General features: G+C 53.3%; 52 protein-coding genes and 1 other RNA gene (2 of these 53 running past the window's edge). 18 read left to right on the top strand and 35 right to left on the bottom strand.

The features are described 5' to 3' along the window. On the bottom strand, positions 1-251 hold the beginning of the coding sequence (ffh, locus tag B9Z32_RS13715) for a signal recognition particle protein (RefSeq protein WP_108421999.1). Its footprint begins 1,150 nt before the window's first position; only the first 251 of its 1,401 coding nucleotides appear in the window; the start codon lies at positions 249-251; the stop codon falls past the left edge of the window. 78 nt (positions 252-329) lie between these two features. Here ffh and B9Z32_RS13710 point away from each other — a divergent pair, with 78 nt between their 5' ends. The 6 genes from B9Z32_RS13710 (at position 330) to B9Z32_RS13685 (ending at position 7,342) form a co-directional block, all read left to right on the top strand. Continuing rightward, the gene (locus B9Z32_RS13710; protein WP_108421998.1) at positions 330-1,136 is read left to right on the top strand and encodes an inner membrane protein YpjD; all 807 of its coding nucleotides are present in this window, start codon (positions 330-332) and stop codon (positions 1,134-1,136) included. Next, positions 1,133-1,411, top strand: coding sequence for a PP0621 family protein (locus tag B9Z32_RS13705; RefSeq protein WP_108421997.1), 279 nt, complete (start codon positions 1,133-1,135; stop codon positions 1,409-1,411). Before B9Z32_RS13710 ends, B9Z32_RS13705 begins: the two co-directional genes overlap by 4 nt. 23 nt (positions 1,412-1,434) lie before the next feature. Then, positions 1,435-2,004 carry a 1,6-anhydro-N-acetylmuramyl-L-alanine amidase AmpD gene (gene ampD / locus B9Z32_RS13700; RefSeq protein ID WP_108421996.1) on the top strand — a complete coding sequence of 190 codons (570 nt, stop codon included), beginning with the start codon at positions 1,435-1,437 and terminating at the stop codon, positions 2,002-2,004. A gap of 433 nt (positions 2,005-2,437) precedes the next feature. Further along, a complete protein-coding gene (locus tag B9Z32_RS13695) occupies positions 2,438-5,350 on the top strand; it encodes a ribonucleoside-diphosphate reductase subunit alpha (RefSeq protein WP_108422078.1) in 2,913 nt (970 codons plus the stop codon). Positions 5,351-5,509: 159 nt separating this feature from the next. Continuing rightward, positions 5,510-6,718, top strand: coding sequence for a ribonucleotide-diphosphate reductase subunit beta (locus B9Z32_RS13690; RefSeq protein ID WP_108421995.1), 1,209 nt, complete (start codon positions 5,510-5,512; stop codon positions 6,716-6,718). A gap of 186 nt (positions 6,719-6,904) precedes the next feature. Further along, on the top strand, positions 6,905-7,342 hold the full coding sequence (locus tag B9Z32_RS13685; protein ID WP_108422077.1) for a histone: 438 nt from the start codon (positions 6,905-6,907) through the stop codon (positions 7,340-7,342). Between the two features lie 78 nt (positions 7,343-7,420). On the opposite strand, the gene B9Z32_RS13680 is transcribed toward B9Z32_RS13685, so the two are convergent. From B9Z32_RS13680 to B9Z32_RS13655, 6 genes are all read right to left on the bottom strand, one after another. After that, positions 7,421-7,936 carry a DUF3426 domain-containing protein gene (locus B9Z32_RS13680; protein WP_108421994.1) on the bottom strand — a complete coding sequence of 172 codons (516 nt, stop codon included), beginning with the start codon at positions 7,934-7,936 and terminating at the stop codon, positions 7,421-7,423. Between the two features lie 6 nt (positions 7,937-7,942). Beyond that, positions 7,943-8,836, bottom strand: coding sequence for a 50S ribosomal protein L11 methyltransferase (gene prmA, locus B9Z32_RS13675; RefSeq protein ID WP_108421993.1), 894 nt, complete (start codon positions 8,834-8,836; stop codon positions 7,943-7,945). Positions 8,837-8,838: 2 nt separating this feature from the next. Further along, the gene (gene accC, locus B9Z32_RS13670) at positions 8,839-10,188 is read right to left on the bottom strand and encodes an acetyl-CoA carboxylase biotin carboxylase subunit (protein ID WP_108421992.1); all 1,350 of its coding nucleotides are present in this window, start codon (positions 10,186-10,188) and stop codon (positions 8,839-8,841) included. A gap of 15 nt (positions 10,189-10,203) precedes the next feature. After that, on the bottom strand, positions 10,204-10,698 hold the full coding sequence (gene accB, locus B9Z32_RS13665) for an acetyl-CoA carboxylase biotin carboxyl carrier protein (protein ID WP_108421991.1): 495 nt from the start codon (positions 10,696-10,698) through the stop codon (positions 10,204-10,206). 170 nt (positions 10,699-10,868) lie between these two features. Beyond that, complete coding sequence (locus B9Z32_RS13660; protein WP_108422076.1) at positions 10,869-11,456, bottom strand: TlpA disulfide reductase family protein; 588 nt, start codon at positions 11,454-11,456, stop codon at positions 10,869-10,871. Between the two features lie 34 nt (positions 11,457-11,490). Further along, positions 11,491-12,075: a hypothetical protein gene (locus B9Z32_RS13655; protein WP_108421990.1), complete on the bottom strand. Its 585-nt coding sequence runs from the start codon at positions 12,073-12,075 to the stop codon at positions 11,491-11,493. Between the two features lie 31 nt (positions 12,076-12,106). On the opposite strand from B9Z32_RS13655, the gene mpl reads away from it, so the two are divergent. Further along, positions 12,107-13,498 (top strand): UDP-N-acetylmuramate:L-alanyl-gamma-D-glutamyl-meso-diaminopimelate ligase, encoded by a 1,392-nt coding sequence (gene mpl / locus B9Z32_RS13650; protein WP_108421989.1) that lies wholly within the window; start codon positions 12,107-12,109, stop codon positions 13,496-13,498. Between the two features lie 28 nt (positions 13,499-13,526). Here the strand turns inward: mpl and B9Z32_RS13645 are convergent, their stop codons facing one another. The 3 genes from B9Z32_RS13645 to rodA all read right to left on the bottom strand — a co-directional run bounded on the left by B9Z32_RS13645 (position 13,527) and on the right by rodA (position 17,575). Further along, positions 13,527-14,651, bottom strand: a complete 1,125-nt coding sequence (locus B9Z32_RS13645) for a 3-deoxy-7-phosphoheptulonate synthase (protein ID WP_108421988.1) — start codon at positions 14,649-14,651, stop codon at positions 13,527-13,529. A 239-nt stretch (positions 14,652-14,890) separates the two neighbouring features. Continuing rightward, positions 14,891-16,351 carry a metalloprotease TldD gene (gene tldD, locus B9Z32_RS13640; protein ID WP_108421987.1) on the bottom strand — a complete coding sequence of 487 codons (1,461 nt, stop codon included), beginning with the start codon at positions 16,349-16,351 and terminating at the stop codon, positions 14,891-14,893. 69 nt (positions 16,352-16,420) lie between these two features. Next, on the bottom strand, positions 16,421-17,575 hold the full coding sequence (rodA, locus tag B9Z32_RS13635; protein WP_108421986.1) for a rod shape-determining protein RodA: 1,155 nt from the start codon (positions 17,573-17,575) through the stop codon (positions 16,421-16,423). Positions 17,576-17,674: 99 nt separating this feature from the next. Here rodA and B9Z32_RS13630 point away from each other — a divergent pair, with 99 nt between their 5' ends. From B9Z32_RS13630 to ruvC, 5 genes are read left to right on the top strand one after another with little or no spacing between them, the layout of a single operon-like run. Further along, a complete protein-coding gene (locus B9Z32_RS13630) occupies positions 17,675-19,753 on the top strand; it encodes a ribonuclease catalytic domain-containing protein (protein ID WP_108421985.1) in 2,079 nt (692 codons plus the stop codon). Between the two features lie 35 nt (positions 19,754-19,788). Next, entirely contained in the window at positions 19,789-20,721 is a 933-nt protein-coding gene (locus tag B9Z32_RS13625) for an energy transducer TonB (RefSeq protein WP_108421984.1), read from the top strand. Positions 20,722-20,734: 13 nt separating this feature from the next. Further along, positions 20,735-21,580, top strand: a complete 846-nt coding sequence (aroE, locus tag B9Z32_RS13620) for a shikimate dehydrogenase (protein ID WP_108421983.1) — start codon at positions 20,735-20,737, stop codon at positions 21,578-21,580. Position 21,581: 1 nt separating this feature from the next. Continuing rightward, a complete protein-coding gene (locus B9Z32_RS13615) occupies positions 21,582-22,331 on the top strand; it encodes a transglycosylase domain-containing protein (RefSeq protein ID WP_108421982.1) in 750 nt (249 codons plus the stop codon). Positions 22,332-22,352: 21 nt separating this feature from the next. After that, on the top strand, positions 22,353-22,901 hold the full coding sequence (ruvC, locus tag B9Z32_RS13610) for a crossover junction endodeoxyribonuclease RuvC (protein ID WP_108421981.1): 549 nt from the start codon (positions 22,353-22,355) through the stop codon (positions 22,899-22,901). Between the two features lie 21 nt (positions 22,902-22,922). Here ruvC and lpxC read toward each other — a convergent pair whose 3' ends face one another. From lpxC to dapF, 22 genes are all read right to left on the bottom strand, one after another. Next, on the bottom strand, positions 22,923-23,846 hold the full coding sequence (lpxC, locus tag B9Z32_RS13605; RefSeq protein WP_108421980.1) for a UDP-3-O-acyl-N-acetylglucosamine deacetylase: 924 nt from the start codon (positions 23,844-23,846) through the stop codon (positions 22,923-22,925). Between the two features lie 70 nt (positions 23,847-23,916). Next, positions 23,917-25,140, bottom strand: coding sequence for a cell division protein FtsZ (gene ftsZ, locus B9Z32_RS13600; RefSeq protein WP_108421979.1), 1,224 nt, complete (start codon positions 25,138-25,140; stop codon positions 23,917-23,919). Between the two features lie 129 nt (positions 25,141-25,269). Further along, entirely contained in the window at positions 25,270-26,499 is a 1,230-nt protein-coding gene (gene ftsA, locus B9Z32_RS13595) for a cell division protein FtsA (protein ID WP_108421978.1), read from the bottom strand. Positions 26,500-26,537: 38 nt separating this feature from the next. Then, the gene (locus B9Z32_RS13590; RefSeq protein WP_108421977.1) at positions 26,538-27,326 is read right to left on the bottom strand and encodes a cell division protein FtsQ/DivIB; all 789 of its coding nucleotides are present in this window, start codon (positions 27,324-27,326) and stop codon (positions 26,538-26,540) included. Continuing rightward, positions 27,323-28,300, bottom strand: coding sequence for a D-alanine--D-alanine ligase (locus B9Z32_RS13585; RefSeq protein WP_108421976.1), 978 nt, complete (start codon positions 28,298-28,300; stop codon positions 27,323-27,325). Before B9Z32_RS13585 ends, B9Z32_RS13590 begins: the two co-directional genes overlap by 4 nt. Further along, a complete protein-coding gene (murC, locus tag B9Z32_RS13580; RefSeq protein WP_108421975.1) occupies positions 28,297-29,706 on the bottom strand; it encodes a UDP-N-acetylmuramate--L-alanine ligase in 1,410 nt (469 codons plus the stop codon). The genes B9Z32_RS13585 and murC overlap by 4 nt, the downstream gene beginning before the upstream one ends. Beyond that, positions 29,703-30,764 (bottom strand): undecaprenyldiphospho-muramoylpentapeptide beta-N-acetylglucosaminyltransferase, encoded by a 1,062-nt coding sequence (murG, locus tag B9Z32_RS13575; RefSeq protein ID WP_108421974.1) that lies wholly within the window; start codon positions 30,762-30,764, stop codon positions 29,703-29,705. The genes murC and murG overlap by 4 nt, the downstream gene beginning before the upstream one ends. Beyond that, complete coding sequence (ftsW, locus tag B9Z32_RS13570) at positions 30,761-32,047, bottom strand: putative lipid II flippase FtsW (protein ID WP_233248329.1); 1,287 nt, start codon at positions 32,045-32,047, stop codon at positions 30,761-30,763. Before ftsW ends, murG begins: the two co-directional genes overlap by 4 nt. Continuing rightward, positions 32,044-33,558 carry a UDP-N-acetylmuramoyl-L-alanine--D-glutamate ligase gene (murD, locus tag B9Z32_RS13565; protein WP_108421973.1) on the bottom strand — a complete coding sequence of 505 codons (1,515 nt, stop codon included), beginning with the start codon at positions 33,556-33,558 and terminating at the stop codon, positions 32,044-32,046. The genes ftsW and murD overlap by 4 nt, the downstream gene beginning before the upstream one ends. 2 nt (positions 33,559-33,560) lie before the next feature. Beyond that, the gene (gene mraY / locus B9Z32_RS13560) at positions 33,561-34,739 is read right to left on the bottom strand and encodes a phospho-N-acetylmuramoyl-pentapeptide-transferase (RefSeq protein ID WP_108421972.1); all 1,179 of its coding nucleotides are present in this window, start codon (positions 34,737-34,739) and stop codon (positions 33,561-33,563) included. Then, the gene (murF, locus tag B9Z32_RS13555; protein WP_108421971.1) at positions 34,729-36,207 is read right to left on the bottom strand and encodes a UDP-N-acetylmuramoyl-tripeptide--D-alanyl-D-alanine ligase; all 1,479 of its coding nucleotides are present in this window, start codon (positions 36,205-36,207) and stop codon (positions 34,729-34,731) included. Before murF ends, mraY begins: the two co-directional genes overlap by 11 nt. Further along, entirely contained in the window at positions 36,204-37,766 is a 1,563-nt protein-coding gene (locus B9Z32_RS13550; RefSeq protein WP_108421970.1) for a UDP-N-acetylmuramoyl-L-alanyl-D-glutamate--2,6-diaminopimelate ligase, read from the bottom strand. Before B9Z32_RS13550 ends, murF begins: the two co-directional genes overlap by 4 nt. Beyond that, on the bottom strand, positions 37,766-39,499 hold the full coding sequence (locus B9Z32_RS13545) for a penicillin-binding protein 2 (RefSeq protein ID WP_108421969.1): 1,734 nt from the start codon (positions 39,497-39,499) through the stop codon (positions 37,766-37,768). The genes B9Z32_RS13550 and B9Z32_RS13545 overlap by 1 nt, the downstream gene beginning before the upstream one ends. After that, entirely contained in the window at positions 39,496-39,828 is a 333-nt protein-coding gene (gene ftsL, locus B9Z32_RS13540; RefSeq protein WP_108421968.1) for a cell division protein FtsL, read from the bottom strand. Before ftsL ends, B9Z32_RS13545 begins: the two co-directional genes overlap by 4 nt. Continuing rightward, complete coding sequence (rsmH, locus tag B9Z32_RS13535; protein WP_233248328.1) at positions 39,825-40,760, bottom strand: 16S rRNA (cytosine(1402)-N(4))-methyltransferase RsmH; 936 nt, start codon at positions 40,758-40,760, stop codon at positions 39,825-39,827. Before rsmH ends, ftsL begins: the two co-directional genes overlap by 4 nt. Before the next feature lie 7 nt (positions 40,761-40,767). Continuing rightward, on the bottom strand, positions 40,768-41,196 hold the full coding sequence (mraZ, locus tag B9Z32_RS13530; RefSeq protein ID WP_108422074.1) for a division/cell wall cluster transcriptional repressor MraZ: 429 nt from the start codon (positions 41,194-41,196) through the stop codon (positions 40,768-40,770). Between the two features lie 341 nt (positions 41,197-41,537). Continuing rightward, positions 41,538-42,752 (bottom strand): RNA polymerase-binding protein DksA, encoded by a 1,215-nt coding sequence (gene dksA, locus B9Z32_RS13525; protein ID WP_233248327.1) that lies wholly within the window; start codon positions 42,750-42,752, stop codon positions 41,538-41,540. A 240-nt stretch (positions 42,753-42,992) separates the two neighbouring features. Next, positions 42,993-44,123, bottom strand: coding sequence for a GTP-binding protein (locus tag B9Z32_RS13520; protein ID WP_108421966.1), 1,131 nt, complete (start codon positions 44,121-44,123; stop codon positions 42,993-42,995). Positions 44,124-44,287: 164 nt separating this feature from the next. Next, positions 44,288-45,472 carry a class I SAM-dependent rRNA methyltransferase gene (locus tag B9Z32_RS13515; RefSeq protein WP_108422072.1) on the bottom strand — a complete coding sequence of 395 codons (1,185 nt, stop codon included), beginning with the start codon at positions 45,470-45,472 and terminating at the stop codon, positions 44,288-44,290. Positions 45,473-45,523: 51 nt separating this feature from the next. Continuing rightward, positions 45,524-46,501, bottom strand: coding sequence for a tyrosine recombinase XerC (locus B9Z32_RS13510; protein WP_108421965.1), 978 nt, complete (start codon positions 46,499-46,501; stop codon positions 45,524-45,526). 10 nt (positions 46,502-46,511) lie between these two features. After that, on the bottom strand, positions 46,512-47,207 hold the full coding sequence (locus B9Z32_RS13505) for a DUF484 family protein (protein WP_108422071.1): 696 nt from the start codon (positions 47,205-47,207) through the stop codon (positions 46,512-46,514). 14 nt (positions 47,208-47,221) lie between these two features. After that, on the bottom strand, positions 47,222-48,124 hold the full coding sequence (gene dapF, locus B9Z32_RS13500) for a diaminopimelate epimerase (protein ID WP_108421964.1): 903 nt from the start codon (positions 48,122-48,124) through the stop codon (positions 47,222-47,224). Between the two features lie 55 nt (positions 48,125-48,179). On the opposite strand from dapF, the gene B9Z32_RS13495 reads away from it, so the two are divergent. The 3 genes from B9Z32_RS13495 to B9Z32_RS13485 all read left to right on the top strand — a co-directional run bounded on the left by B9Z32_RS13495 (position 48,180) and on the right by B9Z32_RS13485 (position 51,234). Continuing rightward, a complete protein-coding gene (locus B9Z32_RS13495; RefSeq protein ID WP_108422070.1) occupies positions 48,180-49,820 on the top strand; it encodes an MBL fold metallo-hydrolase in 1,641 nt (546 codons plus the stop codon). Positions 49,821-49,830: 10 nt separating this feature from the next. Further along, the gene (locus B9Z32_RS13490) at positions 49,831-50,556 is read left to right on the top strand and encodes an RNA pseudouridine synthase (RefSeq protein ID WP_158268229.1); all 726 of its coding nucleotides are present in this window, start codon (positions 49,831-49,833) and stop codon (positions 50,554-50,556) included. Positions 50,557-50,709: 153 nt separating this feature from the next. Beyond that, entirely contained in the window at positions 50,710-51,234 is a 525-nt protein-coding gene (locus B9Z32_RS13485; protein ID WP_108421962.1) for an Rrf2 family transcriptional regulator, read from the top strand. An 83-nt stretch (positions 51,235-51,317) separates the two neighbouring features. Here the strand turns inward: B9Z32_RS13485 and rnpB are convergent. Next, positions 51,318-51,678, bottom strand: an RNA gene (gene rnpB / locus B9Z32_RS13480) — RNase P RNA component class A. A gap of 96 nt (positions 51,679-51,774) precedes the next feature. Here rnpB and B9Z32_RS13475 point away from each other — a divergent pair. The 3 genes from B9Z32_RS13475 to B9Z32_RS13465 are packed head-to-tail and all read left to right on the top strand — an operon-like array spanning position 51,775 to position 55,084. Continuing rightward, positions 51,775-53,595 (top strand): NAD(P)/FAD-dependent oxidoreductase, encoded by a 1,821-nt coding sequence (locus B9Z32_RS13475; RefSeq protein ID WP_108421961.1) that lies wholly within the window; start codon positions 51,775-51,777, stop codon positions 53,593-53,595. Further along, complete coding sequence (locus B9Z32_RS13470) at positions 53,592-54,356, top strand: hypothetical protein (RefSeq protein ID WP_108421960.1); 765 nt, start codon at positions 53,592-53,594, stop codon at positions 54,354-54,356. The genes B9Z32_RS13475 and B9Z32_RS13470 overlap by 4 nt, the downstream gene beginning before the upstream one ends. Positions 54,357-54,367: 11 nt before the next feature. Next, positions 54,368-55,084 carry a hypothetical protein gene (locus B9Z32_RS13465; protein ID WP_108421959.1) on the top strand — a complete coding sequence of 239 codons (717 nt, stop codon included), beginning with the start codon at positions 54,368-54,370 and terminating at the stop codon, positions 55,082-55,084. Between the two features lie 6 nt (positions 55,085-55,090). On the opposite strand, the gene B9Z32_RS13460 is transcribed toward B9Z32_RS13465, so the two are convergent. Both B9Z32_RS13460 and glmS read right to left on the bottom strand, forming a co-directional pair. Further along, positions 55,091-55,699 (bottom strand): LysE family translocator, encoded by a 609-nt coding sequence (locus B9Z32_RS13460; protein WP_233248326.1) that lies wholly within the window; start codon positions 55,697-55,699, stop codon positions 55,091-55,093. 68 nt (positions 55,700-55,767) lie between these two features. Further along, positions 55,768-57,671: the 3' portion of a glutamine--fructose-6-phosphate transaminase (isomerizing) gene (gene glmS, locus B9Z32_RS13455; protein WP_108421957.1), read on the bottom strand. 7 nt of this gene lie beyond the right edge of the window; the window shows 1,904 of its 1,911 coding nt (coding positions 8-1,911); its start codon lies off the right edge, out of view — the gene reads right to left on this strand; its stop codon occupies positions 55,768-55,770.

Here is a 57,671-nt window from a genome sequence, read left to right as displayed (position 1 = left end):
GCGGCCAATTCTCGATTGACAATGGCCACCAAGGCCTGACCAGGCTTTAAAGAGCCCAGCACCTCTTGGCCCAAAGATTTTTCTTTGACGCGGGCAATGAAGTCGCGCACCACAGGTAGCGCAACGTCGGCCTCCAGCAGTGCCATGCGCACCTCGCGCAGCATGTCAGACACATTGGATTCAGTGATCCGCGCTTGTCCGCTGATTTGCTTAACGAGCTGCGAGAGTTTGTCGGTGAGGGCGGAGGCCATAGAGAAAATTTTTCATAAACCGTTAGCTTTTGAGCCCAATGCCAGATTGCAGCGGCCCAAAACGCTAAACTAGGAAGCATGATTTTAGCCAGTCAACCAGAATTGGCGATGTGGTTAGCTGTTTTAACCGCCATCGCCTATGCCATTCCTGCATTTGTAGCGCAGCGAATGGGCTCTAGCTTGACCCGTCGCGCCCTCTGGCTGGCTTGGGTTTTGCACGGCTTCACCCTGGCAGCGGGTTTGTGGGGCGAAACACCCCGATTTGGTTTTGCGCCCGCCTTGTCGGTCACGGTTTGGTGGGTTTTAACCGCTTACGCGGTTGAAACACAATACTTTCCGCAACTCAAAGCGCGCTGGGCCTTGGCCGCATTGGGCAGTGCAGCGGTTGCATTGGCTTGGTACTTCCCAGGCAAACCGCTTCAAGTTTCAGCCTCCATTTGGCTGCCCCTGCACTGGGCTTTGGGCATTGCGTCCTATGGCATGTTTGCCGCGGCAGTGGTGCATGCGGCACTCATGACCAGCGCCGAAATAGAAATTCGCAAGGGCAACGAAAACCAAAGCGGCTTGCCCCTGCTCACCCTCGAGCGTCTAATGTTTCGGTTTGTGCTGCTCGGCTTCATCTTGCTCACCCTAACCCTCATTGCCGGCATTGTGTTTGGTGAGCAGCTTTATGGCGCAGCAGGGGCTGAATGGAAATGGGATCACAAAACGGTGTTCTCCATCATGTCATGGCTCACCTTTGGGGCTTTGCTGGTGGGACGGCTTCAATTTGGTTGGCGCGGTAGGCGAGCTGTTCGGGTTCTGTACATAGGCTCGGCATTTCTGTTGTTTTCCTACGCTGGCTCACGCTTTGTGCTTGAGGTCATTTTGGGACGCACCCTTTGAAAATATTGATCTTTTTAGTGGCTGTGTTGTTTGGCGTTTGGTTGTGGCGCAAAAATCGTTTGCGTTCCCTCCAAGAAAAACAAAAAAACCAGGCCGAAAAGTCGGCCAAGGCTGGGCCACAAGCCGCCAACAGTCAAACCTCTTTGCAACCCAGCCCCATGCTGGCTTGCCATCACTGCGGCCTGCACATGCCTGAGTCCGACATGCTCAAGGGCCAAGCAGGGCCATATTGCTCCGAAGCACATCGCCAAGCTGCAGGCGATCGTGGGCTTTAAGTAAGCTCCAAGCCTGTACCTTCATGAACTTGAGTATGTGGCAACAAGGCTGGTATCGGGGCGCCGAAAAATGCGAGTCGCCCAACTTTGGTCAACGCCCACAGGCCGCCCACATCGATTTGATTGTGGTTCACTCCATCAGCCTGCCACCCGGCGAATTTGGCAATGGCGCAGTTCAGCAGCTCTTTACCAATCAGCTCAATTGGGAAGCTCACCCCTATTTTCAGTCGATTCGCGGCTTGGAAGTCTCTTCGCACTTCTTCATCGAGCGCACTGGCAAAGTTTGGCAGTTTGTCAGTTGCGACCAGCGTGCTTGGCATGCGGGCGTCTCAAGCTACAGGGGCCGCAGCAACTGCAACGACGATGCCATTGGCATTGAGCTGGAAGGCTTGGAAGGCGATAAATTTGAAGCCGCGCAGTACGATCAATTGGCACAACTCTGCCTTGCCTTGGCAGAGGCCTACCCCATCCAGCACATTGCTGGTCATGAACACATTGCACCGGGGCGAAAAAAAGACCCGGGTCCAGGTTTCGATTGGGCCTTGCTCCAAAAAAATGTGAACTGGCCGCCTCAGTACTTTCCCGATTTTTGAAAAATTTTCACAATAGTGAAAAAAATTTTTTTGATTTTTTCAACCCCTGCTTGCACCCATTTCGGCACAAACTGAACTGACTTATTTCTCAAAAAAGTATGTATTTGCAAGGCTTCGCGAGGGTAAATGCAAGCCGAAGCCCATCAGTTCTCATTCGCACTCAAAACGCGCAGGTTTTATGCGTGTTTCAAGGCAAGCTTTTTACGCCCTCAAACTGTGCAAATTGCACACTGTGAAAGGCTCTACAAAAGATGACTGTCTCACACACCCAACAAACCGCCTGTACACTACCCCTAGTGGCTTGTGTTCGACTCAGACCCCAGATATAGTGTCTCAACGCCAAAGACACGGTCGGTGGAAAATGATCCAAATCAGCCCCTTTGACGCCCAAAAATATATTAAAACCGAAACGCCTTTGACCACCGAGAACGCTATGCAAATTGAGCTCAATCAAACACCAACAAACACCAGCTTACTGAGCAACCCCCACCCCTCTTCCAATTCGCCAACCGCGGCGAATGCTTTGGCCAATTACCAAATCATCCGACGCAACGGCGCAGTGGTCCCTTTCGAACCCAACAAAATTGCGGTAGCCCTCATGAAAGCCTTCTTGGCGGTTCACGGTACGCAAGGCGCAGCGTCTGCCAGCGTGCGCGAAGTGGTCGAAAGCCTTACCCAAGCCGTGGTTCGCGCTTTGATGCGCTCACGCCCAGGTGGCGGCACCTTCCACATTGAAGATGTACAAGACCAGGTTGAACTGGGCCTCATGCGCAGCAGCAACCACGAAGTAGCCCGTGCCTACGTGCTCTACCGCGAGCGCCGCACGCAAGAGCGCGCCCAAATCAAAGAAGAAAAAGCAGCGGTCAGCGCTCACCCCACTTTGCATGTGATCGATGGCGGCCAACGCGTGCCCCTCGACATCAACTATTTACAAGGTCTCATCGTCAATGCCTGCCAAGGTTTGGGCAAGGACGTGCACCCCGATCCCATCGTGTCCGAAACCATGCGCAACCTGTACGATGGTGTGCCCATGGAAGAGGTGTACAAGGCGTCCATCTTGGCGTCGCGCACCCTGATCGAAAAAGATCCCGATTACACCTACGTCACCGCCCGCCTTTTGATGCACACCATTGCCAAAGAAGTCTTGGGCAAAGAAGTGCTCTTGAAAGACATGGCCACGCACTATGTCGATTACTTCCCCGGCTATGTGAAAAAAGGCGTGGAAAACGGCTTGCTTGATGAAAAACTCCTGCAATTCGACCTGAAAAAGCTGGCCAACGCCCTCAAAGCAGACCGCGATTTGCAATTCGATTACCTCGGTCTGCAAACCTTGTACGACCGCTACTTCCTGCACGTTCGCAAAACACGCATTGAGTTGCCCCAGTCTTTCTTCATGCGTGTGGCCATGGGCCTGGCCCTGAACGAAGCCGACCGCGAAGCCCGCGCCATCGAGTTCTACGAAGTCTTGTCTTCGTTTGACTTCATGTCCAGCACGCCCACACTGTTTAACAGCGCCGGTTTGCGCTCACAACTCTCAAGCTGCTACCTCACCACCGTGCCCGACGACCTCGACGGCATTTATGAGTCCATCAAAGAAAATGCTTTGCTGTCCAAATTTGCTGGCGGCTTGGGCAACGACTGGACTCGCGTTCGCGCTTTGGGCAGCCACATCAAGGGCACCAATGGCGAATCACAAGGCGTGGTGCCCTTCCTCAAAGTGGTCAACGACACCGCTGTGGCGGTGAACCAAGGCGGCAAGCGCAAGGGCGCGGTCTGTACTTACCTCGAAACTTGGCACCTCGACATTGAAGAGTTCCTCGAACTGCGCAAAAACACCGGCGACGACCGCCGCCGTACGCACGACATGAACACCGCCAACTGGATCCCAGACCTGTTCATGCGCCGCGTCATGGAAAAAGGCACTTGGACTTTGTTCTCGCCTTCTGATTGCCCCGATTTGCACGACAAGTTTGGCGTTGAATTCGAAAAAGCCTACGTGGCCTACGAACAAAAAGCCGCTGCTGGCGAAATCAAGCCCAGCCGCACCATCCAGGCCAACGACCTGTGGCGCAAAATGCTCTCCATGCTGTTTGAAACAGGCCATCCTTGGATCACTTTCAAAGACGCTTGCAACATTCGCTCGCCCCAGCAGCACGCCGGCGTGGTTCACTCCTCTAACTTGTGCACCGAAATCACCTTGAACACCAGCGACACCGAAACTGCGGTGTGCAACTTGGGTTCGGTCAACTTGCCACAGCACTTGATGGACGGCCCTAACGGCAAACTAATCGACCACGCCAAACTGCAGCGCACCATCAAAACGGCCATGCGCATGCTCGACAACGTGATCGACATCAACTACTACGCGGTCAAAAAGGCGCGTGACTCTAATATGCGTCACCGTCCTGTGGGCCTGGGCCTCATGGGCTTCCAAGATGCGCTGTACCAAATGCGCGTGCCTTACGCTTCTCAAGAAGCCGTGCAGTTTGCCGACACCTCCATGGAAGCCATCTGCTACTACGCTTACTGGGCCTCCACCGAGTTGGCAGCCGAGCGCGGCAAGTACTCTAGCTACCATGGTTCTTTGTGGGACCAAGGCATCATGCCTTTGGACACCCTCGACCTGTTGCAACAAGCCCGCGGTGGTTATGTTGAAGTTGACCGCAGCAGCACCATGGACTGGGATGCATTGCGCAAGAAAATTGCCAAAGACGGCATGCGCAACTCCAACTGCGTGGCCATTGCCCCTACCGCCACCATCTCCAACATCATTGGCGTAGACGCTTGTATCGAGCCTTGCTTCGGCAATTTGTCGGTCAAGTCCAACTTGTCTGGCGAATTCACCATCATCAACAGCTACTTGGTGCGCGACCTCAAGCGCCTGGGTCTGTGGGACGATGTGATGGTCATGGACTTGAAGCACTTCGACGGATCACTGCGCCCCATCGACCGTGTGCCGCAAGAAATCAAAGCCTTGTATGCCACCGCTTTTGAAGTGGAAACCACTTGGATTGTGGAAGCTGCCGCACGTCGTCAAAAATGGATTGACCAAGCACAGTCGCTCAACATTTACATGTCTGGAGCATCCGGCAAAAAGTTGGACGACACTTACAAGCTGGCCTGGTTGCGCGGTCTTAAAACTACTTACTACCTGCGCACCATCAGCGCAACACACGCCGAAAAATCAACTGTGTCCAACAACCAAATGAACGCAGTGTCATCTGGTTCAACAGCTGGTGGTGTCTCTGCATCCAATGCATCAGCACCTTCGCAGATCTCTGCAGTGCCCGCAACCGATGTGAAGTTCACAGCCATCGACGATGTCGGTTGCGAAGCTTGCCAATAACTTTTTAACTTTCAGGAAATTAGTTTTCTCCATCTCGAAATCACGACGAAGAAATACAATGCAAAAACGCAACACTTCTTCGCGTGATTTCATTTCATTTCAAAACATAGCTTTGCATTTCAATCGCAAGCTTTCATAATCCACTCATTGGAAATTTCTATGTTGTCCTGGGACGAATCATCTAAACCCGCGTTGCAACCTGCAATGCCAAGCTTCCCCCCAAGTGGTCCATCTGCCGATCGCTTTGCCGATCTGTCTTCATTCACTGTCAATACTTCTGCTGCACAAGTTGCTAGCCCTTCACCGATCATGTCAGCCGCAGGGACACAATCTGTTGCCGCTGGTGCAGCACGCCGCGTGAATGCTGCAGACAAACGAATCATCAACGGCCAAACCGACGTCAATCAGTTGGTTCCGTTCAAATACAAATGGGCTTGGGAAAAATACCTCGCCACTTGCGCCAACCACTGGATGCCGCAAGAAGTTAACATGACTCGCGACATTGCACTCTGGAAAGATCCCAATGGTCTGACAGAAGACGAGCGTCGATTGGTCAAGCGCAACTTAGGTTTCTTTGTCACAGCCGATTCTTTGGCTGCCAACAACATCACGTTGGGCACTTACCGTCACATCACAGCACCTGAGTGCCGCCAGTTCTTGCTGCGCCAAGCTTTTGAAGAGGCCATTCATACTCACGCTTATCAGTACATCACTGAGTCGTTGGGCTTGGACGAAAGCGAAATCTTCAACGCTTACAACGAAGTTCAGTCCATTCGCGACAAAGACGAGTTTCTGATCCCCTTCATCCATGCCATCATGGACCCGCACTTCAAAACGGGTACACAAGAAACTGACCAAACCCTCTTGAAGTCACTCATTGTGTTTGCTTGCCTCATGGAAGGCTTGTTCTTCTACGTTGGTTTCACACAAATTCTGGCTTTGGGCCGCCAAAACAAGATGACCGGCGCTGCCGAGCAGTACCAATACATCTTGCGCGACGAATCCATGCACTGCAACTTCGGCATCGACCTGATCAACCAGATCAAACTCGAGAACCCACAACTGTGGACTGCTGAGTTCAAAGCCGAAATCAATGAGTTGTTCATGAAAGCCGTAGAATTGGAGTACCGCTACGCTGAAGACACCATGCCCCGTGGTGTGCTCGGCCTCAATGCCTCCATGTTCAAAGGCTACTTGCGCTACATCGCCAACCGCCGTGCCACACAAATTGGCTTGGAAGCCCTCTTCCCCAACGAAGAGAACCCCTTCCCATGGATGAGCGAAATGATTGACTTGAAGAAAGAACGTAATTTCTTCGAGACCCGCGTCATTGAATACCAGTCGGGCGGTGCCCTGTCTTGGGACTAATTATTCAAGCATGACGATCCTGTTTAAACCTCACACCACGACCGCACTCAGCGGCGCTGGGGTGAGGTTTTCCCCCATTCAAGGTGGTGAGATTCAATCTCAGCACCTTGAATCGCTTTGCGACTCCAACATTCGCAAAGTGTTTCCCTCTGTTGATTTTTCTAATTGATCAAGGAGAAAAAAATCATGGCAACTGCAAAAAAAGCGGCACCAAAAAAAGTCGCAGCAAAAAAAGTCGCAGCAAAAAAAGCAGCCCCTAAAAAGGCCGTAGTGAAAAAAGCGCCTGCTAAAAAAGCAGCTCCTAAAAAAGCAGCTCCCAAGAAGGCCGTAGCTAAAAAGGCAGCAGCTCCTAAAAAAGCCGCTCCTAAGAAGGCTGCTCCTAAAAAGGCCGTAGCTAAGAAAGCAGCAGCTCCTAAAAAAGCCGCCGCTAAAAAAGCTGCTCCTAAAAAGGCCGCCAAGAAAGCTGTAGCCAAGAAGGCTGCTAAGAAAGCTGCTCCTAAAAAAGCCGCTAAAAAGCCTGCGAAAAAAGCAGCTAAGAAAGCTGCGAAAGCGCCCGCTGCCCCAGCTGCCGCTGCGCTGAATCCACAAGCTGCATGGCCGTTTCCTTCGGCCGCGAAGCCTTGATTCAAACTTAAAGCGCTAAGCGAAAGCAAAGCCCGATGCTTCAAGGCATCGGGCTTTTTTTATGGGTCAAACAAAAATCTAGGGATAGAAAGTGAGTAAGCGATAACCCATGAAATTCGCACTCTCTTGCTTCAAGCTCAGAAGAAGCTCAAGCTCAATGATTTCGCCGGGCGCCATCACTGCCGGTGCACCCCACTTCGCAAGGTTCAACACCTTGCGCATCACAGGCTTGTCTTGCACATCCGTCAAGGTCAGCTCAATCCAGGGCGTTGCCACTGGCACCGCATCAGAGTTTCTGAGGTTGATTTGAAGTGTCCATTGCGGCACATCCCATACCATCTCATCCAAGGGATGTTCCGATCGCAGCAAATCAACCGAGGCGTAATCAATGACCACGGCTTCGGCTTTTTGGAGGGGCAGAATTTGACAGCCAACCTGTTCACAAACACGCTCCAAAATGGGTTTAAGCGCAGGCTGATAGGTGGCCAAGGGGTCTTTGAACAACCAAACTGCCTGCAGCACAAGGCCCAATAAGCTGAATAGACCCAACACCACCCAGGCCCACAAACCCAAAAAGGTCATGGGTACGTTCATGGAAACTTAGGCGGCGGTGCCGCGTTGCGCTGTCATCAAGATCCAACCGTCTTCTCGGTCAGCCACCGACAGCTTCACGTGAGGCGCATAGGCCTGAATCAACTCGGCTTCTTGGCGCTCCAGAATGCCAGCCAAAACCAAGTTGCCACCGGCTTGCACATGGCCGCACAGCAGGGGGGCCAACACTTTCAAAGGGGTGGCCAAGATATTGGCCAACACCGTTTGGTACTGGCCCTGTGCCAAATCGGGCAGGCCTGCATTCAGAGACACTTCATTGGCCTGTGCGTTGAGTTCGGTGGATGTGACTGCGGCCTCATCGATGTCTACTGCGTCAATGGACTGCGCTCCAAACTTGGCAGCGCCAATGGCCAAGATGCCCGATCCACAGCCATAATCTAAAACACGCTGCCCCTTCAAATTGTGCGTGGCAATCCATCGCAAACACATGCGCGTGGTGGGGTGGGTACCCGTGCCAAAGGCCAGACCAGGATCTAAGCGGATGATTTCGCGCGCTTGACTGGGCGGCTCGTGCCAGGTGGGCACAATCCAAAATTCTGGGGTAATTTCAACAGGCGCAAATTGCGACTGCGTGAGACGCACCCAATCTTGGTCGGGCACAGAAGCCACCGAAACCACAGCACACGATTCAAAAAAATCTTGCGCCGCCAACAACAGCGCTGCATCACGCGCTTCTTCTTCTTTGGCAAACAGCGCAAGCACTTTAGAGCGCTGCCAGCCTTCTTTGGGCGGCGGCATGCCGGGTTCGCCAAACAAAGCTTGTTCATGCTCTGTTTCGGCATCGGCATCTTCCACCGAAACGCTCAAGGCATCTAAAGCTTCAAGCGCCTCACTCAAGACATCGACACGGTTTTCAGGACACAACAAGTTGAGTTCAAACATGCTTAAGTTTTGCGGTGACGCAACCATTCTTCCAAGTAGTGAATGTTGGTGCCACCATTGACAAATTTGGCGTCGCGCATAATTTCGCGGTGCAAATCAATGTTGGTGCTAATGCCTTCCACCACAGTTTCTGACAAGGCCGTTCGCATGCGCGCAATGGCTTGCTCGCGAGTATCGCCATGGGCAATGATTTTGCCAATCATGGAGTCGTAATTGGGCGGCACAAAGTAGTTGTTGTAGACATGCGAGTCGACCCGAATACCAGGCCCACCAGGGGCATGCCATGTGGTGATGCGACCGGGTGAGGGGGTGAACTTGAATGGGTCTTCGGCGTTCACACGGCATTCAATGGCATGGCCTCGAACGGTAATTTGCCGCTGAATGAAAGGCAATTTTTCCCCTGCCGCCACCATGATTTGGGTTTTGACAATGTCAATGCCAGTAACCCACTCTGTAACGGGGTGCTCCACCTGAACACGGGTGTTCATTTCAATGAAATAAAACTCACCGTTTTCGTATAAAAATTCAAAGGTGCCTGCGCCGCGGTAGTTGATTTTTTTGCAAGCTGCCACACAACGTTCGCCAATTTTGTCAATGAGCTTGCGGGGAATGCCGGGGGCTGGGGCTTCTTCCACCACTTTTTGGTGACGACGCTGCATGGAGCAATCACGTTCGCCCAGGTAAACAGCGTTCCTGTGCTTGTCCGCCAAGATTTGAATTTCGATGTGGCGGGGATTCTGCAGGTACTTTTCCATGTAAACCGCAGGGTTACCAAACGCAGCACCTGCCTCGGCCTTGGTCATTTGTACCGCGTTGATCAGAGCAGCTTCTGTGTGAACCACACGCATGCCGCGACCACCACCACCGCCTGCCGCCTTGATGATGACGGGGTAACCAATGCTTTTGGCAGTACGGCGAATGACCACGGGGTCGTCGGGCAACTCACCCTCAGAGCCAGGCACGCAAGGCACGCCAGCTTTGATCATGGCCTGCTTGGCAGACACTTTGTCGCCCATGATGCGAATGGAGTCGGGTGTTGGACCAATGAATTGGAAGCCGCTTTTTTCAACGCGCTCGGCAAAATCGGCGTTCTCACTTAAGAAGCCGTAGCCAGGGTGAATGGCTTCAGCGTCGGTTACTTCGGCGGCCGAAATGATGGCTGGCATGTTGAGGTAGCTGAGGCTGGAGGCTGCTGGGCCAATGCAGACGGCCTCTTCAGCCAGCTTCACATACTTGGCTTCACGATCTGCTTCTGAATAGACCATCACGGCTTTGATGCCGAGCTCTCGGCACGCACGCTGAATGCGCAGGGCAATTTCCCCGCGATTGGCAACCAGAATTTTCTTGAACATAAGAACTCCGGTGAATTATTCGATGACGTACATGGCTTGACCGTATTCCACAGCTTGACCGTTTTCGCACAAAACCTGCTTGACCGTACCCGACTTGTCAGATTCAATTTCGTTCAAAATCTTCATGGCTTCAATGATGCACAGGGTGTCGCCCTCTTTGACGGTGTCGCCCACCTGAACAAAGGGCGCGGCGCCGGGGCTAGACGATCGGTAGAAAGTGCCCACCATGGGTGATTTGACGGTATGACCCGCGGCGGCAACTTCAGCAGCTGCGGCAGCGGCTGTGACCGCAGCGGCATCGGCAATTTCAATGGCGCTAGGCGCTGCCAAGGGGGCAGCTTGCACTGTAGGGGCTGCGGGCATCAACACTTGTTGGGTTAAAACTTGATTGCCCGAAGGGGTGGCACCTTTGACAATGCGAACCTTGCCTTCGGCTTCCGTGATTTCCAATTCTGTGACGTTGGAATCAGAAACCAAGTCGATCAAGGTTTTGAGTTTGCGCAAATCCATGTTACCCCCTGTGTTTGCTATGGGAAAACCTTGAATTTACACCAAATACCACTCTAAAAAGCTACATCTGCTCTCATTTAAAGAAAAGTAGAGATTAAAAATCTCTTCAATCTAGGCAATTCAAGCTTGTAGCTGGCGCATGAAGGCCGAGCCAAGGCGCAAAGACGCCGTCAGATCACACTTCGAAGCCAGGCGTCAAGATCAGATTGCTCTAACTTGCCTGCTTTTTGCTTTAAAAGCATGCCATTTGCATCGAAAAGCAAGCTGTATGGCAAAACATTTTGCTGATTGCCCAATGACTGGCCCAAGGCAGTGCCAGAGTAACCGGCCAAACCAATTGGAAAGTTCAATGGTTTTTGCCCCAAATAGCGCCGAACCATACTGGGCTGATCTACCGCCAAACCAATAACTTGAAGGGATTTAGATTGATTTGCCACATAAAAGGCGTCAATTAAGGGAAGTTCCTCAATGCAAGGCGGGCACCAGGTGGCCCAAAAATTGACCAAGAGCGGTTTGCCGCGCATGCTTTGAAGGCTCAAAGTACCACCTTCTGGCTTTTCAAACTCCTGAACCCAGAAATTTTGAACTGCCTCGTTCATCACGCCCTTTGGCTGAAACTTTTGCCAAGCAAAGAGCGCACCCCCCAAGCCTGCGGCCATGCCAACGCCTGCCAGCAACCAATGACGGCGGCCAGACTGAGACTCAGGTGCACGCGGCGATGCGGGAGAGCTTTTATTGAAATTTTCTTCTTCAGACATTCTTTTCTCTCTATCTTCTTGCTTCATGCAGGCATCATGCCTCAATTAGTTTTTTTACAGCAGTCCAATCACCACGCGGTGAGCGCCCTTGTGAATCCGATTTCAAGGCACCCCGCACATCGTCAAAATCATTGACCAAGAGATGCACACCAATTTCCTCATTCAAATCTTCACAATAACTGTGAATGCTCAAAGCCTCGACGTGCTCCCCATGCAATCCATTCACAGAGCGGGCCTCAAATGCCACACCTTTGTTGATCAATTCAATTTCGCAAGATTTGGCATCGTCGCAAAACAGCTGCAAGTAAATGTCTGACAAACGGGTTGCTGTGCCATGCCAAACAGCGCCGCCCAAATAGGGTCGAAACTCTGACAGTCGGGTCATCCACATCAAAGCATGTTTCCTTAGCGCCAGCAACTCCTCAGGCTGAGTTTCAGCACAAAACAGCTCGATGTACTCCCGCACTTGCACTTCAACTTGTTCATTATTGGGCAAAGGCGTGCGCGGGGGTAAGCCCAAGGCTTTTAAGGCCCGGCGCTTGGCGGGGCCATACTCCAAGCCCTCTTCCACCACCCACTGAGCGGCCGAAGCTGCAATTTCATCTGTCAAATCTGCCATGACGACATTGTGCACCGCCTAAAATCCCCTTATGCATATTCATATTTTGGGCATTTGCGGAACTTTCATGGGCGGCTTGGCCGCGTTGGCCAGAGAAGCCGGTCACAAAGTGACGGGCTGCGACGCCGGGGTTTATCCGCCCATGAGCGATCAATTGAAAGCTTTGGGCATTGATTTGGTGGAGGGCTTTGGTGTTGAGCAAATGCAGCTCAAGCCCGACCTGTATGTCATAGGCAATGTGGTGAGCAGAAGTCGTCTGGCTTCTGGCGAACCCAAGTTTCCCTTGATGGAAGCCATCTTGGAATCTGGCGCACCCTACACCAGCGGCCCGCAGTGGCTTTCTGAGCATGTGCTGCAGGGCAGGCATGTATTGGCAGTGGCAGGCACGCATGGCAAAACATCGACCACGTCCATGCTAGCTTGGATTTTGGAAGCCGCCGGACTCGAACCCGGATTTTTGGTGGGCGGTGTGCCGCTTAATTTCGGTGTCTCAGCTCGCTTGGGCAAGGTTGTCCAAGGCCACGCGCGCAATTATTTTGTGATTGAAGCCGACGAATACGACACGGCCTTTTTTGACAAGCGCAGCAAATTTGTGCACTACCGTCCCCGCACGGCCATCTTGAACAATTTGGAATTTGACCACGCCGATATCTTTGACGATTTGAAAGCCATCGAACGCCAGTTCCATCACTTGGTGCGCACGGTGCCAGGTCAGGGGCGCTTGGTGGTCAACGGTTTGGAAGAAAGCATCACGCGCGTGTTGGCGCAAGGCTGCTGGAGTGAGGTACGCAGTTTTGGAGCTGCCGTTTCTGATTTCTCTGCAGTGGGTGAACCTCAGCACTTTGAAGTTATTTGCCAAGGACAAACCGTGGCTCACGTTAAGTGGGATTTAGGCGGTGTACACAACCAGCACAATGCGCTGGCCGCCATTGCGGCAGCTGAGCACGTGGGTGTCTCGCCCAGCGTGGCAGCCCAGGCGCTGGGCAGCTTTCAAAACGTGAAGCGCCGCATGGAAGTGCGCGGCCAAGTGGCTGGCATCACCGTATACGACGACTTTGCGCATCACCCCACCGCCATTCGCACCACACTTGATGGTCTGCGGCGGCAAATTGGCAATGGGCAGCGCATCTTGGCCATTTTTGAGCCCCGCAGCAACACCATGAAACTGGGTACCATGAAATCGCAGTTGCCTTGGAGTCTTGAACAAGCCGACTTGTCGTTTTGCCACAGCGGCGGTTTAGATTGGGATGCCCATGCCGCCTTGGCCAGCATGGGCAACAAAGCCCAGGTTGCGCCCAACATCGATGAGTTGGTGAAGCAAGTGATGGCAAACGTCAAACCTGGCGACCACTTGCTGTGCATGAGCAACGGTGGCTTTGGCGGCGTGCACGATCGCCTGCTAAATGCCTTGAAACAAATTTAAAAGGGCGCCACTCAAAGCGTGGCGTCTCTTATTTTTTTCTTCTGGCTTCCACCGCTTTCGACAAAGTTTCCAGCACGGTCTCGCTGTCTGCCCAGCCAATGCAAGCATCCGTAATGCTTTGAGCGTACTTCAATGCATTCACATCGTCTTTGCCTGGTGTGAATTTTTGCGCACCGCTTTCGATGTGGCTTTCCACCATCACACCAAAAATTTGGCGTGAGCCTTTGCTCAACTGCGCTGCAATTTCTTGTGTCACCACCAATTGGCGTTCGTGTTGTTTGCTGCTGTTGGCGTGGCTGCAATCGACCATCAAGGTCGGTGGCAATTTGGCAGCCGTCAAATCTTGGCAGGCCGCATTGACACTCGCCTCATCGTAATTGGGGGCCTTGCCACCCCGCAAAATGACGTGGCAGTCGGGGTTGCCTTGCGTTTGCACAACGGCCACCTGACCGTTTTTGTGAACCGACAAGAAATGGTGACCACGCTCGGCCGCTTGAATGGCGTCTGTGGCAATTTTGATATTGCCATCGGTGCCGTTTTTAAAGCCAATGGGTGCCGACAGGCCCGACGCCAATTCGCGGTGCACTTGACTCTCCGTGGTGCGCGCACCAATGGCCCCCCAGCTAATGAGGTCGCCAATGTACTGCGGAGAAATCACATCCAAGAATTCACTGCCAGCTGGCAAGCCTTGTCGGTTGATTTCAATCAGCAACTGACGTGCAATGCGCAAGCCCTCGTCAATGCGATAGCTCTCATCCAAGTAAGGATCATTGATCAAGCCCTTCCAACCCACGGTGGTTCTGGGCTTTTCAAAATACACCCGCATCACAATTTCCAAAGTACCTTTGTATTTGTCACGCAGCGGCTTGAGTCGGCGCGCATAGTCCAAAGCAGCCGCAGGGTCATGAATAGAGCAAGGGCCAATGACCACCAACAAGCGATCGTCTTTGCCCGCCATGATGTTGTGAATTTTGCTGCGCGTTTGGGCGATCAAAGTTTCAACCGCGGTGCCCGCAATGGGGAAGAAGCGCATCAAATGTTCTGGTGGTGGTAGCACGGTGATGTCCTTGATACGTTCGTCATCGGTTTGGCCTGAGCGGTCTGTTGGGCTTGCATAGCGAGGCTCCGAACTGGCTTTGGCTTTTTGAATCATGTTGGGCTCCTTTTGAAATTTAAAAACTTAATGAGGTGTGTGCACGTGGCAAAAAAAAACCGCCGGGAGTTGAGTCCGGCGGTTGGTAGAGGGGTTCAGTGACTTATGCGCTGGCCTCTCGTCCGCCTGGGACTGAGAATGCAAAATAAAAGCTAAAAAAGCTGAAGCGATTGGTCATATGGGTTGAATGTAGCACAAGTTTTTGGCAGTTTTCTGACAAATTGAAAGCAACAGGGCATTCAAGCCGTGCCGCCCACCGTCAAACCTTCGATGCGCAACGTGGGTTGACCCACACCCACAGGCACACTTTGACCTTCTTTGCCGCAAACGCCCACACCCGAATCGAGGCGCATGTCGTTGCCAATCATGCTGACCTGCTTGAGGCACTCGGGGCCACTGCCCACCAAGGTGGCGCCTTTGACAGGGTATTGAATTTTGCCGTTTTCCACCCAATAGGCTTCTGAGGCAGAAAACACAAATTTGCCGCTGGTGATGTCAACCTGGCCACCCCCAAAATTGGTGGCATACAAACCCTTTTTCATGCTGGCCACAATTTCTTCAGGCGACATGTCGCCGCCCAACATGTAGGTGTTGGTCATGCGCGGCATGGGAATGTGCGCGTAGCTTTCACGGCGGCCATTGCCGGTGGGCTTCACGCCCATCAGGCGGGCATTCATGGCGTCTTGGATGTAGCCCTTCAAAATGCCATCTTCAATGAGCACATTGCGCTGGCTGGGGCAACCTTCATCGTCGACATTCAAAGAACCGCGTCGGTCAGAAATGGTGCCATCGTCTAGCACTGTGACACCTTTGGCGGCCACGCGTTTGCCAATCATGCCGCTAAAAGCGCTAGAGCCTTTGCGATTGAAATCGCCCTCGAGGCCATGACCAATGGCTTCGTGCAACAACACGCCAGGCCAACCTGGGCCCAATACCACCGTCATGACACCTGCAGGCGCAGGCCTGGCCTCTAAGTTGGTGAGTGCAGCATGAACGGCATCGTTGACATACGCATTGACCATGGCATCGTCAAAATAGGCCAAGCCGAAACGGCCACCGCCGCCGCCACTGCCCACTTCACGTCGACCATTTTGCTCAGCAATGACAGTCACAGAGAGCCTGACCAAGGGGCGAACGTCAGCGGCCAAAGTGCCATCGGCACGTGCCACCATGACAACGTCATATTCACTGGCCAATCCGGCCATGACTTGAACCACACGAGGATCTTTGGCACGGGCCAATTGCTCGACCTTCTCCAGCAGTTGCACTTTGTCAGTGCTGTTCAAAGTGCCCATGGGGTCGAGAGAAGGGTACAAAGAACGGATGCCTGCCACTTTGCGGGTAGGTACTTTGGCTTTGCGATTTTGCTCGGCTTGGGCAATGGCGCGCACCGTGTGAGCCGCATCCATCAAGGAAGCTTCTGAGATGTCGTCTGAGTAAGCAAAGGCCGTTTTCTCGCCAGCCACAGCACGCACACCGACACCTTGGTCAATACTGAAACTGCCCGTCTTGACAATGCCCTCCTCCAAACTCCAGCCCTCAGCGCGGGTGTATTGGAAGTACAAATCGGCATCATCAACCTTGTGCGCCTTGATGGCAGACAAGGCTTTGGAGAGATGGCTCTCATCTAAACCAAAAGGTTCGAGCAAGAGGGACCTGGCCGTGGCCAGACGTTCAATGGTGGGTTCGCGTGAAATCATGATGTCATTGTAGGCAAGGCCGGAAGGCCCTGCAGTTTGGAGGCTTGGTCGTGTTGATTTGTAAGTATGTCAGGTTTGAACCAAGCGTTTGGCTTTGGCAATGGACATCAAAATGCCCAAGCCCAAACCCAAGGTGACCATGGCGGTACCGCCGTAGCTGATGAACGGCAAGGGCACGCCCACCACGGGCAAGATACCACTCACCATGCCCATGTTCACAAAGGCATAAGTGAAGAAAATCATGCTGATGCTGCCTGCCAGCAAGCGTGTGAAGAGCGTCGGTGCCTCTCGGGCAATGACCAAGCCTCGGAAAACTAAGAAGAAGAAACCAGCAATTAACAGCAAAGTGCCAAACAGCCCGAACTCTTCAGAAAAGGCGGCAAAAATAAAGTCGGTGGTTCTTTCTGGAATGAACTCTAGGTGGGTTTGGGTACCCTGCATAAAGCCTTTGCCCCAGAAACCGCCAGAGCCGATGGCAATCATGCCCTGAATGATGTGAAAGCCCTTGCCTAAAGGGTCTCGCGCAGGGTCGAGCAAGGTGCATACGCGCTGCCGCTGGTACTCGTGCAAGACTTTCCAGTCAACACCACTGGCGCACAACTGAGGCTCAAAAATCACCAGCAAAACGATGCCGATCACGCCAAGCACAATGGGCGGCACAATCAAGCGCCAGCTCAGACCTGCGAAAAACAAAACAGCTGCGCCAGAGCTCAAAACCAACAAGGCTGTGCCCAAGTCAGGCTGTTTCATGATCAAGCCCACTGGTAACAGGAGCAAGAAGCCCGCCACCAAAAAGTCCAGAGGCCGCAACTGGCCCTCTCGCTTTTGAAACCACCAAGCCAACATGAGAGGGACCGCAATTTTGAGAATTTCACTGGGTTGAATAACCACTCCCAAATTGATCCAGCGGCGCGATCCTTTTTTGGTGATGCCAAAAATAGCCACGGCCACCAGCAACACCACCCCAATGGTGTAAATGGGCACCGCCAGCGTCATGAGCCTTTGGGGTGGGATTTGCGCCACCACAAACATGATGCAAGCTGCAATGAACATGTTTCGGCCATGGTCTACAAAACGCGTGCCATGGTCAAAGCCCGATGAGTACATGATGAGCAAACCCGCACACGCCAGCACAAAGACAGCGAAGGCCAAGGGGCCATCGAATCCTACAAACAAATGCAGGAATCGTGACCACCAGCTGGGTTTTTCAATCACAAGCGACATGCTGCAATTATCCTTCGCTTCCCCCAAAAATGCCGGTTTCCCTTAAATTTGCCATCGCATCCGGCTTGCCAAGGGCTCGCCCGTGGGACAATCTGACCCATGTTTTTATTGTTTGAAGAAGCCGGCAAATTTGTTGCTGGACGTGTCCTGTCGGAGGCAGAAGCTTCAGTTCAGGTGGAATTGGACAGCGGTAAGCGGGTCAAAGTCAAAGGTGCCAACATACTTTTGAAATTTGACAAACCGGCTCCGGCCCAACTTCTGTCTGAAGCCTCGCTCATTAGCCAAAGCATTGAACTTGATTTGGCTTGGGAATTTGCGCCCGATGTCGAATTTGGTTTTGCCGACATCGCCCGCGAATATTTCAGTGCCGACGCCAGCACCACCCAGCAAGTGGGGGCCCTCATTCGGCTGTATGAGGCGCCACATTATTTTCGCCGCGCTGGCAAGGGGCGTTTCAAGAAAGCCTCTGCCGAAACAGTTCAATTGGCTTTGGCGGGCATTGAAAAGAAAAAGCAAATCTTGGCGCAAATTGAACTTTGGTCGCAAGACTTGATCAGGGGTGAATGCCCTGCGCCCATCAAGGACCAGCTTTACAAGATTTTGTTCAGGCCCGATAAAAATGCCGCCGAATACAAAGCCGTGGTGGAAGCCAGTCGGGCCAGCCAAATTGCGCCTCTGACGCTGCTGCAAAACGCGGGAGCCATCGCCAGTGCGTATGATTTTCATTGGCAACGTTTCTTGTTTGACAACTTTCCCAAAGGCACCGGCTTTCCCAAGTTGGAGGCGCCTGCCATTGCGCAAGCATTGCCATTGGCCACGGTCAAGGCCTACTCAATTGACGACTCGCAAACCACCGAAATTGACGATGCCCTGTCCCTGCAAGGTTTAGGCACAGGCACCGTCGTTCTGGGCATCCACATTGCCGCACCAGGCTTGGCCTTGCAACCCAACAGCTCCATTGACCAGGTAGGTCGGTCTCGCTTGTCGACGGTTTATATGCCGGGTTACAAAATCACCATGCTGCCCGATGATGTGGTGCAAAGCTATACCTTGGCAGAGGGCCAGGCCTGCCCTGCCGTGTCTTTGTATGTGACCCTAGACGAAGCCACCTTGGCCATTCAACACACAGAAACCAAATTGGAGCGCGTTCACATTGCAGCCAATTTACGCCACGACCAACTCGATCAATGGGTCACTCAAGAGTGGCTTGAAGAGAGCCATCCGCCAGCGCGTGACAACGCGCCCCTGCTGGGCCTCAGCCACTCCGAATTGGCATTCTTCTGGCGCTTGGCTCAGCATTTGAAAGCGGGGCGTGAAGTGGTTCGGGGTAAGCCCGAAACTTTTAATCGGCCCGACTACAACTTCAGATTGCAGCGCGCCAATTCCGATGCACCTCCTTTGGGCAATGAGACTGTTCTGATCAGTGTTCGGCAACGCGGTTCACCGCTAGACCTGATCGTGGCAGAAGCCATGATTTTGGCCAACAGCACGTGGGGTCAATGGTTGGCCAGTTTGGGCGTGCCCGCTATTTACAGAAGCCAAGCCAGTTTGTCGCCGGGCATCAAAGTTCGCATGGGCACCAAAGCGCTGCCGCATGCTGGCATTGGCGTTCCCGCTTATGCCTGGAGCACCTCACCGCTGCGCCGCTACACAGACTTGGTCAATCAATGGCAAATCATTGCATGCGTTCAGCACGGCGCAACAGCCGCACTGGCTGCGCCATTCAAGCCCAAAGATGCCCAACTGTTTGCCATCATCAGCGCTTTTGAAGCTGCCTACAGCGCCTACAACAGCTACCAATCGGGCATGGAGCGGTTTTGGACCTTGCACTATTTGAAGCAAGAAAATATCACGGAAGTGTTGGCCAGTTTGGTCAAAGAAATGGGCGGCGGCAGTTGGTTGGTTCGTGCCGATCACTTGCCCTTGATGTTCAATGTGATGGGGGCTGCGGGCATGGTGCGTGGCGATCAAGTCAGGGTTCAACTGGGCAACATCGATGCCATGGCGCTGGACGTGAATGGCACCGTGATTGAAAAAATCACATCGGCAGCCAACAAGGCCCCTGAAGATGCAAGCGCCATCGACGATGCCATGGAAGATTTGGAAGAAGCCGCCACGGGGCCCATTGCCCTGGCTCTGAATGTGAACGAAACACCCGCAGACGAATCTGCGCCATAAGACCCTCCAGAAGCCCTTAGCTCACGCGCCTGAAAATGCCACACGCCGTCATGCCTTTGTCTTTGCATCAGAGCTCGCACCGCGCTTTGGCATGGGCCTTGGGCTTGTCGCTGGTCTTGCATGCTTTGCTGCTCACCGTGAAATGGGTTTCGCCTGCCACCTTCGACAGAATGTTTGAAACCAACACACTCGAAGTGGTGTTGGTCAATTCGCGCAGCAAGAATGCACCCGACACCGCTTTGGCCTTGGCCCAAGTCAATTTGGCAGGCGGTGGCAACGCCTCCGGCAGCGGCTTGCAAACCAGCCCATACAGCGTGCAAACAGACCCAGCCCAAACGCCAGAATTGCAGCAAGTTGAACAAAAAATTGAAGCGCTCAAAAATGAGCAGCAACGCTTGGTTCAACAATTGCAACAAGCCTTGTTTCAACTGAGCTCCGAAAGCCCCCTTGCAAACACCGATACCAAGACAGCCGATGCCTTGGCTGAGCGAAAAAAAGAACTCACCCACCAATTGGCTCAAATTGAAAAACAGTCTCAGTCACTTCAAGGCGGTCCGAAAAAAAGATACATTGGCCCAGCAACCCAAGAAGTTTCTTTTGCACGGTATTACGACAAAATGCGACGCACGATTGAGCTCACTGGCACTGAAAATTTCCCGCAAGCTGCGGGTCAAAAACTCTATGGCCAGCTGACCATGGTCATTACCTTGGACAACAAGGGACGGGTTTTGAATACCGAAGTGGCCAGTGGTTCAGGACAACTGGCACTCGACCAACGTGCGCAGGCCATAGTTCGCGGTGCGTCGCCCTTTGGTGCGTTTACCTCTGACATGAACAAACAAGCCGATCAATTGGTGGTGGTCACTCGCTTCCAGTTTGCACGCGACGAAACGCTTGAGACCAACATGCTGGCACCTGTTTCAAGCAAGCCCTTGAAGCAGACTAACGCTCTTCAGCCAACCAACTAAAAGAAACTTTTTCATGGACCACTATTGCGTTTTCGGCCATCCCATTGAGCACAGCAAATCGCCTTGGATTCAATCGCGCTTTGCCGAACTCACTGGCCAAACGCTTCAGTATGAAAAAACCTTGGTGCCTTTGGATGCATTCAAGACCACGGTCGATGCTTTCAAAGCCAGTGGCGGCAAAGGCTGCAACGTCACCCTGCCCTTCAAAAGTGAAGCTGCGGCATTGGCCACGCACTGTAGCCCCCGCGTTGCATTGGCGCAGGCCTGCAACACCCTCAAATTTGAAGGCGATCAAATTTACGGCGACAACACCGATGGCTTGGGCTTGGTCAGAGACTTGGTTCACAACGCAGGCTTTTCTTTGAAAGGGCGTCGTATTTTGCTCATTGGCGCAGGTGGCGCTGCCGCTGGTGTACTGGGGCCCTTGTTGGCTGAACAAGCTCACAGCATTTGGGTGGCCAACCGAAGTGTCGACAAGGCCGTTCAACTTGTGGCGCGGCATGCCAGCTTGGCCCAATTGGAGGGAGTAGACTGCCAAGCTTTTGGTTTGAATCACGAAGCCATTTTGAGCCAGTCATTCGATTTGGTCATCAATGCCAGCAGCAGCAGCCTGCACAATGCCGCATTGCCGGTGCCTGCCAGTGTGTTGCAAACCAATGGCTTGGCCTGCGATTTGATGTACGGCCCCGCTGCCCTTGCCTTCATGCAGTGGGCACAAGATCATGGCACCCAAGCACGGGATGGGCTGGGCATGCTGGTCGAGCAAGCTGCAGCCTCCTTTCAACTTTGGCGAGGCGTTCAGCCACCCACCCAACAGGTACTGGCTGATTTAAGAGCTTTGGTATCTCTTTCGCACTGACATGCTGAGTTCTATTTTCAAAGCATTCAAACAATGGCTATGGCTCATGTTGGCCGGCTTTGTCATTTTGCAATTGTTCTTTGTAGGTCGCGTGGCATTCATGGCTGTGGTCAATCCCTCATCCACCGCATTTGAGAGATCACAGGCCTGGCAAATTGCCAGTACCCAAGGGCAACTCATTTGGCGTCAACAATGGCGAGCCGACGATCAGATTGCCAAAACACTGAAGCGGGCCGTGCTGGCATCTGAAGACAGCGGCTTCACATCGCACAATGGTATTTGGTGGGAAGCCATTGAAAAAGCATGGCAAAAAAATGCCAAAACACAAGCCAAACTAGAAGCTCAAGCAGCCAAGAAAAATAGCACCAAAACCGCAGCGCCCAAAATAGTGGGTGGCTCAACCATCACCCAGCAATTGGCCAAAAATTTGCTCTTGAGTGGCGAGCGCACCATGCTTAGAAAGGCGCAAGAGTGGGTCATCACGATGGCTCTTGAAACTTTTTTAACCAAACAGCAAATTCTCACGCTCTACCTCAACCATGTTGAATGGGGGCGCGGCATTTTTGGCGCTGAGGCCGCAGCTCAACACTATTTTCAAAAGCCAGCATCCAAGCTCACTGCGTGGGAAGCTGCTCGCTTGGCGGTCATGTTGCCTCGGCCGCGATATTTTGAAAAGTTACCGCAGTCTGTTTACTTGAGCGACCGCGCAGAAACCATCATGGCACGCATGAATGATGTTGCCCTGCCCTGAGCATTGCCTCACAATGACTCTATGAGAATTCTTGGCATTGATCCCGGCCTTCAAACCACTGGCTTTGGTGTGATTGATGTCAATGGCTCGCAGCTTAGTTATGTGGCCAGCGGTGTCATACGCACCGACAAAGTCAATCAGGGCAATTTGCCCAATCGCCTGCGCGTGATTTACGACGGCATTTTAGAAATCAACCAACGCTATCAACCCCAAGCGGCCTCGGTTGAAATTGTGTTTGTCAACGTCAACCCGCAAGCCACTTTGTTGCTGGGTCAGGCACGGGGTTGTTGTGTCACAGCTTTGGTATCTTGCAATTTAGAAGTGGCTGAATACACAGCATTGCAAATGAAAAAAGCCATCACTGGGCATGGCCGTGCTGCCAAATCTCAAATTCAGGAAATGGTCAAACGCATGTTGAAGCTGCCTTCAACCCCAGGGCCCGATGCGGCCGATGCATTGGGTTTGGCCATCACGCATGCGCATGCCAGCCCATCCATGAACAAGTTGGCAGCCCTAGATGTGCTCAATCGCAAAACCCACGGCATGTACCGTGGTGGCCGAAGTCACTAAATTGAATGAAGATGCGCCGGCTTACCAGGCGCGTACAGGCAGAGCAAAACCTGGTGGCGCTTTTTTGACGTCGTCAAAGCTCACAATTTCGTAAGCGTCAGCTTGATCTAACAAGGCGCGCAGCAACAAATTGTTCATGGCGTGTCCCGAACGAAATGCCGTGTAGCTGGCAATGAGGGGTTTGCCCACCAAGTACAAATCGCCCATGGCATCGAGAATTTTGTGTTTCACAAACTCGTCGTCATAACGAAGGCCATCGCTGTTCAGCACTTTGTAGTCGTCCATCACAATGGCATTGTCTAGGCCACCGCCCAAGGCCAAGCCGTTGGAGCGAAGCATTTCAACATCTTTGGTAAAGCCAAAGGTGCGCGCACGCGCAATGTCGCGGGCGTACAAGTCGCGCCCCATGTCAAACACCACTTGTTGACCCGTGGAGTCAACAGCTGGGTGGTGAAAATCAATTTCAAAACTCAAACGGTAACCATCATATGGCTCGAGCTTGGCCCACTTGATGTTTTCACCTTGCCCGTCTCGCACTTCAACAGTTTTCAAAACACGGATGAATTGCTTAGGTTCTTTTTGCAATTCAATGCCTGCGCTTTGCAGCAAAAACACAAAAGAAGAAGCCGAGCCATCCAAGATGGGCACCTCTTCAGCGGTGATGTCGACGATCAAATTGTCAATGCCCAGACCCGCACAGGCCGACATCAAATGCTCGACGGTGTGTACCTTGGCTTGGCCACTGGAAATGGTCGACGCCAAGCGGGTGTCTGTAACGCTTTGGGCAGAAATGTGAATGTCGACTGGCTCGGCCAAATCGACGCGCCTAAAAACGATGCCTGTGCCAGGCGGCGCAGGCCGCAGCGTGAGTTCAACACGCTGCCCACTGTGCAAGCCCACACCCACGGCTTGGGTGAGGGTTTTGAGGGTTCTTTGAGCAAGCATGGTTTGATTTTAAATTCTCAAACCCAAGCTTGCATCCAGAAGGCTTTGGTGAACCACTGCGTTTAGAAAATCAGTCGGCTTGCTTGCGCAAGAAGGCTGGAATTTCAATGTCGTCCATGCCGGCAGAAGCCATGCCATCTACTTTGGCTGCAGCTTGTGTGCGGTTGGTACGCCATACGCTAGGTGTGTTCAAACGGCCATAGTCGCCACCCAAAGCTGGGCTTTGTGCACCCAACGCAGGTGACACAGCATCGTGTGAGTCAACAGTGAACGGCGCATCGTAGGTGCCCGTGCGCAAAACTTGCAAAGGCGGCGCTGTGCGGCGTGCACCTTGGCTTGACAAGCCAGTGGCCACCACAGTCACGCGAATTTCGTCGCCCAAACTTTCGTCGTAAGCGGTACCGTAAATCACGTGAGCACTTTCTGAAGCATAAGCGCGGATGGTGTTCATGGCTTGCTTGGATTCACTCAGTTTGAGGGAACCCTTGGCAGCACTGATTAGCACCAACACACCCTTGGCGCCAGACAGGTCAATGCCTTCTAGCAGCGGGCAAGCCACGGCTTGCTCGGAGGCAATGCGCGCACGGTCAGGGCCGCTGGCAGATGCGGTGCCCATCATGGCTTTGCCGGGTTCACCCATGACAGTGCGAACGTCTTCAAAGTCGACGTTCACATGGCCAGGCACATTGATGATTTCAGCAATACCGCCCACCGCATTTTTGAGCACGTCATTGGCGTGCGCAAATGCTTCGTCTTGCGTCATGTCTTCGCCGCCTGGCAATTCCATGAGCTTTTCATTCAACACCACAATCAATGAGTCGACATTGGCTTCGAGTTCAGCCAAGCCAGATTCGGCACTTTGCATGCGGCGACCGCCTTCAAAGTCGAACGGTTTGGTAACCACGCCCACGGTGAGAATGCCCATTTCCTTGGCAACGCGTGCAATCACGGGTGCTGCGCCAGTGCCAGTTCCACCGCCCATGCCGGCTGTGATGAACAACATGTGCGCGCCATCGATGGCAGCCCGAATGTCTTCAATGGCTTCCTCAGCGGCATCGCGGCCTTTTTCTGGTTTGCTGCCAGCGCCCAAACCGGTGTGACCCAATTGGATGAAGCGGTGCGCCGCACTGCGGGCCAATGCTTGTGCATCGGTGTTGGCGCAAATGAATTCAACGCCTTGCACATTGCGCTCGATCATGTGCTCAACAGCGTTGCCGCCGCCACCGCCCACGCCGATCACTTTGATTTGCGTTCCTTGGTTGAACTCTTCGACTTGGATCATTTCAATGCTCATGGTGCTCTCCTAAAACTGTTGCAGTTGCCTAAATATTGATTTTTGATAATTTTATTTTTTGGGGGAAAAGTGAGGTTCAACATCGCTGATGCGGACTCCCCCTTGCCAAGTAAAGTTTGCGCCAATCCATCAGAAGTTACCCACGATGAAATCTTTGAAGCGTGTGAAGGCGTTGTTCATGGAACCCTTCTTTTGCGACACTTTGAAACCGCGCAAGCGAGCCAAACGGGCCTCTTCCATGAGACCCATCACAGTGGCCACGCGAGGCTGGCTCACCATGTCAGACAATGCGCCGGTGTATTTGGGAACACCGCGGCGCACAGGCTTTAAGAAAATATCTTCGCCCAACTCAACCATGCCAGGCATGACAGCACTACCGCCGGTGAGCACAATGCCCGACGACAACACTTCTTCATAGCCAGACTCGCGAATAACTTGCTGAACCAGCGAGAAAATTTCTTCAACGCGTGGCTCAATCACACCAGCCAAAGCTTGCTTAGACAGCATGCGCGGCGCGCGATCTCCAAGGCCTGGCACTTCCACTTGCGCCTCAGGATCGGCCAGCAACTGCTTGGCACAACCACTCTCCACCTTGATATCTTCAGCGTCTTTGGTGGGGGTGCGAAGCGCCATGGCAATGTCGCTGGTGATTAAATCGCCAGCAATTGGAATGACCGCAGTATGGCGAATGGCGCCGTTGGTAAAAATAGCCACATCGGTGGTGCCGGCGCCAATGTCAACGCAGGCCACACCGAGTTCACGCTCGTCTTCCGTCAACACCGCCAAACTGGAAGACAAGGGATTGAGCAACAACTGATCGACTTCTAAGCCACAGCGGCGCACACACTTGATGATGTTCTCGGCCGCACTTTGCGCGCCTGTGACAATGTGCACCTTGGCTTCAAGCCGCATGCCGCTCATGCCAATGGGTTCTTTCACGTCTTGGCCGTCGATCACAAACTCTTGAGGCGCAACCAACAACAAACGCTGGTCGGTTGAAATATTGATGGCGCGCGCCGTTTCAACCACACGCGCCACGTCGGCGGGGGTTACTTCTTTGTCCTTCACAGCCACCATGCCACTCGAATTCAGACCGCGAATGTGGCTGCCCGTGATGCCCGTGTTGACGCGGGTGATTTTGCAATCCGCCATCAACTCGGCTTCTTTCAAGGCCTGTTGAATGCTCTGCACCGTGGCATCGATGTTGACCACCACACCCCGCTTCAAACCATTGCCAGGCGCCACCCCCATACCAGCCAACTTCAGCTCGCCACCTGGCATGACCTCGGCCACGACGACCATGACCTTGGAAGTTCCAATGTCGAGACCGACCACCAAATCTTTGTACTCTTTTGCCATATGTTCAACCGTTCTGATCTAAATCTTCAATCTGCCAATTAGGGTTTCTTCAAACTATCTACCGTCAAAGTTGTCACGCCCCGCAACTTCAGTGCGTAACCGTTGTCGTACCTCAAATCTGCGGACAATATAGAGCTTGCAGTTCGGCCGTAGCGCGAAGCAATTTGCGTCACTGTTTTGAAAAACAATTGAAGCCTGTCGCCAATTTCTTGCTGCGTACCATGACCCAACTCCAAAGTGGCCCCCGACTCCAACTGGGCAGACCAACTGCCACGCTGACTCAGCTCTAACTTGTTCAAGCTCATGTCCATCTTGTCCATTCGTGGCTTGAGAAACTTGTACATCTCGAGCACAGTTTTGGCTTGTGCTTCTGGACCTTTGAGGATGGGCAGCGCTTCGCTGTCGACCTCATCAGCATTGACCTCAAAAATGGCACCCTCAACACTGAGGAATTTGCCATCGCCCTCGCCGCCCCATAAGGCCGCGGGTTGAAATTCATCCAGCGTGACAGACAAACGATTTGGGAATTCGCGCCGAACCAGCGCCGAACGAATCCAAGGTATTTGCTCGAAGGCCTGACGCGCTTGCAACAAATTCAAGGTGAAGAAATTGCCTGTGAGTTGGGGCATGACATTGGCCCGCAAGGTCACAGGATTGCTGTGTGTCACATTGCCGTTCACGGTAATGCTCTGAATAGAGAAAACAGGATGGCGCAACAACCAACTGATGCCACTGGCCAAGCACATCAGCAGGGCAACGACCATCATGACCGTAGCTGTCCATTGCATGAGGCGCACATCCATGGGCAAATCGATGGGCTTTTTCATGCGCCACCTTTCTGAACACTGGAATGCTCCAAGCTGGCAGAGGCCAACAGGTGCATGCACAAATCTTCGTAGGACATGCCGTCTGCTTTAGCCGACATCGGCACCAAGGAATGTCCTGTCATGCCGGGTGAGGTGTTGATTTCGAGCAGAAAGGGTTGGCGCGTTTGGGCATCAATCATCACATCCACGCGGCCCCATCCTTTGCAGCCCAGTACCTGATAGGCTTTGACCACATGCGCTTGAATGGCTTTTTCTTCGGCTTCTGGCAAACCCGATGGCACCAAGTATTGGGTGTCGTCGGTGAAATATTTGTTTTGATAGTCGTAGTTGCCAGCTGGTGCCACGATGCGAATCACTGGCAAGGCTCTGGCTGTTTCGCCCTCACCCAAAACGGGGCAAGTCACTTCATCGCCCGCAATGAATTGTTCGCACAAAATATCGGTGTCGCATTGCGCCGCATCTTCAAGCGCTTTGAGCAATTCTCTGGCTTGTGTGACTTTGGTCACGCCAATGGACGAGCCTTCACGGGCAGGCTTCACAATGAGTGGCAAGCCCAGACTTTGAAGCACATGCGCTTGGGCCTTGGCACCCAAATCATTTTTCTGTAGCAAGACATAACGAGGGGTAGGCACATTCTCTGACAACCAAACGCGTTTGGTCATGGTTTTGTCGATGGCAATGCTGGAGGCCATCACGCCAGAACCTGTGTATGGAATACCCAACAATTCCAACGCACCTTGAACTGTGCCGTCTTCACCAAATCTGCCATGCAAGGCAATGAAGCATCGCTGAAAGCCTTCTGCTTGGAGATCGGAGAGTTTGCGTTCGGCGGGGTCAAAGGCATGTGCATCGACACCCCGAGATTTCAAGGCGGCCAACACGCCTTGGCCTGACAAGAAGGAGATTTCACGCTCAGCCGACTGCCCGCCCATGAGCACTGCCACTTTGCCAAAATGGTGAGCGCTTGCCGTCATGCAGCACCCCCCATTTTTTGAACTTGCGCAGGCACAGCGCCAATGGAGCCGGCACCCATGCAAATGACGATGTCATTGTCTTTTGCATTGTCAAAAATAGCCTGCGCCATGGCCTCAATTTTATCTACAAAAACAGGTTCAATTTTGCCAGCCACACGAAGTGCACGCGATAAAGATCGCCCGTCTGCAGCAACGATGGGCGCCTCACCTGCCGCATAAACTTCAGACAGCAAAACAGCATCGGCGCCTTGACTGATAACGCTCACAAAATCTTCAAAACAATCGCGCGTGCGGCTATAGCGATGCGGCTGAAAAGCCAAGACCAAACGGCGGCCTGGGAAGGCACCTCGCGCTGCAGCCAAGGTGGCTGCCATCTCAACAGGATGATGGCCATAATCGTCAATCAAGGTAAAGCTGCCCGCTTGTGCCAAGAGCTTCACCTCACCGTAGCGTTGAAAGCGCCTGCCCACACCCTTGAAGTTCAGCAATGCCCGCTGAACGGCTGCATCATCAATGCCCAGTTCAACCGCCACAGAGATTGCGGCCAAAGCATTGAGCACGTTGTGCAGACCTGGCAAGTTAAGCACGATAGGCAGGTCAGGCAAGACCACCCCATTGCGGCGCTGCACGGTAAATTGCATCTGACCTTTTTCAGCACTAACATTCACAGCGCGAATTTGAGCGCCTTCTTCAAGGCCATAGGTGGTCACTGGCCGCGCCAGCTGATCAATCACGCTTCGCACACCGGCATCGTCGGTGCACAAAATGGCTGTGCCATAAAAAGGCATGCGGTGCAAAAACTCTACAAAGGCCGACTTCAATTTTTCAAAGTCGTGCCCATAGGTTTCCATGTGATCGGCATCGATGTTGGTGACCACCGCCATAACCGGCAACAAGTTCAAGAACGATGCATCCGATTCATCGGCCTCGACCACGATGTAGTCGCCGGTGCCCAATTTGGCATTGGTGCCTGCACTGTTCAAGCGGCCGCCAATCACAAAGGTGGGGTCTAAGCCTGCTTCAGCCAAAACGCTGGCCACCAAGCTGGTGGTGGTGGTTTTGCCATGGGTACCGGCAATGGCCACGCCCTGCTTCATGCGCATCAACTCAGCCAACATGACAGCGCGGGGCACCACTGGAATATGGCGTGAACGGGCCACCAACACCTCAGGGTTGTCAGCTTTGACGGCGGTTGAAGTAACCACGGCATCGGCGCCCTTCACGTTCTCAGCGCTGTGGCCTACGTGGGTTTGGATGCCCAGCGAAGCCAAGCGCCTCAAGGTGCTGCTATCTGACAGGTCTGAGCCCGAGATGGTGTAGCCCAAATTGAATAAAACTTCGGCAATACCGCTCATGCCGGAACCACCGACCCCAATAAAGTGAATATGACGAATGGCGTGTTTCATGCGGCCAAGGCCTCGCAAGCAGCCACCACTTCGCGAGTGGCTTGGGTCTTTTTCAGAGCCCATGCTTTTTCAGCACAGACCAACAATTCTTCACGGGTCAGGCTCTCTAGGCGAGCAGCCAAAGACTCTGGCGTCAAATCTGCTTGAGGCATGAGCCAGCCACCACCTTGTGCCACTAAAAATTGAGCATTGGTGGTTTGGTGATCGTCTACTGCAAATGGGAAAGGCACATAGATGGCGGCAGCACCAATGGCTGCAATTTCAGTGACCGTGCTTGCACCCGAACGGCAGATGATCACATCGGCCTGTGCAAACGCCTCTGCCGTGTCTTCAATGAAGGGCGTCAATTCAGCTTGAACGCCTGCTTTTTCATAATTGGCACGCAGTGCATCAATTTGCTTGGCGCCACTTTGGTGAACCACCACAGGGCGCTTGTGCTCTGGCAACAAAGCCAGTGCCTTGGGCACAATCTCATTCAATGCTTGAGCCCCCAAGCTGCCGCCCACCACCCACAATTTCAGGGGTCCAGAGCGACCTGCAAAACGCTCCGCGGGTGCGGGCTTGTTTAAAAAGTCTTGGCGCAAGGGGTTGCCCACCCAAACAGCCTTTTTCAAGACATTGGGAAAAGCGGTGAAGATGCAATCTGCAACGCCTGCCAACACACGGTTGGCCATGCCTGCCACAGAATTTTGTTCGTGCAGCACCAGTGGTTTGCCCAAGAGCACAGACATCATGCCACCCGGAAAAGTGATGTATCCGCCAAGGCCCACCACCACATCGGGCTTGACTCTGCGAACCACTTGAATGCTCTGCCAAAAAGCGATGAGCAAACGCATGGGCAAGAGTGCCAAACTCACAACACCCTTGCCTCGCACACCACCAAACTCCACAGGCTCAAACGCAAAACCGCGCTGCGGTACCCATTGACTTTCCATGTTGCCAGGTACGCCCAACCAGTGCACGCGCCATCCTGCTTCGCGCAAAGATTCAGCCACAGCCAAGCCTGGAAAGATATGCCCACCCGTTCCACCTGCCATGATCAAAGCGCAATGACTCATGTGCGGCCACCTCGCATCATCTGTTTATTTTCGGCATCTATTCGCAGCACGATGGCAATGGCAATCATGTTGAGCAAAATGGCCGACCCACCATAACTCATGAGAGGCAAGGTCAGGCCTTTGGTTGGCAAAGCACCCAAATTCACGCCCATGTTGATGAAGGCTTGAAAGCCAATCCAAATGCCCACACCCTGAGCGACCAGTCCTGCAAACGTTCGATCGAGGGCCAAGGCTTGACGGCCAATGACCATGATTCGGCGGCTGAGCCACAAGAACAGGCCAATGACAGCCACCACGCCCACCAAGCCAAACTCTTCACCAATCACGGCCAACAAGAAGTCGGTATGGGCTTCGGGTAACCAATGCAGCTTTTCAACACTGCCGCCTAAGCCCACACCAAAAATTTCACCTCGGCCAATGGCGATCAGGGAATGCGACAACTGATAGCCCTTGCCCAAAGTATGCGTTGGATCCCAAGGATCGAGATAGGCAAAAATTCTCTCTCTGCGCCAAGGTGACGCGGCAATGATCATGGCAAACGTAATGACCAAGATGGCGAAAATCAAGAAAAACATTCGGGCATTGACGCCGCCCAAAAACAAGATGCCCATGGCAATGATGGCAATCACCAAGAAGGCTCCCATGTCAGGCTCTGCCAGAAGGAAAATGCCTGCAAGTCCCACAGCAGCGCCCATTGGCAACACAGCGCGGAAGAACCGTTCTTTCACTTCCATCTTGCGCACCATGTAATCGGAGGCATAAATAATCACCGCCAACTTGGCAAATTCAGAGGGCTGAAAGTTGATCACGCCAAATGAAATCCATCGACGTGCACCATTCACACCCTTGCCAATAAATGGCACCAGCACCAATGCCAAAAGGACCAGTGCCACAATGAACAAAGGCCTGGCATTTTTCTCCCAGGTTTCGAGCGGAATTTGAAACACCAGCAAAGCCACACCGAAGCCAATCAGCATGGATATGATGTGGCGCATCAAGAAATGTGTTTGTGAGTATTTGGCAAATTTGGGATTGTCTGGCATGGCAATCGTGGCCGAATACACCATGATCATGCCCCACATCAACAGTGTCACAACCACCCACACCATGGCTTGATCGATGTTCTGAATCTTGCCTTGAGCCGCTGCATTCTTGCCGTAGTCATAGCCACCCAAATTGACGGGCAGACCTCCCTCAGCAGCACCTTGCATGCGGCCAGCACCACCCACTCGGCCAAAAATGCCACTGGCCCAAGACATGAAGCGAGACCCCAACTCGGTCATAGCGCGCTCTCCATGGGCTGGCCAGCTTCTTCTGCAATGTCTGACACAGCTTGGCAAAACACTTGCGCGCGGTGGGCGTAGTCTTGAAACATGTCAAAACTTGCACAGGCTGGCGACAACAAAACAGCATCACCCGATTGAGCCATGTCTTTGGCCACATTGACCGCTTCGGGCAAGCTGGCAGCGTCTGTCATGGGCACGCCACACAATTGAAGTTGCTCGCGAATGATGGGCGCGTCTCTGCCAATCAAAACCACAGCACGCGCAAATCTAGTCACTGGCTCAGCCAAGGGCGAGAAATCTTGCCCCTTGCCTTCACCGCCCAAAATGACAATCACACGGCGTTCAGAGCCTAGGCCCACCAAGGCGGCTACCGTGGCGCCAACGTTGGTGCCTTTGCTGTCGTCAAAATACTCAATGCCATTGACAATGGCCACAGGCGCCACACGGTGCGGCTCACCTTGGTATTCACGCAAACCAAACAGCATGGCAGCCAAACTTGCACCTGTGCTGGTGGCCAAGGCCAAAGCCGCCAAGGCGTTGACTGCATTGTGTCTGCCCCGAATGCGCAGTGCGTCAGCCGGCATCAATCGCTGGATGTGAATTTCTTCCACTTCCCCTTTGCGCAAGCGGCGTGTTTCATCAGACTCAAGGGCCCGCACCAGCCAGGTCATGCCGTTGACAGTTTCCAAGCCAAAATCGCCAGGGCGTTGAGGCATTTCTGCGCCAAAGGTGAGGTGCTCGCGCTCAATGGGCTTTTGCAATTTAGCGCGCACCGGTTCTGGCAACATGGCCATCACGCGAGCATCGTCTCGGTTCAATACCATGAGGGTATTGGCACCAAATATTTTTTCTTTGGCAGCTGCGTAGGCTTCCATGTTGCCGTGCCAATCCAAATGATCTTGTGTGATATTCAAGACCGTGGCTGCAGAGGGATCAAAGGGGCCTGCATTGTCAAGTTGAAAACTAGACAACTCTAAAACCCAAACTTCTGGCAACTCGGTGTCCATGGCCAAGCGCAGTGTGTCTAACAAGGTGGGGCCAATGTTGCCAGCCACCTTGACAGTTTTGCCAGCACGCTCAATCAACTGACCTGTGAGCGATGTAACGGTTGTTTTGCCGTTGGTGCCCGTGATGGCCAATACATGGGGGCTATAGTCACGAGTAGCTTTGAGATTTTCCAAACCCTGAACAAACAAACTGAGCTCGCCGCCAACCCAAAGACCCAAACTCTTGGCAGCAACTATCACGGGCGCAGTTTCGGTGGGTGCAAGTCCTGGGCTTGCAAAGACGGCGCGCACCGTTGTGCCTTCAATCAAATTGGCCAAAAATGCGCCTGACTTGAAAGCAACTTGAGGCAACTCAGCTTGCAATACGCTTAAGTGAGGCGGCGCTTCACGCGTGTCAGCCACCGTGACTTCTGCACCCATGGCAACGCACCAACGAGTCATGGCCAAGCCTGAACTGCCCAGTCCCAGAATCAAGATGTGTTGGCCTTGAAGGTATTTCATGCTTATCTCAACTTCAAAGTCGAGAGACCCACCAAGCACAAGAGCATGGTGATGATCCAAAACCGCACCACCACTTGCGTTTCTTTCCAACCACTCTTTTCAAAGTGATGGTGCAAGGGAGCCATTTTCAAAATACGCCGACCTTCGCCATATTTCTTTTTGGTGTACTTGAAATACGAAACCTGCGCCATGACCGACAAGGCTTCCACCACAAAAATACCACCCATGATGGCCAGTACAATTTCTTGGCGAACAATGACGGCAATGGTGCCCAGCGCGCCGCCCAATGCCAAAGCGCCCACGTCTCCCATGAAGACTTGCGCAGGATGCGTGTTAAACCACAAGAATGCCAATCCAGCCCCCGCCATGGCGGCGCAGAAAATAAGCAATTCACCAGTGCCAGGAATGTAGGGCAAGAACAAATACTTGGCGTAAACCGAGCTGCCTGTGACATACGCAAACACACCCAAGGCCGAGCCCACCATGACCACGGGCATGATGGCCAAACCATCCAAGCCATCGGTGAGGTTGACTGCATTGCTAGAACCCACAATGACCAAGTAGGTCAAGATCATGAAGCCGAGCACGCCCAGTGGGTAACTCACCTCTTTGAAGAAAGGCACCATCAAACCTGCTGTGGGAGGCAAATTGACTTCAAAGCCAGAACTCACCCAGTTCACAAACAAATCGAACACGCGCATGTTGGAACTTTCAGAAATACTGAAGACCAAACACAGCGCAGCCAACATGCCAATGACAGACTGCCAGAAATACTTCTCGCGCGAGCGCATGCCCTCGGGGTCTTTGTTGACCACTTTGCGCCAGTCGTCAACCCAACCAATGGCACCAAAACCCAAGGTCACAATGAGCACAATCCAGACAAATCGATTGGTGATGTCAAACCACAACAAGGTGCTGATGGCAATGGACAACAAAATGAGCACACCACCCATGGTGGGCGTGCCACTTTTGGCCATGTGCGTCTCCATGCCGTAACCTCGAATGGGCTGACCAATTTTGAGGGCGGTCAAACGGCGAATAACCATGGGGCCCGCAATCAGTCCTATCAGAAGCGATGTCAAAGCGGCCATCACTGCGCGGAAAGTGATGTACTGAAAAATACGCAGGAAACCCCAATCGGGCGATAAAGTTTGCAACCATTGCGCCAAATTAAGCAGCATGGACTGACTCTCTTTCTGAAGCTTGCGCTTGCTCAAACCTATTGCGCAAAGCTTCTACCACGCGCTCCATTTTCATAAACCGCGAGCCCTTCACCAGCACGCTGTTGTAGGCCGAAATATCTGACAAGACCCGGGCTTGCAAACTGTCCATGTCAGAGAAATGGACGGCACCCTCAAAGGCTTGGCTGCTGTGTTGGCACAAATCGCCCAAAGTGAACAAAGATTGAATGGTGCAATCTTTTGCATAGGCGCCCACTTCTTGGTGAAACTCGGCGCCTTGCAAACCCACCTCACCCATGTCACCCAAAATCAACAAGCGTGGCGCTGGCAATTCAGCCAACACCTCAATGGCCGCCCGAACAGAATCGGGGTTGGCGTTGTAGGTATCGTCAATCAAGGTGAACGCGTGGCCGTCGATTTGCCACTCACACGACTTAGAGCGACCTTTCACAGGCTCAAAGCTTTCGAGCCCTTTCACAATGACAGGTAAGCTCATTCCCGCAGCCAATGCACAGGCTGTGGCAGCCAGGGCATTCAAAATATTGTGGCGGCCCGCAATGTTCAAGCGGCATGGTAATGAGGTCTGTTGTGTGGTCTGTTGTGTGGTCTGTTGGGTCCAGAGTTGGAATGACCATGCGCCATTTCGCCACTCAATGTCGTGCGCCTGAACATCGCCTTGCGTGAAACCAAAGGTCAATACGGGGCGGGCATCGGCCAACTTCTGCCAAAGTTGGGTGTAGGCATCTTGCGCTGGGAAAACAGCGACACCCTTGGCAGGTAGAGCACGAATCACTTCACCATTTTCAATGGCCACCGCTTCGACCGTGCTCATGAATTCTTGGTGCTCTCTTTGCGCGTTGTTGACCAAGCCAATGGTGGGCTGTGCAAATTGCGCCAGCACTTCAATTTCACCAGGATGATTCATGCCCAGCTCCACCACAGCGCGCTGGTGTTCTGGGCGCAAGTTAAACAAGGTCAAAGGCACACCAATTTCATTGTTCAAATTGCCTTGTGTTGACAAAGAGGCTGAGGCGGTGTCGGCGCGCAAGACAGATGCAATCATTTGCGTGACGGTGGTCTTGCCATTGCTGCCCGTGACACCAATCAAGCTCAATTCAAATTGACGGCGCCACTGTGCAGATAATTCGCCCAATGCGGCACGTGCGTTAGAGACGCAAAATGCTGGCACCGTGATATTTTTCAAATCAGGAATTTGCTGAGCCTGCGCCAAATTAGCCGCTTCAAACAAAACAGCAACAGCGCCCTGTGCCTGTGCTTGCGCTAAAAATGCATTGCCATCAAATTTTTCACCCTTCAGGGCAATGAACAAATCGCCAGCCACCACACTGCGGCTGTCCGTGCGCACTGCTTTGATGACTGTCTGCTCAACTTGTGAATTGTTCAATGGAGCATTCACAAGCACAGCTTGTGGCAGCCAATTTTGGAGTTGTGTCAGTGTCAGGTTCATGCCTGAGCCCCTGTTGGCTGAATTTCACGGGCACGCTGCACAAGCGCATTGTGTGCATGCACGCGATCGTCAAAGGGATATTTAACACCTGCAATTTCTTGGGTATCTTCATGGCCTTTGCCAGCAATCAAAATCACATCGCGCTGGCCAGCCTGCATCACCGTTTGGAAAATAGCTTGTGCACGATCAAGTTCTTGACGCGCTTTTTCAGGGGCTTTCAAGCCTTGCTGCATGTCACGCACAATTTGATCTGGCAATTCACTGCGGGGGTTATCGCTTGTAAGAACCAAGTGATGCGCCACTGACTCCGCAGCTGCAGCCATCAAAGGTCGCTTGCTGGCATCGCGATCACCACCGCAACCCAAGACACACCAAAGTTGCGAGCCCAAGGCATCGGTCATTGGCTTCAAGGCCAACAAGGTTTGCGTCACAGCATCGGGCGTGTGCGCATAGTCCACCACCGTCAGAGGCAATTGGACGCCCTCGACACCCGTGACTTTTTCCATTCGGCCTGGCACTGCTTTGAGTTGTGCGCAAACTTCAACAATGTCGGCCAAGTTGTATTTGAGCGCTCGCAATGCAGCAATAACCCCCAATACATTGTCAACGTTGTAATCACCCATCAATGACGTTTGCAGGTGCACACTGTGCGAACCCTCAACCACATCAAAGCTCAAGCCCGTGACATTGCGTTTCACATTTCGAGCTTGCAAGCGGGCCTTGTGGCCTTGGCTTGAGCAAGTCCAAAGTTCTGTCGCCAAGCGCCCTTGTGATAAATCAGACGCCAACTTGGCACCTTGCACATCATCGACATTGATCACCGCCAATTCAAGTTCTGGCCATGCAAAGAGTGCCTCTTTGGCTTGCCAGTAGGCGGCCATGGAGCCGTGATAGTCCAAATGGTCTTGGGTAAAGTTGGTCAGCAAGGCCAGTTGAATGCGGGTACCCGCCAAGCGTTGTTCTGCAATGCCAATGGAGCTGGCTTCGATGGCACAGTGCGTGATTCCCGCAGCAACAAATTTTCTAAACTGCGCTTGCAACAACACAGGATCGGGCGTGGTCATGCCCGTGTGCATCAATTCAGGGGGCTGGCCAACGCCCAGTGTGCCCACAATGGCACAGCGCCCTGAAGAATCTGCACCTGGCTTGGATGACAAGGCATTGATGGCTTGTGCCAACCACCAAGTGGTCGAAGTTTTGCCATTGGTTCCCGTCACCGCCAAAACCTGCAGGGCTTGGCTGGGTTGTTCATAGTAGGCATCTGCAATCCAACCTGTGTCTGCCTTCAAACCTGCGTAAGCGGCCACATGATTTTCGACTCGGTCTTCTGCAGCTTGCCATGTTGGAAGCCATTGTTGGCAGGCTTCGGCTTCCACCAAACAAACTTGGGCACCTTGCGCAAACGCCGAAGCCACATAAGCGCGGCCGTCGGTGGCAGCACCTGGCCACGCAATGAAGGCATCCCCTTTTTGCACTGCACGGCTGTCTGTGCACAGCGCACCTGTGACGTGTTGACGCAACCATTGTGCGGCTTGAGCAGGACTGTGCAAGGTTTGCATCAGAACGACTCCTCCACACCATTGGCCACAATTTGTGGTTTCACGCTCATATCGGGTTGCACACCCATTAGGCGCAAACTTTGCTGCACGGTTTGGCTGAAAACTGGCGCGGCCACATCGCCGCCGTAATAACGACCATTGGTAGGCTCATCGATCATGACGGCCACCACAATGCGAGGTTTTTCAATGGGCGCCATGCCCACAAACATACCGCGGTATTTTTTACCTGCGTAGCCTTTGCCCTCTTGCTTGTGAGCCGTGCCCGTTTTCCCGCCCACCGAATAACCCATGGTTTGCGCTTTTTGGGCGGTCCCTCCAGGGCCTGCTGCCATGTTCAACATGTGGCGAACGGCTTGTGCATTTTCTGGACTGATTACGGGCACACCGACTGGCACTTGACCATTCTTCATGAGGGTGGCTGGCATGACTTTGCCGTCACTGGCAAAAATGGTGTAAGCCCTAGCCATTTGAAACAAGCTGGTTGAAACGCCGTAGCCATAACTCATGGTGGCTTGTTCAATAGGGCGCCAAGTTTTGGCAGCACGCAAACGACCACTCACCACACCTGGGAAAGGCAATTGAGGTTTCTGGCCCAAGCCAACCGCAGTGAACATTTCCCACATCTCACGGGGTTGCAGCTGCATGGCAATTTTCACGGTGCCCACATTGCTTGACTTTTGCATGACCTCATTCACTGTGAGCGCACCGTAGGGGTGTGTGTCGGTGATGGTAGAGCCAGTGATATTGATCGAGCCAGGCGCGGTTTGAATAATCGTCTCGGGTTTGACAATGCCTTTTTCTAAGGCCAAGGCAATGGCAAAAGGCTTCATCGTAGAGCCAGGCTCAAAGCTGTCAGTGAGCGCACGGTTGCGCAATTGCTCGCCATTCAAATTGACACGCTTATCGGGCGAATAGCTGGGGTAGTTGGCCAATGCCAAAATTTCGCCCGATTGGGCATCGAGCACCACCACGCTACCCGCCTTGGCTTTGTGTTCGAGAACGGCTTCGCGCAATTTTTGATAGGCAAAAAATTGAACCTTGCTGTCGATGCTCAATTGCAAATCTTCACCATCAATAGGCGGTGTCATTTGCCCCACATCTTCCACCACACGGCCCAAGCGGTCTTTGATCACACGGCGCGATCCTGTTTTGCCAGCAAGTTGATTTTGGAAAATTAACTCGACGCCTTCTTGGCCTTTGTCTTCCACGTTGGTGAAGCCCACAATGTGAGCCGCCGATTCACCTTCGGGGTACAAACGCTTGTATTCTTTGATGGTGTAGATGCCCTTGATGTTCAAGGCCAAAACTTGTTTCACCACAGGCTCGTCCATTTGCCGGCGAAGCCATACAAATGTTTTGTCTTCGTTTTCTAATTTCTTCGACAACTCCGCTGGCGTCATCTCAAGCAGCTTGCTCAACTTACGCAAGCCTTCAGGCGATCTGTCAATCTCTTCTGGATTGGCCCACACACTGGGGGCTGGCACGCTGGAAGCCAAGATCAAACCATTGCGATCCAAAATGCGGCCTCGGTTGGCGGGTAAGGTCAGGGTTCTGGCAAAACGCACTTCACCTTGGCGTTTGAAAAATGCGTTGTCAAACACCTGCACATAAAAGGCTCGTCCTGCCAAGCCCACAAAGGCAATGGCCATGGCAGCCACAATCAATTTGCTGCGCCATACAGGCGTTTTGCTGGCCAGCAAAGGGCTTGAAGAAAGCTGAACACTTCGGCTCATGGCTTCTCCTGCACTGGCTTTTCAGCCTTCTTCACGCTCTGGCGCTCTGCCAAGGTTTGCATGTCAGTGGGTTGCTTCACGTATTGCGTGACGCCAGGGGTGACCAAGCGCATTTGCAATTGTTGTTTTGCAATTTGCTCAATGCGCAGCGGTGAGGCTTGTGAACGCCTTTCTATTTGCAAGCGCTCGTGCTCTATCTCAAGGCGTGAGGTCTCTTTCATGGCCGCTTCTAAGACCATGAATGAGCGCCGCGCCTGGTAATGGCTGTGCACCAAAAACATGGCCGACAAAATGATGGCAATCACCAAGAACAAGTTCAGGCGCGTCATGCTGGCACCGCCGTTCTCTCTGCCACGCGCATGATGGCGCTGCGAGCACGCGGGTTGGCAGACACCTCAGCATCGCTTGGGCGAACGCGCTCCACTGATTTCAATTTCATTTCCTGCGGCACCGCAAATGGCGCGCGTCGGTCATAAACTTCTTTGGAGTGCTTCGCAATGAATTGCTTCACGATGCGGTCTTCCAAAGAATGAAAACTGATAACCACCAAACGACCACCCGGTTGCAACACCTTGAGGCTGGCTTCTAGCGCTTGTTCAAGCTCCTCAAGCTCGGCGTTGATGAAAATCCGAAGAGCCTGAAATGTCCGCGTTGCAGGGTCCTTGCCCGGCTCGCGGGTTTTGACCGTGCTAGCCACGATCCCGGCCAAATCGGCGGTGGTTGAAATTGGGCCCCGCTCTTGTCTGCGAGCCACAATCGCCTTTGCAATCGGAAAAGCAAACCGTTCTTCGCCATAGTCACGCACAACCTCCGTGATCTGATCTACGCTGGCAGAGGCCAGCCACTCGGCCACACTCTGACCGCGCGTGGTGTCCATGCGCATGTCTAAGGGGCCATCGAAACGAAAAGAAAAACCCCTGTCGGGGTTGTCAATTTGGGGGGAGCTGATTCCCAGGTCCATCAACACGCCTGCAATGCCGCCGAGTGGCAATTCGCCAAGGTGCCGAAAGCCTTCATGCCGAATTGAAAATCGGGCATCTGTGATTTGCGCAGCCTCTGCTATGGCTTCTACATCTTTGTCAAAAGCTATCAACTGCGCATCTGCTGGGAGACGAGACAAAATCAAACGTGAGTGGCCGCCTCGGCCAAAGGTGGCATCGACATACACATTTTGTTTGGCGGTTTCGCCTGCATCGGCGATCAATGCATCTACTGCCTCAGTGAGCAATACGGTGGTGTGTTGCCAAGTAGGTGTCGTCACGCAAGCCTCAGAACGTAAAGTCCTTAAAGACATCGGGCATGTCGCCCTGCATGGCCTTGGCCTCTTGGTTGTCGTAGGCAGTTTTGTCCCACAACTCAAAGTGGTTGCCCATGCCGAGCAAGATGGTGTCTTTGGCGATGCCAGCAGCGGCGCGCAGCTCAGGCGAAATGAGAACGCGGCCAGTGCCATCCATTTCCACATCCATGGCGTTGCCTAAAAAAATTCGCTTCCACCACTGCGCTTCCATGGGCAGTTGGGCAATGCGCTCACGGAAACGCTCCCACTCCGTGCGCGGAAACAGCATCAAGCAACCATGCGGGTGTTTTGTGATGGTGAGCTGGCCGCCTGCAGTGGCACTCAAAACCTCGCGGTGACGCGTAGGCACCGACAGGCGGCCTTTGGCGTCCAAACTCAACGAAGATGCACCTTGAAACACTTGATTCTCAATTCCTGTAAACAACAACTGCAATCTGGGCATTTCTCCCACTTAATTGCACTTTTTTGCACTGTATCAGGAATTCACGCACCCACAAGGGGGCTATTCAAGTTTTTTTCAATGAAATCAAGGGCTTAGAGCACACTTTCAATGAGAAATTAGGAGAAAAAATCCTTGAAAATTAGGTACTTAGAAGTTTGTCTGCAAGTAACTTCTGAGACATTTTGATTGTGAAAAAATTTTGACATTCTTTTCAATTTTTTTTCGGAACAAGTCAGTTTGTTCTGAAGGATGAAAAAAAGGCTCCTGGAGGAGCCTTTTGGGAATTTATCAAAACCGAATTAATCGCCAAACATTTTTTGTTTGAGTTCACGGCGTTGCTGCGCTTCCAAAGACAAATTGGCCGTAGGTCGAGCCAACAAACGACCCACACCAATGGGCTCGCCTGTTTCATCGCAATAGCCATAGTCGCCAGCATCAATGCGCTGAATGGACTGCTCGATCTTTTTCAACAACTTGCGCTCGCGGTCGCGGGTGCGCAACTCCAAAGCATGCTCTTCTTCAATGGTGGCGCGGTCTGCAGGGTCGGGCACCACCACGGTGTCCTCACGCAAATGCTCAGTAGTTTCGCCAGCATTGGCCAAGATGCCTTGCTTGAGTTGTACCAATTTGAGTCGGAAATAAGCCAACTGAGCGTCGTTCATGTAGTCGTTGTCGGACATGGCCATGACTTCTGCATCGGTCAGCTGATCGGGTTTTTTGGTTTTCCAGTTATTGGCCAATTTGGGATCTTTTTTCACAGCAACGAAGGGGGGAGGCGTCAGGACTTGAGTAGGCATGTTTTGCAGGTAACTGGCTTTTGCAGCCGTGGAGGCCACCGATTGAGCCATCGATGGCACTGTAATTTGGGCAAGACGGGCAGACGGGCGAACCGCACGCGCAGGCACATCACCCGAAACGACGGGCGCTGCGGCAACAGGTGCTGCAAGGACTGCAGGCGTTTTGTCAGCCTTTGGAGGCTTTGCGGGCTTAGCCAGCTTTTCGGCTTTAACAGGTTTTTCTGCTTTGGCAGGCTGTGACGCTGGCTTGTCAACAGCTGGGGCCTTGTCGGCTGGTTTGGCTGTTGGTTTTGTGGTGGGTTTTGTGGTGGGTTTTGTGGTGGGTATCGGGGCCGCTTTTGGGGCTGCTTTGGCGACCACTTTAGGAGGGGCTTTTGGTGCGACTTTGGGTGCGGCTTTGGCTGCAGATTTAGGTGCAACTTTGGCTTGCGAAACAGGCTTTGCTGGGGCTTTGGCAACGGGCTTAACGACCGGTTTGGCCACCGACTTCAATGGTTTTGCCGCTTCTTTTTTCACAACAGCTTTGGCATCAGGCTTGGAAGCAGGCTTAGTTGCTGGTTTGGTTACAGGCTTGCTTGCAGGTTTAGCTGCAGATTTAGGGACAGGTTTGGAAGCCGTTTTTTTGGCCGGCGCAGGTTTGCTCAGCTTTTTAACGGCTGCAGCCGGCTTGGCTTTGGCAGTCGCTTTGACACTGGCTGGCGAACTTGTTTTTTTCACTGTAGTTTTCGAGCTCGTTTTAAGGGGCTTTTTCACGTCCTGTCTCCTAGCCGTGGCGGCTTACAAACCCTCAGGCATTACCCAGGGCATCAGCCATTTGCAAATGAATTGTGGTCATCGGTTCATTTGCGTCAAAACCCATATTTTTCGACCTTCTGGGCGCATCGGAGTTCCAATTAAGGTACCCCGTCAGGGCGCAGATTGTAGCGACTGAACGGCCTCAAAACGCTTTCTTCAAAACTAAACCAAACATTGCTCCAAACCTTGCAACAAAATATCCTTGGGCAGGTCAATGCCAATGAACACCATTTTGCTCACTTTGGCCTCGTTTTCACCCCAAACAGGGCCTAAATCGCTTCCCATCAGCTGGTGAACACCCTGAAAGATCACTTTTCTTTCAGTACCTTTCATATTCAATACACCCTTGTATCGCAGCATCCGGGGGCCATAAACATTCACGATGGCACCCAAAAAGTCTTCCAATTTGGCCGGATCGAAGGCTTTGTCTGATCTGAATACAAAACTCTTCACATCGTCGTCAAAGTGATGGTGATGGCCATGACTCTCGCCTTGATGTGAGGGGTGATCGCAATTCGGGCCGTGTTCATGGTCATGTGCCTTTTCATGGGCGTGACCATGATCGTGGCCATGATCGGAATGCGCATAGTCATCATGATCATGCCCACAGTGCTCATCGTGCACATGAGGCTCTTCTTCTTTCAAAAAGTCGGGGTCAATGTCGAGCTTGGCATTCAAGTTAAAGCCACGCAAATCAAACACCTCCGCCAACGACACCTCACCAAAATGCACCACCTTCTGTGGCGCACGGGGGTTCATGTGCGCCAAACGGTGCTGCAGCGCCTCAAGCTCAGGCTTGGACACCAAATCGGCCTTGCTGATGAAAATTTGATCGGCAAAGCCCACCTGCCGACGCGCCTCTTGCCGATCGTTCAATTGCTGCGCAGCGTGTTTGGCATCGACCAAAGTGAGAATGGAATCCAGCAAAAAGCTTTCGGCAATTTCATCGTCCATGAAAAAAGTTTGCGCCACAGGCCCAGGATCGGCCAAGCCCGTAGTTTCAATCACCACCCGCTCAAAATCGAGCTCACCCTTGCGCTTCTGAGCCGCCAGCGTTTGCAAGGTGGTGCGCAAATCTTCCCGAATGGTGCAGCAAATACAACCATTGCTCATCTGAATAATTTGCTCATTGGTATCCGACACCAAAATGTCGTTGTCAATGTTCTCCTCACCAAACTCATTCTCAATGATGGCAATCTTTTGCCCGTGAGCCTCAGTCAGCACGCGCTTAAGCAAGGTGGTTTTACCCGAACCCAAAAAACCAGTGAGGATGGTGGCAGGAATCAAAGCCATGAAAACACTCCAAAAGAGAGAAAACGGTAATCAAAAGAGGTATGAAGTGTACCCACCCGAACCAAACCTATACTGGGTAAGGATGACTTGTGCGGGCAACGATTTCTGGTACCCCAGTATGAGGCGCCCGCACAAGGCATCCTTGCCCAGCGAGCAAAGTGAATTTAGAGCTTCTTCACCACAACCAGCCCCTTCAGGTACTCCCCTTCAGGAAAATAAACAGTCATAGGATGATCCGGCGCCCCCTGCAAACGCTCACTGATATACCCATCCACCCCCGCATCCGTGCCAGCAGAAGCCACAATCTTGTGAAACAAATCGGCACCAATGCCCCCCGAACAAGAATAAGTGAACAACTCCCCGCCTGGCGCCAACAACTTCAACGCCAAGCGATTGATGTCCTTATAAGCCCGAGCAGCCCGATCGGCATGCGCCGCAGTAGGCGCAAACTTAGGCGGGTCCAACACAATGGCATCAAACTGCAAACCTTGCTCAATGAACGCACGCAAAGAAGCATTCACATCAGCATCCATGAACGTGGTGCGCGACAAATCAAAACCATTCAGCAACACATTCGCCTTTGCCTTGTCAATGGCAGGCCCCGAAGAATCAATGGAAGTGACATGCGCAGCACCCCCCGCCAAAGCCGCCACACTGAAACCGCCCGTGTAGCAATAACAATTGAGCACACGCTGAAACTTCCGAAACAACGTGTGTTGGTAAAAGCGGTACCGGCTATCGCGCTGATCCAAATAAAAACCTGTTTTGTGCCCCTCCGCAATGTTCAGCAAAAGTTGCCACTGATGCTCTTGCAGCGTGATTTCGGTAGGACCCTCACCGCGCAACCAACCCATCACTTCGGGCAAACCTTCCAGCGATCGCACATTGGCGTCTGAACGCTCATAAAGCTTTTTCAAACCAGTGGCCTTGAGCAAAGCATCGGCCATTACCTGCTTAAACCGCTCCGTACCGCAAGAGCTAAACTGCGCCACCAAAGTATCGGCATAACGGTCTACCACCAAGCCTGGCAAACCATCAGACTCGCCGTGCACCAAACGCATGCCATTGCTTTGAATGTCAAACAAACTTCGGGCTTGCACTGATTTAAAAATCAGCCCCTCGATGAAGGCGGCATCAATGCGCTGCGTTTCATCAAAACTCCAAACCCGTGCGCGAATGCGCGAAGTGGGGCTGAAAGCTGCCCACGCCAAAAATACACCTTCGTGCGACTCCACGCGTACAGTTTCTCCGGCATCGGCACTGCCCTTGGCAATGGCCGATTCAAAAATCCAGGGGTGTTGACGTTGCAAAGAGCGTTCTTTGCCAGCTTTGAGTCGAATCGTTTTCATGTTGTCATTGTCCCACTCAGTGAGGCCCTCAAAGTCTGCGGCCACTGACGATTATTTTTTTCCTGAGTTGCCTGCGCCGCGCTTGGCCCTTGGATGCGCTGCATCGTAGGCCTTGGCCAAGTGCTGAAAATCCAAGCGCGTGTAAACCTGCGTGGTGCTGATGTTGGCATGCCCCAACAACTCTTGCACCGCGCGCAAATCACTGCTCGACTGCAGCACATGGCTGGCAAAAGAGTGCCGCAACATGTGGGGATGCACAGGCGTGGCCAGCCCTGCCAACAAACTGCGCCGCTTCAAGCGTTGCCATACCGATTGCGCCGTGAGGCGTGTGCCGTGTTTTCCTGGAAACAGCGCCAGCGCGGCATCTGATAAGCCCGGCACAGATTGCGTCATCATGCCCATGGCTTGGCTGCGCAAAGGCAGCCATGTTTCAAGCGCCTTGATGGCCGACTGGCCGAGTGGCACCGTTCTGCGTTTACCGCCCTTGCCTTGCACCATGACCTCGGCGCCTTGCAAGTCAATCCAACCACGCCCTTTTTTGGCGGCCTCCGTGCTGGCCACCACATCCAAGCCCGTGAGCTCGGCCACCCGCAAACCACAGCCGTACAACAACTCCACCATGGCAGCGTCGCGCGCTTCTAGCCAAGGGTCGTCGGCTTCTTCCGAGTGCTCGGCCAACTGCACGGCCTCGTCCACGCCCAATGCTTTGGGCAAGGGCTTTGAAACTTTGGGTGCACGAACACCTTCTACGGGGTTATGGGCAATGAGACTTTCGCGGGCCAACCAGTGGTAGAAACCGCGCCAGCCCGACAAAATCAGTGCAATGCCGCGGCCGGTGCGGCCACCACTGTGCATTTGAGCCACCCACCTGCGCACATGGGTGGTTTGCACCTGCGCCAAATCGACATTGGCGGCCTGCGCCAAATCAAAAAGCTTTTGAAGATCTAAGGCATACAGCGTTGAGGTTCGCTCGGCCAAGCGTTTTTCAAAACGCACATGATCGAGGTACCGCGCAACGCGCTCATCCATGGCAGAAGCCTTAGCCTTTGGCCGGCAACAAAGCAGACAATGCGGCGCTGCAAAGCTCTGCCAAGTGCTCTAAAAAGTCGGTGCCCATGCCGCTGTGATAGCGCTGTGCATCGGGCGACGCCAACACCAACAAACCAAATGGTGCTTGATCTTTGCTGAGTCGAAGAGGCAACAAAGCCACTGACGCCGCTTGGGCCGGTGCTTGCAACCATTGCACAGCTTCTACACCCGAGCTGGCACCCACAAAAGGCGCTGCATAACTGGCGGCCGCTTGCTTCACATCTTCACTCACAGCTTGCGCATAAGGTGCATCGGCAAAGACATTGGCCACACCCCACAAACGCACAGCCACTTGCGGCACCTGAAAGCGCATTTCAATATTTTTCAAGGCGGAAGGAACACGCTCAGAAGCTGGCGTTTGCAACAACTCACAAGCCCATTTTTGCAGCTTCTCTGTGATGATCATGTTCTCGTTGCCATGGCGAATCATGTCCATGATGCGCATTTCCAAGGCGCGAATTTTGTCGCGCAGCATCTGCGCTTGGCGCTCTTGCAAGCTCACCGAGCGGTGGTTGTCTGGGCTCATCAAATGAACCGATGACAACAACTGCGCATGGCGCTCAAAAAAATCAGGTGTGTTGGCCAAGAATTCAGCGATGTCATCTTCGGTGATGGGGTTCATCGGATTGATGGAAGTGGGAGTCATGCCTGTCTTTCTGATCAAGGTAATTCGGGAACGTCAATTTCGCCTTCAAACACCGAAGTGGCTGGGCCGGTCATCAGCACGGGCTGCGACACATCTTTCAAAGCGCCGCCCTGCCATTCAATGGTGAGTAAGCCGCCATGCGTTTGCACATCCACTTTGGGGTTGAGCAAGCCCATGCGGATGCCTGCTACCACCGCTGCGCAAGCGCCCGTGCCGCAAGCCAAAGTTTCGCCGGCACCGCGTTCAAACACGCGCAAACGAATTGCATCGCGACTGAGGACCTGCATAAAGCCTGCATTCACTCGGTTGGGAAATGCGCTGTGGTTTTCAATCAAGGGGCCCAGGCTCAGCACCGACGCGGTGTCGACGCTGTCCACCACTTGAACAGCGTGCGGGTTGCCCATGGACAACACTGCCACATCGACCCCAGCCGCGAAGCCACTGCTGGCAGCATTGATATTCAAAGGCAAGTGCCAGACTTGGCAATCACCGACCACTTTGAGCTGCAGGCCTTCAAGCTGAAAAGGTACTTTGGAAGCATCAAAAATGGGCGCGCCCATGTTGACCGTGACACGGCCATCGGCGTTCATTTGCAATTCAATTTCGCCTTGCTTCACTTTCACGCGAACACGGTCTTTGGTGGTCAGGCCTTTGTCGCGCACGTAGCGTACAAAACATCGCGCGCCATTGCCGCAGTGCTCCACCTCACCGCCATCGGCGTTGTGAATCACATATTCAAAGTCGAGGGAGGGGTTTGGCGCCGGGCGCACCGTCAAAATTTGATCAGCCCCCACACCAAAATGTCGGTCGGCCAAGAAGCGGTATTGGGCGGTGCTGAAGTTGTGGCGCGCTTGCGTTTCATCAAGCACCACAAAATCGTTGCCGGCCCCTTGCATTTTTGTAAAGCGAATTCGCATGGCCGAATTATCCTCGGTTCGGCCCCTCCTTGGCGCAAAGCCTGATAATGAGCACATGGTAAGACCTCATCAACTTTTGCATCCCCAGCGAGAGCCCGCCGCTACTCGGCCGGCCGCCACAGTGCTGTTGCTGCGCGACAGCCCCCAAGGCATTGAAGTGCTCATGACTCGGCGCTCGCTCACAGCCAGCTTTGCACCTGGCGCCTATGTGTTTCCTGGCGGTGGCATCGACCCGCTCGATGCGGCATCACACGCCCAAGCCCTGCGCCGGCCCACGCAAAGCGACCTGCACCTCACGCAGGCCATTGCCGCCATTCGCGAAAGCTTTGAAGAACTGGGCATCTTGCTGGCCTGCCGGGCCGACCAAAGCATGGCCACTGCGCAAGATATCGCCAAGCTCGACCGAAGCCAGCCCTTTGCCGCCCAATGTTCCGCTTTAGGCTTGCAACTGGCAGCGCACCAGGTGTACGTGCTGGCTCACTGGATCACCGACCGCGATTTGCCCAAGCGCTTCGACGTGCCCTTTTTGGTGGCGCGCATGCCAGAGGACCAAACGCCTGTGGCCGATGAGTCTGAGCAGTTTGAGCCCGAGTGGATTCGCCCAGCCGACGCCCTTCAGCGCCATGAGGCAGGCCAGTTTTTCATCATTTTCCCCACCATCCGCACCCTGCAGCGCCTCGCCCCATTTGCCACTGTGCAAGCGGTGCTCGATGCCTGCGCCGTCAATGACGAACCGCTGTGGACCAGTTGTCCGCGCGCAGGCTGGCTAGCCGGCAAAGAAGCGCGCTACATGGAACACGAATCGCCCTACGGCGAATTGGCCCTCACCTGCCCCGATGGTCAAATCGTGCACCACCTCGATTGGCAGTCTGATCACCCGGTTGCGATCCTAAAAAACGTGCACCGCCTCACCGCGCCCAACCCTGGCGTGATGACTGGCCCCGGCACCAATACCTACTGGGTGGGCGACCCCCACAGTGGTTTTATTGTGATTGACCCAGGCCCAGCCGACCCCGATCATTTAGAAAAAATATGGCGCTCTACGGGCGGCCAAATTCGCATGATTGTGTGCACCCATTCCCACCCCGATCATTCGCCAGGTGCCAAACCCCTGCAGGTGCTTTGCCAGCAACAAGAAGGTGGCATGCCTCCCATCTTGGGCTTGTCTTCCGCCAGCACGGCCAACGCACAAAGCCAATTCAAACCCGATCGCGAACTCGAACACGGCGAAGTTTTGAAGGTGGGTGAGCACAGCTTGAAAGTGCTGCACACCCCCGGCCATGCCGCCAACCATTTGTGTTTGGCCCTGTTGGAAGATGGCTTGTTGTTCACCGGCGATCACGTGCTCAATGGCAGCACCACGGTAGTCAACCCGCCAGACGGCAGCATGAACGATTACCTCGATTCGCTAGACCTGCTGGCCCGTGAATGCCAAGCCCATCAGCTTGAATTTATATTGCCCGCCCACGGCTATGTTTTGGGATTTGCCGCCCAAGCCATTGCCCAACTCAAAGCCCATCGTTTAAAGCGCGAAGCCAAAGTGATTGCGGCCATGCGCGCTTTGCCTCACGGCACTTTGGAAGACTGGGTGGCACATGCCTACAACGACGTGCCCGAGCGCTTGTGGCCTGTGGCTGCGCGCTCATTGCAAGCCCACGTTGACCGCATTCAGTCGATGCCGCCTGGCAACCCTTGAGCCGCCATCCATGAGCACATTGAAACCGACCGAGGGCGTTCGACTGGCCAAGCGGGTTGCCGACATCTTAAAGTGCTCACGCAGCGAAGCCGAGCAAGTCATAGTGGGGGGGTGGGTCAAGGTCAATGAGGTGGTGGTGGACGAACCAGCACATCGGGTGACCGATGAAAAAATTGACATTCACAGCACCGCGCAGCGCGGCAAAGTGCCCCTGCTCACTGTCATCTTGCACAAAATGGCTGGGCAAACTTGCCTGCCGCACGGGCGCACCCACATCTGGACAAACTTGACCCCCGAGATGCGATCCAATCAAGACCGCTCGGGCATCAGCCTCACGCCCAGACTTCTCAAAATGTTGCATTGCGCTGCCGCCCTAGAAGACGCGGCCTCAGGTTTGGTGGTTTTGTCTGAAGACCCCAGCATGCTTCGAAAACTTGAAGATGAGCGTACACCTTTAGAGCACGAGTTGCTGGCAGAAGTTCAAGGCAATGTCAGCCCCGATCAGCTCCTCGACATGTGCCCCACGGGCCTGAAAACCAGCATCAGTAGTGAGTCGCCCCAAAAAACTGGATTGCGCATGGCTTTCAAAGGGTACCAGCCGGGGTATGCGGCCGGTGTCATTGAACATACGGGACTGCGGCTGATCGGCCTCAAAAGAGTCCGCATGGGGCGGGTCTTGATGGCGCCTCTGGCACCCGGACAATGGCGTGCGCTCATGCCTTACGAGCGATTTTGAAAGAAAAATGTCTGTTTTAGGGCATTTTTAAGATATTCTTCTTGACCAAGCCCTTGAAATTCGTCAGGGCATCCTCATTTGTGCTTGTAAGTTTGAGACAATATTTCTAAGTTTGTAAATTTGAAGCGTCTCATATGCCGAAAGGATTCCACCATGCGTTTGAGCACTAAAAGTCGTTTTGCCGTCACGGCCATGATCGATGTCGCCTTGCGCGAAGATCGAGGCCCCGTCTCGCTCTCGGCCATCAGTGAGCGTCATCAAATTTCGCTGTCCTACCTCGAACAATTGTTCAGCAAGCTGCGCCAACACCACTTGGTTGAAAGCACACGTGGCCCCGGTGGTGGCTATTCTTTGGCCCGCAATGCCGAAAAAATCACCATGGCCGATATTGTGAGCGCCGTCGACTTTTCCTCAGATTCAGAGGAGATCAACTCAGAAGCCAACAACTGGATGAGCAGCGAATTGTGGGCCAGCCTGAACGAAAAAATGTTGGCTCATTTGCAGTCCATCAGCTTGCGTCAGTTGGTGTCTGAGCAGCGTGCCAAAGGCATTACGGTTGAGCCAGCACCTTCCGTGGTCAAGCGTGGCGTCTTTGCCAAGCCCAAAAGTCAGCCCGTCAAAATGAACGTGCCCAATTCTGTGTTTGCATTGGCAACCAGCTTGGTGCCTACGCGCTAAATTCACACTTCATCAGCCTTGTGCTGAACTCACAAAAACGCGCTTCAGGGCGCGTTTTTTCATGGCTTGATGCCAAGATAAAAGTGTGAAGCCTGCCGATAAGCCGGATTCTGTGCATTGAAGTTGCCCTCAATGTGACCGCCATTACTCTGGGCCGAGAGTTGCCCACTCGGCTCGATGCTACCTACCCGCACACTCTCCGGAACCAGATCAACGTGTGCCTATTTGGTATTGCTGCGCGTAGAGATTGCCCGTTTCACCCGAACTCAATCGGCTCGTCTCTGTTGCTCTAATCCTCACCTTGGTGCCTTGCGGCCTTTCGGTGGAGAGGTGTTACCTCCTACGCTGTCCTGTGCAGTCCGGACGTTCCTCCAGTGCGGCCTTTCGGCCCATTGCCTAAGCAATGGCTTTGCAGCTTGCACCAGCGACGGTCTAGCAGGCTTCACACCGACATTATCCACTGAGGACTGCAAATGCTTCAAAGTCCGCGCGATAATGCTTGTGTCTGCTTGATAACCACAAGCCCATCCATCGCCAGCCATGATTCGAATTTCAGAACTCAAACTGCCCCTGACCGCATTGCCGGTTGAAGTTCGCCGCGCAGCGGATGCACCCGCCGAAACCGACGAAGATCGCACGCCCCCTCCCCACCCCGAGGAAGCTTTGCGCCAACTGGCCGCCATTGCCCTGGGCATTGATGCGCAGGCCATCGACCAACTGAATGTTTTCAAGCGCAGCTTTGATGCACGCAAAGCAGATTTGTTGGCGGTGTTCATAGTAGATCTCTCCCTCAAAGACGCTGCTTCAGAAGCACCACTCTTGGCTAGGTTTCCAAAGCATCCCCACATTCAACCCACCCCTAACATGAGCTGGCAAGCGCCAGCTCATGCGCCAGCTCACTTTGGTTTGCAAGAAGGCGAGCGGCCCGTGGTGGTGGGCTTTGGGCCTTGCGGTATTTTTGCAGCGCTTTGCTTGGCACAAATGGGTTTCAAACCCATAGTGATTGAACGCGGCAGCCCCGTGCGCCAGCGCACCAAAGACACCTGGGGCTTGTGGCGCAAGCAAACACTCAAGCCCGAAAGCAATGTGCAGTTTGGCGAAGGCGGTGCTGGCACTTTTTCAGATGGCAAGCTCTATAGCCAAATCAAAGACCCACGCCATTTGGGCCGCAAGGTCATGAACGAGTTTGTAAAAGCCGGCGCGCCCAGCGATATTTTGTTTGCGGCTCACCCTCACATCGGCACCTTCAAATTGGTCAAGGTGGTGGAAAATTTGCGCGAGCAAATCATTGCCATGGGCGGTGAAGTTCGCTTTGAGCAACGCGTGGTTGATTTGGACATTGAAACCACCGCTTCTGGGCGGCAAGTCACAGGCGTGCACATTGAAGATCGCAACACAGGTGCACGCTCACACTTGGCTGCACGCCATGTGGTACTCGCATTGGGACACAGCTCTCGCGACACCTTCACCTTGCTTTACGAGCGCGGTGTTTACATGGAGGCCAAAGCCTTTTCGGTGGGCGTGCGCATTGAACATCCGCAAAGCGTGATCGATGCGGCCCGCTGGGGCCGTCACGCAGGCCACCCTTTGTTAGGGGCAGCCGATTACAAACTGGTGCACCACGCTCAAAACGGCCGAGCCGTTTACAGCTTTTGCATGTGCCCCGGCGGCGCCGTGGTGGCAGCCACCAGTGAAGCCGGCCGCGTGGTCACCAATGGCATGAGCCAATACTCACGCAACGAGCGCAATGCCAATGCCGGCATGGTGGTGGCCATCGATCCGTCAGATTACCCGCTTGATGTGGCATCGTGGCAAGCAGCCTTTGGCGAAGCAGATGGCTTGAAATGGGCCGCCCAAGCGCAAGCCATGGCGCGGCAAACACCCAAGGCCTATCACCCTTTGTCGGGCATTGTGTTACAAAGAACACTGGAATCGAAAGCCTTCGTGGCAGGTGGTGAAAACTACACAGCACCCGGTCAGTTGCTTGGTGATTTTTTAGAGGCACGTGCCTCCAAAGAATTTGGTGAAGTGGTGCCTTCTTACAAACCTGGTGTGAGCCTGGGCGATTTGGCTGCTGTGCTACCGCCCTATGCCATTGAAGCCATGCGCGAAGCCTTGCCGGTGTTTGGTCGCAAGATCAAGGGTTATGACATGAAGGATGCCTTGCTTACGGGCGTTGAAACTCGCACCTCTTCACCCCTCAAAATGACACGGGGTGAAAATTTCCAAAGTTTGAACACACAGGGCCTGTACCCTGCGGGTGAAGGCGCCAGTTATGCGGGCGGCATTTTGTCGGCCGGTGTGGATGGGATTAAGATTGCAGAAGCTTTGGCGCTCAAACTCACTCAGGAGTCAACATGAATTCACAGCCCTCGTTCAACATGGTCCTAGGTTTGGCCATGAACACTTCGCTAATATTTACTGCGCTCATGGGCACCTGCAACATGGCTTCTGCAAAAGATGCTGATGCTGAGCCCACATGGGCGTTCAAGCTTACGCCTTCTCTGTATGCCACCCAAAATGAAGCTACCGCAGCCGATGTCAACTTGCGAGGCAACTTGGGCAACCAAACCACTTGGATTGGCCAATATGTTCGCGGCAATGACTTCCAGCAAACGAGATGGGGCTACGAATACAACATCGATTTTTCTTGGGGACAAATCGTGCCCTCAGTGCAACTGGCCTCCAAAGGATTTGTAGGCACGTCTGTCAACTTGCAAATTGGCGGGCCCACTTACCTCATCACGGGCTTGGGCAGAACCAATTTGAAAGAGTATTACAACTTGACCTTTGACCCGAATGACTCTTATGTCATTGGAGTGGGTACCAAGATGATCAAGGACCACACCTTGAATTTGTTCTCTGTCAAAGACAATCGCTTGAACACAGGACAAATCGTGACGCATGCTACGTGGCGTTGGAAAATAGACAACGCTCAACGCTTGGTCATTGATGTGTCACACAAGTCCGGCAGGCTCACTCAAAACTCGGATCCTGTCAAAGGCAATGGCATTTCTATCAGCTACGACCATGGCAACCAATTTGTCAAATGGGCCAAAGAACAAAAAGTGAACTTTTCAGACAACAATCAACAACGCATTTCAGCTGGATTGCGTTTTTAAAATCAACCAGCATGAAAAATTCTTGGTCTCCATTGATTTTTTCAGGCTTGTTCATTTCTTTGGCAGGGGCCTTGGGCCAAGCGCATGCAGCACGACCCCTCAATACCGACGATGCCAATGTGGTCGACCCCAAAAGCTGCCAGCTTGAAAGTTGGGTGAAGAAATCAAGCTCAAGCATTGAGCGTTGGGCCGTGCCGGGTTGCAATTTTTTTGGCGACACAGAAATTTCTGCGGGCGCCAATTTTCAATCGGATACCCACTTGCCCGCCAGTCAATATCATTTGATTCAAGCCAAGAAAAGATGGCGCGTCTTGGAGCCCGGTGATTGGGGCTTGTCCAGCACATTGGGAACGCTTCAGCATGCTGGGCACGCTTCATCTGAGAGCGTCAATGATGTTTACCTCAACGTCCCTGTCACATGGTCAATGGGCCACGACCGTTTTGCCCACTTCAATGCAGGTTGGATTCAGCACCAGTCGCAAGGCTATGGCGCCAAAACTTGGGGCATGGCTTTAGAGCAACCCATCAACAGCCAGATTACTGGCATTCTAGAAACCTATGGTGAAGCCAAACAAAGCACCAAGTATCAGCTTGGCCTGAGGATTTGGGTTGTTCCTCAGCGCGTTCAAATCGATGCAACCTTGGGAAATATTTGGGGTTCGTCATCAAACCCAGCGCAAAGATGGGTTTCGATTGGCTTACGGCTGTTGTCGCCGCCTCTTTATTGATTCGCTTTAGATCATCAAGACAGGCACCATGGATGCAACAAGCAAAACAGCCATGGTGCCATTGAACACCCTGCGCACCGTAATGTGTTGCAAGTAACGCTCTAGTTTGGCACCAAGCCAAACCCACAAACCCACGCTGGGAAAATTGATGGCGCTGAACATGAAACACGTTAGCACCACAAAAGTGAGAGATGCATCGGTGGGCATGTAGTTGCTGAAATAGCCAATGGACATGATCCAGGCTTTGGGATTGACCCACTGAAAAGCTGCAGCACCCAAAAATGTGATGGGCTGTGCGGCTTCCTCGCCATTGCGCTGTGGCGCCCCACTGCGTGCCACGCCCCATGCTAAATAGAGCAGGTAAGCAAAACCCACCACTTTCATCACTTGGTACACAAAAGGGTAAGCCTTCAACAAACTTTCCAAACCTGCACCGACCAGCAGCAACATCACAAAGTGGCCCAGCGACACACCCAGCCAGTGCGGCAAAGTGCGTTTCACGCCAAAGTTAACCCCAGAGGCCAAAAGCATCATGTTGTTAGGCCCCGGCGTGACAGAAGTCACAAAAGCAAACATGGCCATGGCCGCCACCAGTTCTACATTGAAGTTGATCACTAAATACCCTAGGTCCATTGCGTGTCAAATTTGCTGTTTAAATAATTGGGGTCAGATCAACATTATTTTTATTCCACCGTCACACTCTTAGCCAAATTGCGCGGCTTGTCTACATCCGTGCCCCGCGCACAAGCTGTGTGATAAGCCAAGAGTTGCAGAGGCACCACGTGAAGAATGGGCGACAACACACCGTAGTGCTCCGGCATGCGAATGACGTTCACACCTTCACTGCTTTCAATCTTGGTGTCGCCATCGGCCAACACATACAACACACCACCTCGCGCCCGAACTTCTTGAATATTGCTTTTGAGCTTTTCCAAAAGTACATCGTTGGGTGCAACCGTCACCATTGGCATCTCACTGGTTACCAGGGCCAAAGGACCATGCTTGAGTTCACCGGCTGCATAAGCTTCGGCATGAATGTAGGTAATCTCTTTCAACTTCAATGCACCTTCTAGTGCAATGGGGTAATGCGTGCCACGGCCTAAGAACAAGGCGTTTTCTTTCGACGCAAACTCTTGCGACCAGCTGATGATTTGTGGCTCAAGCGCCAACACAGCTTGCAAAGCAGCAGGCAGGTGACGCATGTCCTTTAAATGCATGGCTTCTTCTTGTTCACTCAAACGGCCTTTGCTTTGCGCCAAAGCCAAGGTGAGTAAAAACAATCCTGCTAATTGCGTAGTGAAAGCCTTGGTAGAAGCCACGCCAATTTCAGTTCCTGCACGTGTGACGTATGCCAACTTGCACTCGCGCACCATGGCCGAAGTGGCCACGTTGCAAATGGTGAGTGTGTGGTGCATGCCCAAACTTTGCGCATGGCGCAATGCCGCCAAGGTGTCTGCGGTTTCGCCCGATTGCGTGATGGTCACCACCAAAGTTTTGGGGTTGGGCACTGAATCTCTGTAGCGGTATTCGCTGGCAATTTCCACTTGGCAAGGTATTTGTGCCAGGGATTCCAGCCAATACTTGGCCACGCAGCCACTGTAATAACTGGTGCCACAAGCCAAGATCAACACATTGTCAATTTCTTTGAAAACTTTGTAAGCACTGGCTGAATTGGCGCCACCACTCACACCACTCACACCATCAAACAACTCGGGCACGATGTGCTCGAGGCCTTCCAAAGTGTCTGCAATGGCGCGTGGTTGCTCAAAAATTTCTTTCTGCATGTAATGCCTGTATGGCCCTAACTCGGCAGCACCGCTGTGCGCATGAACGGTTTTGACCGGACGCTCCACACGCTGATGGTTGCGGTCTTCAATCCAATACTTGCCCAGTTGAATGTCGACCAAGTCGCCCTCTTCGAGATACACAATTTGATCGGTCACGCCTGCAAGGGCCATGGCATCGCTGGCCAAAAAGTTTTCGTGGTGCGATGTGCCCACGCCCAAAATGAGCGGCGAGCCTGCGCGTGCACCCACCACACGTTGGGGTTCGTCTTTGTGAAAAACAGCAATGGCGTAAGCGCCTTTCAGCTCCAACACGGTGCGCTTCACTGCGTCAAACAAATCGCCGTCATACACACTGTCGACCCAATGCGAGATCACCTCGGTGTCGGTTTGGCTGGTGAACACATAGCCCTTGGCTTGCAACTGCGCGCGCAATTCGTCGTGGTTTTCAATGATGCCGTTGTGCACCAAAGCCACACGGCCTGGTTTGTTCTCCAAGGAGGCCAAACTGCCAGGGCCTGAGCTGAAGTGAGGGTGTGCATTGTGCACAGCTGGGGCGCCGTGCGTGGCCCAGCGGGTGTGCGCAATGCCGGTGCCGCTGGCCAAATGATCGGTTTCAATTTGGCTCATGAGTTCAGACACGCGCGAGGTACTGCGTGCCCGCTTGAGTCCGCCCTGCCCGCGTTTGAGGCTGGCCTCATGAATGGCTACGCCGCATGAGTCGTAGCCGCGATATTCCAAGCGCTGCAAGCCTTGAACCAAAATGGGGACGATGTTTCTATCGGAAACTGCACCAACAATGC

It is taken from the genome of Limnohabitans sp. MMS-10A-178, from assembly GCF_003063375.1.
In the GTDB taxonomy this organism is placed as follows: domain Bacteria; phylum Pseudomonadota; class Gammaproteobacteria; order Burkholderiales; family Burkholderiaceae_C; genus Limnohabitans_A.
This window is presented reverse-complemented; position numbering and strand designations above follow the sequence as displayed.

Excerpts from the sequence above, each read along its gene's own strand:
- accC (WP_108421992.1), bottom strand. The coding sequence starts at position 10,188 with ATGTTCAAGAAAATTCTGGTTGCCAATCGCGGGGAAATTGCCCTGCGC.
- B9Z32_RS13630 (WP_108421985.1), top strand. The coding sequence starts at position 17,675 with ATGTTTTTATTGTTTGAAGAAGCCGGCAAATTTGTTGCTGGACGTGTC.
- B9Z32_RS13655 (WP_108421990.1), bottom strand. The coding sequence starts at position 12,075 with ATGGCAGATTTGACAGATGAAATTGCAGCTTCGGCCGCTCAGTGGGTG.
- B9Z32_RS13685 (WP_108422077.1), top strand. The coding sequence starts at position 6,905 with ATGGCAACTGCAAAAAAAGCGGCACCAAAAAAAGTCGCAGCAAAAAAA.
- B9Z32_RS13625 (WP_108421984.1), top strand. The coding sequence starts at position 19,789 with ATGCCACACGCCGTCATGCCTTTGTCTTTGCATCAGAGCTCGCACCGC.
- murD (WP_108421973.1), bottom strand. The coding sequence starts at position 33,558 with ATGAAATACCTTCAAGGCCAACACATCTTGATTCTGGGACTGGGCAGT.
- ruvC (WP_108421981.1), top strand. The coding sequence starts at position 22,353 with ATGAGAATTCTTGGCATTGATCCCGGCCTTCAAACCACTGGCTTTGGT.
- B9Z32_RS13505 (WP_108422071.1), bottom strand. The coding sequence starts at position 47,207 with ATGACTCCCACTTCCATCAATCCGATGAACCCCATCACCGAAGATGAC.
- lpxC (WP_108421980.1), bottom strand. The coding sequence starts at position 23,846 with ATGCTTGCTCAAAGAACCCTCAAAACCCTCACCCAAGCCGTGGGTGTG.
- ftsL (WP_108421968.1), bottom strand. The coding sequence starts at position 39,828 with ATGACGCGCCTGAACTTGTTCTTGGTGATTGCCATCATTTTGTCGGCC.
- B9Z32_RS13465 (WP_108421959.1), top strand. The coding sequence starts at position 54,368 with ATGAAAAATTCTTGGTCTCCATTGATTTTTTCAGGCTTGTTCATTTCT.
- B9Z32_RS13680 (WP_108421994.1), bottom strand. The coding sequence starts at position 7,936 with ATGAACGTACCCATGACCTTTTTGGGTTTGTGGGCCTGGGTGGTGTTG.
- B9Z32_RS13545 (WP_108421969.1), bottom strand. The coding sequence starts at position 39,499 with ATGAGCCGAAGTGTTCAGCTTTCTTCAAGCCCTTTGCTGGCCAGCAAA.
- B9Z32_RS13515 (WP_108422072.1), bottom strand. The coding sequence starts at position 45,472 with ATGAAAACGATTCGACTCAAAGCTGGCAAAGAACGCTCTTTGCAACGT.
- ftsW (WP_233248329.1), bottom strand. The coding sequence starts at position 32,047 with ATGACCGAGTTGGGGTCTCGCTTCATGTCTTGGGCCAGTGGCATTTTT.
- B9Z32_RS13490 (WP_158268229.1), top strand. The coding sequence starts at position 49,831 with ATGAGCACATTGAAACCGACCGAGGGCGTTCGACTGGCCAAGCGGGTT.
- B9Z32_RS13710 (WP_108421998.1), top strand. The coding sequence starts at position 330 with ATGATTTTAGCCAGTCAACCAGAATTGGCGATGTGGTTAGCTGTTTTA.
- ftsZ (WP_108421979.1), bottom strand. The coding sequence starts at position 25,140 with ATGAGCATTGAAATGATCCAAGTCGAAGAGTTCAACCAAGGAACGCAA.
- mraY (WP_108421972.1), bottom strand. The coding sequence starts at position 34,739 with ATGCTGCTTAATTTGGCGCAATGGTTGCAAACTTTATCGCCCGATTGG.
- B9Z32_RS13510 (WP_108421965.1), bottom strand. The coding sequence starts at position 46,501 with ATGGATGAGCGCGTTGCGCGGTACCTCGATCATGTGCGTTTTGAAAAA.
- B9Z32_RS13590 (WP_108421977.1), bottom strand. The coding sequence starts at position 27,326 with ATGAAAAAGCCCATCGATTTGCCCATGGATGTGCGCCTCATGCAATGG.
- mpl (WP_108421989.1), top strand. The coding sequence starts at position 12,107 with ATGCATATTCATATTTTGGGCATTTGCGGAACTTTCATGGGCGGCTTG.
- B9Z32_RS13475 (WP_108421961.1), top strand. The coding sequence starts at position 51,775 with ATGATTCGAATTTCAGAACTCAAACTGCCCCTGACCGCATTGCCGGTT.
- murC (WP_108421975.1), bottom strand. The coding sequence starts at position 29,706 with ATGAAACACGCCATTCGTCATATTCACTTTATTGGGGTCGGTGGTTCC.
- murG (WP_108421974.1), bottom strand. The coding sequence starts at position 30,764 with ATGAGTCATTGCGCTTTGATCATGGCAGGTGGAACGGGTGGGCATATC.
- B9Z32_RS13615 (WP_108421982.1), top strand. The coding sequence starts at position 21,582 with ATGCTGAGTTCTATTTTCAAAGCATTCAAACAATGGCTATGGCTCATG.
- accB (WP_108421991.1), bottom strand. The coding sequence starts at position 10,698 with ATGGATTTGCGCAAACTCAAAACCTTGATCGACTTGGTTTCTGATTCC.
- rodA (WP_108421986.1), bottom strand. The coding sequence starts at position 17,575 with ATGTCGCTTGTGATTGAAAAACCCAGCTGGTGGTCACGATTCCTGCAT.
- dapF (WP_108421964.1), bottom strand. The coding sequence starts at position 48,124 with ATGCGAATTCGCTTTACAAAAATGCAAGGGGCCGGCAACGATTTTGTG.
- B9Z32_RS13495 (WP_108422070.1), top strand. The coding sequence starts at position 48,180 with ATGGTAAGACCTCATCAACTTTTGCATCCCCAGCGAGAGCCCGCCGCT.
- B9Z32_RS13695 (WP_108422078.1), top strand. The coding sequence starts at position 2,438 with ATGCAAATTGAGCTCAATCAAACACCAACAAACACCAGCTTACTGAGC.
- B9Z32_RS13550 (WP_108421970.1), bottom strand. The coding sequence starts at position 37,766 with ATGCAAACCTTGCACAGTCCTGCTCAAGCCGCACAATGGTTGCGTCAA.
- B9Z32_RS13690 (WP_108421995.1), top strand. The coding sequence starts at position 5,510 with ATGTTGTCCTGGGACGAATCATCTAAACCCGCGTTGCAACCTGCAATG.
- ftsA (WP_108421978.1), bottom strand. The coding sequence starts at position 26,499 with ATGGCAAAAGAGTACAAAGATTTGGTGGTCGGTCTCGACATTGGAACT.
- B9Z32_RS13660 (WP_108422076.1), bottom strand. The coding sequence starts at position 11,456 with ATGTCTGAAGAAGAAAATTTCAATAAAAGCTCTCCCGCATCGCCGCGT.
- B9Z32_RS13585 (WP_108421976.1), bottom strand. The coding sequence starts at position 28,300 with ATGACGGCAAGCGCTCACCATTTTGGCAAAGTGGCAGTGCTCATGGGC.
- ampD (WP_108421996.1), top strand. The coding sequence starts at position 1,435 with ATGAACTTGAGTATGTGGCAACAAGGCTGGTATCGGGGCGCCGAAAAA.
- B9Z32_RS13485 (WP_108421962.1), top strand. The coding sequence starts at position 50,710 with ATGCGTTTGAGCACTAAAAGTCGTTTTGCCGTCACGGCCATGATCGAT.
- prmA (WP_108421993.1), bottom strand. The coding sequence starts at position 8,836 with ATGTTTGAACTCAACTTGTTGTGTCCTGAAAACCGTGTCGATGTCTTG.
- B9Z32_RS13520 (WP_108421966.1), bottom strand. The coding sequence starts at position 44,123 with ATGGCTTTGATTCCTGCCACCATCCTCACTGGTTTTTTGGGTTCGGGT.
- murF (WP_108421971.1), bottom strand. The coding sequence starts at position 36,207 with ATGAACCTGACACTGACACAACTCCAAAATTGGCTGCCACAAGCTGTG.
- B9Z32_RS13470 (WP_108421960.1), top strand. The coding sequence starts at position 53,592 with ATGAATTCACAGCCCTCGTTCAACATGGTCCTAGGTTTGGCCATGAAC.
- B9Z32_RS13645 (WP_108421988.1), bottom strand. The coding sequence starts at position 14,651 with ATGATTCAAAAAGCCAAAGCCAGTTCGGAGCCTCGCTATGCAAGCCCA.
- tldD (WP_108421987.1), bottom strand. The coding sequence starts at position 16,351 with ATGATTTCACGCGAACCCACCATTGAACGTCTGGCCACGGCCAGGTCC.
- aroE (WP_108421983.1), top strand. The coding sequence starts at position 20,735 with ATGGACCACTATTGCGTTTTCGGCCATCCCATTGAGCACAGCAAATCG.